Origin of the sequence: Antrihabitans stalactiti (assembly GCF_012932915.1) — a bacterium.
Taxonomy (GTDB): Bacteria; Actinomycetota; Actinomycetes; order Mycobacteriales; family Mycobacteriaceae; genus Antrihabitans; species Antrihabitans stalactiti.
On the sequence record NZ_VCQU01000003.1, the window covers coordinates 172,479 to 229,213 of the forward strand.

Sequence of the window (56,735 nt, forward strand, 5' to 3'; positions counted from 1 at the left end):
CCTGCATATATTGCTCGGAATCTGACTTAGGCGAACCTAATTTACCGAGGATAGGGGCAGGTGTCCTCGAACAAAATAGCAACCGAGTCCTCGGTTGTGTGCAAAATCGTAGAAGCCGTCGAAGTCTGCGGGTTTGACCCAACTACCGGCGTTTCTATACCCTCGTACAGTCACCCATCGGTGCGGTGAAGGCTTCGTGCTGGCTTGGCTGGTCCTCGAGACTGCCGAGATCACGATTTGTTGCGACACCGATGTTGGACCACAGTTTTGTACAACCCCCACAGTTCGTGGGACCCACCGAGGGCATCACACGATGCCGCAGAGTTTCAAGGAGTGTTTACCGTGGCCAAGGGCAAGCGGACGTTCCAGCCGAACAACCGACGCCGCGCGCGTGTTCACGGCTTCCGTCTCCGGATGCGCACCCGTGCGGGTCGTGCGATCGTCTCTGCGCGTCGCCGCAAGGGCCGCGACTCGCTGACCGCCTGATCGGATCCCGCGGGTTCGGACGCTCGGGTGCTACCTGAGCCGTATCGGTTGCATCATCACTCGGACTTCTCTCGGACGGTGCGCCATGGCCATCGAGCAGGGAGACGTGATCTTGTCGTGCACGTTTACGGCAGGACCGCGAGTGGCGATGCATCGAATCCACTATTTACCGGCGACGGGCCGAGATTCGGCCTGATCGTCGGTAAAGGCGTTGGTGGCGCCGTTGTACGTCACCGTGTTGCGCGTCAGCTCCGGCATGTCTGCCACCCGCTGACCGACGCGGTGTCACCCGAATTCGATGTGGTTGTGCGGGCACTTCCCGGTGCCGCCACCGCAACGTCGAGCGAGTTGAGTCGTCAGCTTCACGGCTGCCTGCGCAAATTGAAACTCCTCGCCGACGGAGAGAGCTGATGCGTGCCGCTCTCCGCACGGTCCGTCGTTGGCCGGTGCGGATTCTGATCTTCTGTATCGAGCTGTACCGGACCTATGTCTCCCCCACGCGCATGCCGACGTGTCGGTTCACACCCACCTGTAGCGAATACGCCGTCGACGCTTTGCGCGCGCACGGCGTGATTCGCGGCCTTGTGCTGACGGTGATTCGTTTGGCGAAATGCGCGCCCTGGCACTCTGGAGGGTGGGACCCCGTGCCCGACCGGTTCGCCGGGTCCCACAGCCATGAGCATTCGGAGGATCTGCCGGCCTCCGACCTACCGACCGCAACGAGTCACGATCCGCAGGTGAGCGTGAACGAACAGAGGAGTACATAGAGCCGTGCTCGACTTCATCTACTATCCGGTCTCCGGGATCTTGTGGTTCTGGCACAAGGTGTTCGCCTTCATCCCGTACTTGGGTCCGACGGACGGCGGCAACGGAGTCGCCTGGGCACTGTCTGTGGTGTTCTTGGTCTTCACCCTGCGGCTGCTGCTGTACAAGCCTTTCGTCAAGCAGGTCCGCACGACGCGGCAGATGCAGGAACTGCAGCCTCAGATCAAAGCACTCCAGGCCAAGTACAAGGGCGACAGGCAGCGCCAGGCGCTGGAGTTACAGAAGCTTCAGAAGGAGCACGGATTCAACCCGATCATGGGCTGCCTCCCTGTGCTCGCCCAGGCTCCTGTGTTCATCGGTCTGTACCACGTGCTGCGGTCGTTCAACCGGACCGGACATGGAATGGGTCAGCTCGGGCTCGATCCCGCTGTCAACCGCACGATTCCGAACTACTTCTTCGGAGTCGACGACGTCGATTCGTTCCTGAACGCACGGCTCTTCGGTGCTCCGATCTCGGCAACGGTCGTCGAGTCGAAGACGGCACTCGAGGCATTCGTGAACGAAAGCCTCGGGCTCGGCCTGCCAAGCGTGTGGAATCTTGCCGCTATCGCCGTTCCTTTGATGATCATTGCGAGCCTCGCAACTCACTTCAACGCGCGCGCTTCGGTCGCACGGCAGAGTGAGGCAGCGGCGGCGAACCCTCAGGCCGCGATCATGAACAAGTTGGCGTTGTGGGTCTTCCCGCTCGGCGTGCTCGTCTTCGGTGTGTTCCTCCCGATTGCCATCCTTCTGTACTGGGTAAGCAACAACATCTGGACCTACGGCCAGCAGCACCTCGTATTCCGGAAGATCGACCACGAAGATGAATTGAAGAAGCAGGCTGTGATCGAGCGACGGGCGCAGAATGCACCGAAGCCTGGTGTGCGGCCGGTGAAGGGTAAGAACGCCGTTCAGCTGAGCAAGGACGAGTCGGCAAGTGTTGCTGCAGACGTGGTCGACGATGTCGCTGAGGCTGGTGCATCGAAGCCTGCTCCGGGAGCGAAGCCTGCACAGAAGAGACCCAATCGTGGTGGCGGTGGCCAGCAACGACGACCGGGTCAGGCTCGATCCGGCAACCGGGGTGGATCGAACAAACGAAAGCGGCGATGACCGGGATGCTCACGGAAGAGACAGAGGAAACGGACACAGTTATGACGATCGATTCTGAAGAGGCACAGGGCGACCTGGCTGCTACCGCGGTCGATGCAGCTGACGACAGTGCGACCGACGGCGACGACGACCTCATCGAGGAAGGTGAGATTGCCGGCGATTACCTCGAGCAGTTGCTCGACGTCCTCGACTTCGACGGTGACATCGACCTGGACGTCGAAGGCGACCGCGCGGTTGTCAGCATCGACGGCGGCCGCGACCTCAACAAGTTGGTCGGTCGCAAGGGCGAAGTTCTCGACGCCCTGCAGGAGCTGACTCGGTTGGCTGTGCAGCAGGCCACCGGCGAGCGCAGCAGGCTGATGCTGGATATCGCGGGTTGGCGCGCGGGCCGGCGCGCAGAGCTGACCGCGCTCGGTCGTGATGCGGCTCAGCGTGTGTTGGCGAGTGGTGAGCGCGAGGCACTCGTGCCGATGACACCGTTCGAGCGGAAGATCGTGCACGACGCTGTCGCTGCCGTCGATGGCGTGTCGAGCGAAAGCGAAGGTGCCGAGCCGGCAAGGCGTGTGGTCGTGATCCGCACATGAGCGGATGAGATTGTAGCGGGGCTTCCAGTCTTAGGACGGGGAGCCCCGTTTTAGTTCTAGGCTCGGTAAATCACATTGATGTAGTTCATGTCGTGGAGGATGTTTCACGTGGAACAGAGTTCGAGCGGGCAGTACGAAACCCCTCCCCCTGCAGCAGCAGAAGTGTTCGGTGAGAGGCTCGGTCTGGCGCGCATGTATTGGAAGGCACTCGCCACCGACGGCGTCGAGCGCGGGCTGATCGGTCCGCGCGAAGTTCCGCGACTCTGGGACCGGCACATCTTGAACTGCGCGGTCATCGGCGAGCTCATCCCGACAGGTGCATCTGTCGTCGACATCGGGTCCGGCGCCGGACTCCCAGGTATTCCCCTTGCCATTGCCCGCCCCGACCTCAAGATTGCGTTGGTCGAACCGCTCCTCCGCCGCACCCGATTTCTCGCCGAATTCGCTGAAGCGTCCGGGCTCGACTTCGTGATCGTCCGCGGTCGGGCCGAACAACCCGGCGTGATCAAGGAAGTCGGCGGAGCGGATGTCGCAACATCGCGCGCAGTGGCCCCGTTGGAGAAGCTTGCGAAGTGGTCACTCCCCCTCATCCACGAGCACGGACAGATGCTCGCGATGAAGGGATCCAGTGCAGCAGAAGAGATCTCCCGCGATCGCGCCGCCTTGACCCGCCTCGGCGCCGGAAGCGTGGAGGTCGTCGAATGTGGCGCCAGCGTCCTCGAAACTCCGACTATCGTCGTCCGCGCCGAGCGGGTCCGGCGGCGGAACAAGGGTTGATTGGTCCGGCTGGATCGTGCCGTCACGCTGACGAAATGACTGCATACCTTTAGACCTGGAATTTCACGACACTTTCGGACACATCCCAAGTTTCGGCGATCCGTCGGATCCTGTTGTGTGCCTTCGAAACTCGGTTATGTTCGTCGCAAGTCCGCGCCTTGAGGAGTTTTGGACGGACAGATCCCCGGCCGGGCAGCGTGCTCGGGGGCTGGGGTGCACCGGCGGGTTCGCGGCGCCGGTCGCCGGTCGCGATGTTAGTGGAACTGGAGATCCGGTTTTCTGTCTGGCTGGACTGGATGCAGTCTCGTTGTCGGATACTACGATCGCGGCGACGCCGAAACGCTGTCGCTAGGTTCGGGTGCCGTCTAGGTCCTCGAATATCGTGTGCAGCTGACGTTGATCCGTAACACCTAAGTCGGGTGTTTTCTGGCGGAGTCTTTCATGCGGGGTTTGGCCGTCGAGGCCGCCGTGGGGTCGGTGGTAGTTGTAGTCGTCCTCCCATTCGCGGAGCTTGTCGTTGAACACTTTCGCGTCGTCGATGACGACACCGTCGGGAGGCGGTCGACCTCTTCGGCATCGATGCGTGGGAGCGTTCGACCTTGCTCATGAGACGCGGTCTGCGCGGTTTGATGTAGACGTGCTGCATGCCTTTGTCGAGCACATGCCAGTGGAAGCTGCTCTGGAATTCGGCGCCGTTGTCGGGCTGGATCGTGTCGATGATCAACGGAATCGTTGCGCGACATAGTCGATGAACTTCACGTCGGCTTAGACGGCCGGGTTGTTGTTTCTCGTAGCGTTTCCAGCGTCGGTCGTGGCGTTTGTGGCTGTAAGGCCTGGGGACACCCCTGACACTGCATCGCCGACGCTACCAAGTCTGGTGTGGCAGAGGCTGTCTTGCGGGGCGCCGGCGTTTGTTGCCGCTCGGGTGGTCGGACCCGACCGGGTCGAGGGCGAGTTCACGTGCTGGCCGATATAGGCGTGCCCGATGTCGATCTTGCGTTGCGGTAGTTGAACGAGCCGGCCTTGGCGACTTTAAATGTCCGGGGGCCATGGTTGCGACGCTTCGGGCGTGGATCGCCGGGTGCGACCGTCGGCAGCGTCTCGTACGCCTGGGACCGTGGTCGGCGTAGAACTCCTTGAAGGTGCGGTGATAGCGCTCCAACTTGCCGCAGGTCTGCGGATGCCGCGGCCGCGACGACAGCTGGGTGATACCCAATGCGGTGAGTCGTTCCTGGCAGAACCTCGATTTCTCGTCGCTTACCGGACTTGAACTGCATGCCGTTGTCGCTGATCAACTGTCGCGGTGTACCCCTTTCGTCGATTGCGGTGGCCGCGATCCCGTACCGAGCCTGGTCGTCGAGCAGGTCGAACACCCACGCCTTCGACGCACCGACCAGTTCGACCTGCGTGCCGTCGATCTGCCACAGATCGTTTGGGGCGAACCGTTCGAACCGTCGCCATGTGCGCGGTGAGCGACGAATCGGCGCGGTGACCACGCCGCAGCGTTGCAGGATCCGATGAATCGTCGACACCGCCCGCGGCGCCGCCAGTCCCGCGCGGATAGACCGAGTGCGGATCCTCGGGGCTCCCCAACGCGGATTGTCGGTCCGCATTGTCACGATCCGTTCCTCGATCTCTGCGACGGTGATCCCAACAATCTGTCAACCGTGTGCCCGGGCTCTACACGTCCGATCGTGGTTGGGTGGCCTCCTTTTCGACCGTCTTCACTGACCTACTTTTGAACCGTCGTCGACAGTAGTTACAAGGCACGACTGCGGTGACCGGATCGAGTCCGCAGGTTCCGTCTTGTGCTGGCGATAGTGTCGCTACGCGGCGCGTCGATTCAACTCGGCGACCAACTGCATCCTGGTTCTGTGCATTGCCGGACAGGCGTAGCTCGCCAGAACTACATGACGAACTCTGCGGGTGTTCGATGGCAATGTTTCACGTGGAACAACGAACGGACCCGTCGACGACCGGCCCCCGCGCGACTCGGGCGTTGACTTGGTAGCAGCGGCGAAGCTTCGGTCGATTCTCTACAGAGGACGATGCGGGCACGCGCCTAGGCGATTAGCTCGGGACGTATGTTGACCGTTGCTGAGCGGCAGACGTAGCCGTCAGTCCCCCTCCCCGTTAATGGCGTGGGTGCGTGCTCTCTGGTGCCACTTTGTGGACCGCGTACACCGCAGCTCCGCCCTGGAAGCTGTCGACAGATTGGCTCGAAGCAGTGAGCGCCAGTTGGCTGCGAGCAATTCAAATGCAGCCCCGCGCCGATACTGTTTGCCTGTCCCCGGAGCTGACTCCACGCGACCCGAGTTCCCACGAAGAAGGTGACTTCACGCAATCACATGCCACTGAGGCCCGGTCTCAATTTGGGATTTCCGGGCTGGTGGGCGGGCGCTCCCTGTGCGCAGAGTCGACGTCTGACGGATGTCAGGGGTTCCGGGTCGGCGTGTTTCCGTAAGTGGTCTACTCGCGTTGTCTCGACGCGGGGCGTTCGTCTCAGTGGATAGGCGACAAGTCCTTCGAATGCGGACGCCTCTGTCCGTACTTTCGAGCGACGAAGCGTGACGCCGCACGACGAAGGGGATCGACTGGCCAACGGATCCTTGGCAGTTGATAGTCTGGTCCCTTCGTACGGGCTCTCGTAGCGCTGGGCCGCCAACACCGCGCCCGGAGAGCTAGCTGAGTTCCGAATGTTTCACGTGGAACAAGGATCTCTGGTGTGGTCGGGGGCCGTTTATAGCTCGGTCTGCGCGGGCGACTGTGTTCGCTCGAAACGACCGTCAGATTGAACGCGCGAGGAGCCTCTTCGGTTGCGGCCACGGCCGAGAGCCGGCGAGGCAGCTGGTGTCTGGTCTAGGCCGGAAGGGCGAGCAACGCGCTGCGTAGTGATCATCAGATGCTCCGTGTCGAGGCTCTGCATGGCTTTGAGTCGAGTGAATGGACCGCGGCTCCTCCGCTCCCCGAAGAGGACGTCGTCGCTAACGGAAGCCCCCAGTTTGGGCCATTCTGTGTGCCTGCTCTCAGTGGCACTTCCCATGCACCATCGTCGGTGGCGACGAGTCCTTCGCGGTCTCGGCGACACGTGCTTGCGGCGCATCCTGAGCGAACTTCGTGCGCTGAAGAAGATGCAGTGCGCGGCTACCAACGAGCCGAGGACGACGAGCGCGAGGAGGCCCAAGCCAATGACAGGGGTCTTAGTCCTCTTGCCCGACGGTGACGCTTGCTCGATGAGTGGCGACGCGGCGCCATCTTGTTTCACGTGGAACAGTGAGTACGACGCGCGGACCTAGTTGGCAGTGAGGCAGTTAGTCCACAGGCTTGGGCTAAACGGGCCGATTTCGCAACTTGCAATGTCTGCGCTTTGGTCGAATATTCATGTGCCCCATGGGCTTCCCGCCGGTGAGAAGTTACACACATGGAATTCCACAACTGGGGATAACTTTTCGCAGCAGGACTGTGAATGGGGCGGAACTAGAAATAGTGCCTGAAGTGGGCGAATTACGGCACGCGCAGATCCGTTGTCGGGAAGCACGCAAACGCCCAGAAATTTCCCGAATTCCGTTCTCGGACGGAAGTTTCCTCAGCCTGACTTCCCATCCGCGCGGCGGACTGGCAAGCTTGCACAAGTCGCGAGTGGTGGGCCATTAATCGCCGATTCCGACCAATGTAGTTCGGTCTGTGCGAGCAGAAAAAGCCGCCACCGTCGCCTTTCTGCGGTAGCGACTCCGATAGTTGCGATAGTCAAGCTGAAGCGGTATCCCGCGGGTAGGAGCTCAAATGCCGGGTGGTTCTTCGAACGTTTCACGATCAACGGTTTCACGTGAAACACCGTCCCAGCCTCGTCAGTCAGCCGGTCGACACGGGAAGCAGGATGCCGATTTCGGCGGACAGTACCCGGGCATCTCGCCGATCGATACACCAATCGGCGCGGCAGCACACCGCGCCAGCCAAGTCCTCCACCCACACTCAGTGGCTCTACCGAAGCTCACCGAGAAGCGGGTCATCACGATTGCCAACCAGAAGGGTGGCGTCGGAAAAACAACGACGGCCGTCAACCTGGCGTCCGCGCTGGCCCTGCAGGGGCTGACCGTCCTGGTGGTCGATCTCGACCCTCAGGGCAATGCCAGCACCGCGATGGGTGTTGCCCACCATTCGGGGGTGCCCTCGAGCTACGAACTACTTCTCGGCGAAGTGACGGCAAAGGAGGCAATTCAACAGAGCCCGCACAGCCCGCGGCTGCTCTGCATTCCCGCAACGATCGACTTGGCCGGCGCGGAAATCGAGCTGGTCTCGATGGTTGCCCGTGAAGGTCGACTGAAGACCGCGCTGTCGGACGAGGCCCTCGACGGACTGGGCATCGACTTCGTCATGATCGACTGCCCGCCTTCGCTAGGGCTCCTCACAGTCAACGCGATGGTGGCTGCGCGCGAAGTCCTCATTCCGATTCAGTGCGAGTACTACGCACTCGAAGGAGTGGGTCAGTTGCTTCGCAATATTCAGCTCGTTCAGGCGCATCTCAACCCGAGTCTGCATGTGTCGACGGTCGTCTTGACGATGTACGACGGGCGAACGAAACTGGCCGACCAGGTCGCCGATGAGGTCCGGAGCCACTTCGGCGATGCCGTACTGCGGTCGGTCATTCCACGCAGCGTCAAGGTCTCCGAGGCGCCCGGCTACGGAATGTCCGTGCTCGACTACGACCCAGGATCACGAGGTGCGATGAGTTATCTCGACGCGGGCCGAGAGCTCGCCGCGCGTTCCTCCGGCACCGTGGGGAGCATCGCGAAATGAGCCAAACACGCAAAGGCGGACTGGGTCGAGGCCTTGCCGCGCTGATTCCCACTGGCCCGGAGGCCGGCGGACCGAGGCTTGGCAACGCGGCAGCAGATGTCATTATCGGGATCGAGCGATCGGCTGCAGAGCGAGCAGCGAACCCCCTCCAACCGCGGGACCTTCGCGCCGCACCGGATCTCGACGATTCGGATCTGACCCCGGCGGGCGCTGTCTACCGCGAGATCCCGCAGGATCAGATCAAGCCGAACCCCAAGCAACCGCGCCAGGTTTTCGAGGAAGAGGCGCTGTCGGAGCTTGTTCATTCCATCCGCGAGTTCGGCCTCATGCAGCCGATCGTCGTCCGTCGGACGGGCCCCGAGAGCTATCAGATCGTCATGGGCGAGCGGCGCTGGCGGGCAAGCCAGCAAGCCGGACTCGCTGCCATTCCTGCGATCGTTCGCGAGACGGCCGACGGATCGATGCTCCGCGACGCCCTCCTCGAGAACATTCACCGGGTCCAGCTGAACCCGTTGGAAGAGGCGTCGGCGTACCAGCAGTTGCTCGAAGAGTTCGACGTGACTCATGAAGAGCTGGCGAATCGGCTCGGTCGTTCGCGTCCCGTAGTGACGAATATGATCCGATTGCTCAAGCTGCCGATTGCCGTTCAGCGCCGCGTCGCGGCGGGGGTTCTGTCGGCCGGCCACGCTCGAGCGCTCCTCTCGCTGGACGCGGGTGCGGAAGCACAGGAGCAACTGGCCGCGCGGATCATCGCGGAAGGGCTGTCGGTCCGCGCGACGGAGGAAGCAGTCACTCTGGCGAACCGCGAGGACGACAGGGCCGTCACGCCGACGGTGCGGCGCAAGCCGATCCAGATGCCGGGCTTGCAGGATGTGGCCGAACGGCTCTCGTCGTCGTTCGATACTCGCGTGACCGTCAGTTTGGGCAAGCGAAAAGGCAAAATTGTCGTCGAATTCGGCTCGGTGGACGACCTGGAACGGATCGTCGGTTTGATCGAAAATAAGGGATAAATCGGGCATTGTTGGTGGGCATACCCGTCACTGCGGCTGATACGTCACAGTGACGGGAGCCAAAAATGGACTTTCCGACCAGGTACGAACACCCAGCACCGATCGCATATCCTTGATCTAGAACGGACCGCGAGGTGCACACTGGGCATGGAGGCTGAGCAGAGCAGTGTCGACCAGTGTCACCGCCCTCACCCTCGATGGTCTCGGAAAACTGCCGTCGCACGCTAGGCGATGCGTCTTCTGGGAACTCGATCCCGCTGTCGCATTTACGTCCAAAGAATTCACGGACCCTGTCTTCGAAAAAGAAGCGTGGCTGTCGACCGTCATGCTCGAGTGGGGTTCCTGCGGGCAGGTCGCGCTCGTCGACGGCAACCCTGCCGGTTGCGCTCTCTACTCACCGCCCAGTGCGGTCCCCCGCGCCTCGCTGTTTCCCACCTCACCGGTGAGCGCGGACGCCGTGCTTCTGACAACCTTGCGGCTCGAGCGCGACGACCTCATAGACGACGACGGGCTCGCCGGCCACTTGGTGCAAGCCGTCGTTGCGGACCTCGTTCGCCGCGGCGTGCGAGCGCTCGAATCGTTCGGCATTCGGAAGACGGACGAGGAGTTGGCTGTGTCGGTCACCGATACACCTACGGCGACAGCGGCGCTGGAGTGTTCGCCCGCGTCCTGCATGATCGCGGCTGACTTCCTCGAGGGGGTCGGATTCGAAGTTGTTGCACCGCATCACCGCTTCCCGCGACTGCGACTCGAGCTGGACCGTGACCACGGCTGGAAGGCAGACGTCGAATACGCGTTGGAGCAACTACTTTCGGCCGCAGCGTTGACCGTCGCAGACCTGGGTAGTCGTTCGACGGTTGGCGCGCACTAGCTCGTCAGGAACGCTGAAGGACATCAGCCGCGGTCAGCGGCGGCAAGTTCTTCGGCAAGCAGTTCGGCGAACGTGTATGTCCCCGTTGGCTGGTCGTCCTGACCGAGGAGATAGAGCCGTTTGACGGCGATCAGAATAGCTTCGGCGATGACGTCGCGAAAGCGCGGATTGGTGAGGACTGCCGCGTCGTACTCGTTTGTGACGTAACCGATGTCGACCTGGACCGTCGGCATCTTGGTGAGGCGCAACAGATCCCAGGTACGGCCGTGAACGCGGCAGTCTTGCAACGAGGTTCGTGCGACGACCTCGCGCTGAATGAAGCCCGAAAGTACTTGGCCGATCATCGATGTCGAACCGTGTGAGTTTCCGAAGTGGAAGCTCGCAACACCGTTCGCGGACGGACTGTCGTTATGCGCGCAGCGCAACGAAATCATGAGGTCGGCGTCGAATGCATTCGAGGTCTCGGCCCGCTCGACATCCGTCGGATTCGCATTGTGGGGACGGGAAAGGAACGTCTCCATTCCAGTGGCCGCCATACGACCTTCAAGCCGACTGGCCAAATCCCAGAGGATCTCCGACTCGTACATCTCGCCGAACTCAGTCCATACGCCGAGCCCGCGGTCGTCGCCGCCCAGGCCTGGATCGATCACGATCCGCTTGCCTGTCAGCTGCGGACCGGATCGGTGTACCAATTCTTCTTCGCTGATTCGGTGGGGGTTGCCACCGGTAACCCGGGCACCGAGAAGTTCCAAGGAGCGCAACGTGTCTGGGCCACAGATCCCGTCGGCCGCCAGCCCGATCTCCCGCTGGAACGAGCTGAGAGCCTCGTGCGTCTGAGCGCCGAAGTAGCCGTCGACCCGCTCGACATAGAAGCCGAGATCTTGCAGCCGGCGTTGCAGCGTAGCCACGTCGTCACCGAAGAGGGGCGCCGACAACTGGTAGAACATCGTGCGCGCACCGAGGGTGTACGACGCCTCTTTCAGGGAGCGATACGTGGCGGGGCCGACAATGCCGTCGACGAGAATGCCACGCTGCTGTTGGAAAGCGCGCACTGCGCTATCGAGTGTCTGATCGAACACCGCATCGGGGGTGAGCCAGTAGGCGTCTTCGCCGGATTCTGGATCCGTCGCCGGCAGCTCGCCAGGGAGATATCCCATTCGTGCGAGCGTGCCCCGAACCTCTGCGACGGCAGGTCCACGATCGCCGTGACGGAGTCGGTGCATGGAGTTGGCGCCTTCCTTAAACCGGCCGGTGCCCGGTGCGGAGTTACTGGGCACGTCGAGCAATTGTCGCAGAAAACTGGCGGAACTATGTACTAGGGGTCAGAACCGCCAGCTCTGCACCAACTCGATCAGAGGACGTCGGACAGCTCCCGCAGGAGGGCAGCTTTACCCTTGGCGCCGACGATCTGCTTGGCCGGCTTGCCACCCGAGAACAGGATCAGCGTCGGGATCGACATCACCTTGTAGTCGCGTTGCGTGCCGGGGTTCGCATCGATATCCAGCTTGGCAATCGTGATCTTGTCGCCGTGCTCCTTGGCGATCTCCTCGAGGACCGGAGCGACCATGCGGCACGGTCCGCACCACGTCGCCCAGAAATCGACCAGAACTGGCTTCTCGCTGGACAAGACATCCTCGACGAACGAAGCGTCGGTGACGGTGATTGTGTTGGACACTGGGTCTCCTGGGGGTCGGGAAAAGCGATTGATGAAAGCGATCAGGCGATCGCGACGGACCGGCCGGCGTTGTCGATCGTGTTGGTCGAGATGTCGCCCTGCTCGGCCAGCCAGCGCTCGGCATCGAGCGCAGCGGCGCACCCGGTACCCGCGGCTGTGATTGCCTGGCGATAGGTGTGGTCGACGAGATCGCCGGCAGCGAAGACACCTGTGACATTCGTTGCGGTCGTAGGTGATTGGACTCGCACGTAGCCTGCGTCGTCGAGTTCGACCTGGCCCTTGACGAGGTCGCTGCGCGGATCGTGACCGACTGCGACGAACATTCCCGTGACGTCGAGCTGGCTCTCCTCGCCCGTGACCGTGTCACGCAAGGTCACGCCGGTGACGCTTGTTTCGCCTAGCACTGCAACGACCTGCGAGTTGGTGACGAACTTGATCTTCTCGTTGGCCTTCGCGCGCTCGAGCATGATCCGCGACGCACGGAATTCCTCACGACGGTGAATGACGGTGACCGATCGCGCGAACTTCGTCAGGAAGGTTGCCTCTTCCATTGCCGAGTCGCCACCGCCGACGACCGCGATGTCCTGGCCTTTGAAGAAGAAACCGTCGCAGGTGGCGCACGCGCTGACACCGCGTCCAAGGAGGTCCTGCTCGCCCGGAATATCGAGATAGCGAGCGGCGGCTCCCATAGCGAGGATCACGGCATGGGCACGGTACGTTTCGCCGTTGGCGACGACGGACTTGATCGGTCCGGAGAGGTCGATCTCGTCTACGTCTTCGGTCCGAATATCGGCACCGAACCGCAGGGCTTGCTCACGCATCTCGTCCATCAGATCGGGACCCATGATGCCGGACTTGAATCCGGGAAAGTTCTCGACCTCGGTGGTGGTCATCAATGCGCCGCCGAACTGGGTGCCTTCGAAAACCAGGGGTTCCAATTCGGCGCGGGCCGCGTAGACCGCTGCGGTATATCCAGCTGGGCCGGACCCGACGATGATGAGGTCTACAACCTTGTTGGTATCGGCAGGAGATGACATGGGACCTTCCAGGGCGGCTTAGCGATTCGTTGTGGATCAACAACAGGGTAAGGGGTGTTGTTCCCGCGCTAGCCGATCTGCCTGACTGCCAGCTGCGCAGCGTCCGATTCTTTACAGCCGACGCCGACGACGATTGCCTTGATCGTGGGTGGCGGCGTTCCCGGAACCAGTAGGAGCACAGCATCCTGCCCGCGGAACCGAACAGGCGCCGACCCGAGGACCGGCTGTGTTGTGCTGAGCCCGTTGGCGGCCAAGCAGCCGGCCAGATTTGCGACGAGGGGCGCGGGCACGTCGTGTCGACCGATGACAGAGCGCAACGAGGCGACCGTGAGATCGTCGCCCAAGTCGACCGTCTTCGTCGGTTGCGGTGTCGGTTGAGCTTGTATCGGACTGTTCTGCTCCGGTGCTCGCAGCACGACGAAGGCGAAGATCACTGCCGCGGCCGCGACCAGGGCTGCTGCTGCTCCCCCAATGCGGACCCGGCGACGGCGGGACGCGAGTTCGTGGAGGGTTGCGAGAGGCCGCACCGAAACCTTGCTCGGTAGGTCGAGAATCTGATCCAGCCGCTCCGCGACGTCGCGAGGAATCGTGGTGGCGACGGTTTGATCGCGACCCAGGGCTCGCAATTCGTCGGACACGCGATCGAGCGCCTGCAGGGTCCGCATCGCATCGGCGTCGCGCCGAACTGCTGGCCACAACTCGCTCGCGACCTCCGGCGGGAGGTTGTCGGCATGTAGGTCGGCGATGAGTTCGGTTGAGAACGGCGGCTGCGGCACACCGCTTCGAGTGCTCATCACACCTCCCCAACTTCGATCGTTCGTGCTTCGTCGCTCTTGCCGAGCATTTTTGTTTGTCCGCTATAAGATTCGACGCGCGCTGGCTAGGTTCGGTTCCCTGGATCGCGAAGGAATTCCAACTTTTCCGCCAGCTTGACGCGGCCTCGCGCACATCGGCTTTTGATTGTGCCCTCTGGCACTCCCAGCATCGCCGCTGCCTCGGAAATCGAGTAGCCCTCGACATCGACCGCGACCAATGCCGCACGTTGTTCGGCCGGCAGCGAAAACAGGGCTCTGTCGACGACCAGAGACATCTCCAGGTCGGCGTAATGGTCTCGATCATCACGGGGATCGTCCGATTCGTCGGCCGACAACGAGACCGTGGGCCGCACCTTGTTCCGACGGATGCGGTCGAGGCAGGCGTTGACGACGATCTTGTGCAGCCAGCTGCGGACCGCTGCGTCTGCGCGAAACGTGCCGGCCGTTCGATGTGCAGACAGCAACGCATCCTGCAGGGCATCTGCGGCATCTTCCCGGGTGTACGACGTTCGCAATGCGGTTTGCCACAGGTGGTCGTAATGGCGACGCATGAGTTCTGCGAAGGCGTGGTGGTCACCAGCGGCGTGAGCAGCGAGGAGATCGGCGTCGGTCGACACGAGACGGTCCCTCCCTTCTCCGCTGCGACGCCCGAGACCGGGCAGCTGAAACTCTCGAATGCAACACGAGATTCCCCCCGGTGTTGGTATGCCCCCCAGCTGGCATACCAACACCGTCAACGACCGTCGCGACGTAGCCGCTGCGGTAAGGGCCCTCTTACGGACCGTCCGAAACAATATACACAGGTGCCCGGCGGAGCGGCAAACTGTCAGCTATCTATTTTCACATTTTGAGTCGCTCTTCATAAACCGACTGACAGTCGGTTAGTCTGGTGTGACACCTTCACGAAAGGAGTCCACCGATGTCCGGAATTGCCGCCGAGCGCGAAGCGCGCCTCGATCGGTCCTCGCTCGAGGAGGTGTTCAATCGCTATCACCAGGCATGGGAAGACAAGGATCCCGACGCTATTTCCGCACTCCACAGCGTGGATTCGACCTACTCCCTGCGCGCCGGTGAGAAGCGGGTACACGGTCGCTCAGCCCTGCGTGAGCACTACAAGAATCTCTTCGACAGCTATCCGGGATACCGGGCGGAGGTCGCGCGGTTGCTTCTCGGCGACGGCCACTGGGTACTCGAGTGGACGATGGTGATCGACCTCCTCGATACCGACGGGACGCAGTTCACAGCTCGTATCGACCTCGTCGATGTCGTCGACGTCGACCGGGACGGTTTGGTAACGAGAAAGGACGTCTACGTCGACGGCGCTCAGCGGGCCGCAGCCTTCGGCCGGGCAGGGGTGATCTGAGGTGCTACCGGCTCGCGGCGAGCCCCGAGAGAAAGTCGCCGAGCACGTCACCGAACTGCGCAACCACCGCCTCGGGATCGTCGGCTCGACCAGCGACCAGTGCCGCCTCCATGACAGCCCCGAGCACGAGCTGAGTGGCGGCCACAACGCGAGGTGCATCCGGGGCCGACGACATCGTCATCGCGACCGCGGCACGAGTCATGCCCGCAAAATGTCGGTCGTCGATCTCGCGCCACCGCTCCCAACCGAGCACCTCGGGACCCTCGAGCAGAACGATCCTGCGCCGGCGCGGGTCGGCGGCCCGCCGCAGATAGTCGGTCAACACGTCGGCAAGGTCGTTGGCCGACAGGGGTTGCGGTCGTTGGTTGGCGCGAAATTCGTCGGCGATCTCGCCCTGCATCTCGTCGACGACTGCGTCGAGCAACGTCTTCTTGGACGAAAAGTGATGGTAGAAAGCGCCTTTCGCTATTCCCGCTTGCGCGACGACTGCGTCGATGGTCACCTCGTCGTAGCCGTCCGCCGCGAAGAGTTCCCGACCTGCCGCCAGGATCGCGGCGATCGTGCGTTCACTGCGCTCGCGCTGGGTCGCCAATGAACGTCCCCAATCCCTTCGCTATCGCCACTCGTTATCCGCTCAGTGATAAGGATGCAACATGACACCGTTCGAATCGCTCGCTGCGGTCGTCGAAGGTCGTGTCACGACCCCTGGCGATGCCGCGTCCACCGGCCGGGACTGGTCCGCACTCACCCGACCGTGGAATGTGCAGATCCGACAAGACGACGCGGTGGCGGTCGTCGACGTCGCAAGCATTGCCGACATCCAGGCGACCGTGAAATTCGCTGCTGCGAAAGGTATTACAGTCACGACTCAACGGTCCGGTCACGGCGCCACGGGCAAATCCGCCGGGACGATTTTGCTACGGACCCACAACCTGGACTCGCTGCAGATCGACCCCGTTACTCGTCGCGCCCACGTGGGTGCGGGGGTGTTGTGGGGTCGGCTACAAGCTGCGGCGGCCGAGCACGGACTGTCCGGCACTCCAGGAAGTTCGCCCGGCGTCGGAGTCGTCGGCTTCACCGTCGGTGGCGGTCTGAGTTGGTTCTCGCGGAAATTCGGACTTGCGGGTGCAGCGGTGCGCAGCTTCGAAGTCGTCACCGCAGACGGTGGACGGCGGCGGGTCGACAGCGAGAACGAGCCGGAACTGTTCTGGGCACTGCGCTGGACCTTCTGCACGCGTACTCGCCGGTGACCGCGCAGGCACCGGACGAACTGACCATCTGGCTGGACTTGGTGCACTTCCCGGTGAGCGCCACACCCTTGGGGGCGGTGGACTCCACGTTCCTCGGCGCCGAGGAATCGGCGCGGGAACTACTGAGCCCGTTCGACGCCATCGCAGGGGCCATCGGTGACACTCGCGTCGCGATGAGTCCGGCTGATTTGGCAACGATCACTGCCGATCCGATCGACCCGAGCCCTGGCATCAGCAGCACTCTGCCGATTCGGGTGTTGGATGACGGCGTCATCGACGCACTGGTGCGTGACCCGATCTTCCCTCTGCTCACCGTCCAGGTCCGGCAACTCGGTGGCGCCATCAGCAACGAGAATCAACTGCCAAACGGTCCGCTGAGCAGCGAACATCTCATCTATCTTTTCGGGAGTCCGTCGGCCGAACGCACGGCGGACCGGATCAAAGAGCGCATCGCGGCGTTCATGGACGATCTGACGCCGTTTACAGGCCACGGCAAGCCGCTGACGTTTCTCGCACCCGGTGAGGAGATGGCGGACGCGCTGCCGGAGAAGTCCGTACGCGAGTTGGCGACGATCAAACAGAAGTGTGACCCGAACCGAACGCTGCGGTCGTAGCTGGTGGACGAGACGAAGAATCAACGGACACTTGCCGCGTACGAGAACATCGCTGCCGAGTACGCGGACCTGACAAAGGGCATGCCGACCGACGTGAACCTAGCGATGATGAATCGGTTCGTCGACTCGACCCCCGAGGGTGGCACAGTTCTCGAACTCGGCTCCGGGCCAGGTTGGGACGCCGACTTCCTCGAGTCGCGCGGTCTGCACGTTCGGCGTACCGACGCGGCCGCTGCCTTCCGTGACCTTCAGATCGCACGTGGCAAACACGTCGATCGACTCGACGCCATCGCCGACGAGTACATCGATACGCGCTGGCCGAGCTACGACGGCGTCATGGCCTTGTTCGTGCTGCAACACATCGAGCGCGAGCACACCGACGAAATCTTGCGGAAGGTGGCTCAGGCACTCCGACCTGGGGGAACGTTCCTGGGCACCGTGCGCGAGGGCATTGGCGATATCTGGGAGGGAAGCGAGTCCGGTAACCGCTACCACGTGACGCGGTGGGAACCGGACGCCTTCGAAGCGCGCATCGACGCCGCAAACCTCGAACCGATCTGGCGTACGCGCTTCGTCGACGACGAAGGTCCGTGGCTGGGTGTGATCGCCCGTAAAGACGTCAGCTCATGATGCGGCAGTGAAACCGACATCGACGACGGACGGGGCAGGCTTACCTGAGGTTCCCACGTCGGGGAACCACACGATGACGTTTTTCACCGGGCCGCTGCTCGTCACGGGAATCTGGGTGACGCCCGACCCAATGGTCGCCGACCCGATCTCCTGAGTCTGCGTCAGCTGTGGTGACGTGGACGTTGCGCTGCGAATCTCGACACGGGCGCCCTGAGTCGGCGAGTTGACCCAGACGTGCGTGAGGTCGGTGGCCTCGGGGAATGTGACGAGCAGGCCAACGCCCTTCAGTCGGGTGTAGGAGTCCGTGAGCCACACCGTCGATGCATTGTTGTCGAGAGCCCGTTGTGCGGAATCCGGATCGTCTGCTGTGCCGTTGGGCCAGCTGTAGACGATCGCGGACGACGACTTCACCGGTACGCCGGCCGGCGCATCCGGGGTCGGCGACTGCGCGGACGGACTGTTGGCCGTAGTCAAACCAGGGATGGTCAGAGAATCGGTATCCGGACCAGCGAGCTTGCTTGCAACCAGCCAGCCGACCGTGGCCAGAACGATGATCGCAACAGCGCCGAGGGCGGCGATCATGATCATGGTCCGGTTGGTTTGGGACTTCTCGGCTGCGGCGTCTTCGGGATCTGCCAACGCGTGCCCGGGCGCGCCGACGGCACGTTGGCCGAGCCGGAGCGCAGGCATCAAGTCGGTCTTCTGGTCGACCACGGATGCCTGATCGAGCACGTGCTGAACGGTGGCCGCCGTGCGCACGCCGCGGTTGGTTTCCATCGCACGCATGGCGACGGCAGAGATCTCGAAGGGCACCTCGGGACGCAGCTCGCGTGGCTCGACAGGAGCGCCTTCACGACCACGAACAGCAGGCGGGAGTCCACCGATGCTGGCGACGGGCGCCGCAGTGCCGGTGATTCCGGCAGTGGTGTCTGCGAGGGGCCAATGAGCGGTGATGAGGGCGTAGAGCATCGCGCCGAGTCCGCGAACGTCGGACTGAGCATCGGAATCGGCGAGCGTTCCAGGGAATGCCAGGACGGCGTCGCCCGCTGCACTGATTCGAATCCGGTCCGGATGGTCGATCGAGAGGGCACCGCCGCTGCGGTGAGTCAGCTCGGCAGCAGAAGCCAGCGCGCGAATCGCGCGGGCTGCGCCGATCGGCGACGGCACGGTCTTCGCCATTTCTTCGAGCGAACGTCCCGGTGTCCACTCCGCGACCACGATGCCACCCGAGCTGCCGCGAACGACGTCGAGGACGCGAGCGAGCCCGGAAGAGTTGATTCGCCCGAGGCGCAGCGTGCGCGACAAGATTGCCTGCGGACCTTCATCGCCGGCCCCGTGAGGGTCGGCAGCCTGATCGGCGTCGACGAAGGTCAGCGCGACCTCGCGGTCGAGCTTGGTGTCCTTCGCCTGCCAGAACGACAGACCGCGCGCACCACCATGCGCGGCAAGCAACCGGTAACGACCGCCTGCGACAGAAGCACCAGGAATGAGCTTGGGGCCGCGCGGCGGCAAGGGCTGCGCCGGCGGTTGAGCGGGCGGCTGCTGCCTTGCGTTGACGGGAACCTGACCCTCGACCGGCGGCGTCGGCCGCAACGGACGGGGTTCGGGCATGCCCTTGGAAGGGCCGGCTTGCGGCTTCGCGGGTTCGGGCCTGTCGGATCTCGCGTCGCTGGTCACAGTGCCCGTAGAACCACCTGTCGGACGTTCCGTTATGGTCGGCTGAGAGGTGTCCGCGGCGTAACCACCGGCTGGTTTGCCAGCGATTGAGTCGTCGCTCATCCTCACTCCTTCAGTCGGCCCCCACGCATGTCCCCCATAGGGTTTCGCCCCCATCCTCTGCCGAACAGGGTACGGGAACTCACCCACTCCGGTGATATCAACGGCATTGGCCCTGATCACAGGGATAACCATCGTCTGCGCATCCATCATCGGGTCGTACTGAGGCTCCGGCTCAATTTCGAGCTCGCTCTCGCTACTTCCGGTGAGCCGACGTTTGACGGCAACCGTTACCGCAACGACCTCGGCGATATTTGCTATTCGCAGAATTGTAAACGTAACAGCAAACAGCAAGATTGCGCCGATCGCGACCCGCAAGACCGCTCCGGGACCGCCGAGACCGGTGGAAAGCCTGCTCAGGCCTAGGAGACGGTCCGTGAGGACCATGACAGCCGCGCCGGCGAGTGAGGCCAACAACACAACCCAGACGGTCCTGCCGACGTTGGCCATACGCAGTGATCCGAGCGTTCGCCGCAGCAGCACCGTGCCGATGATCGCGCCGGTGAGGAACCCGAGGCCGTTGGCAGCACCGAGCAACATCACCACCTGGTTGGAATCACGGGCGAGCACGGGAGCCATCGCCGAGCAGCCGATCTTCACCGCGGTGATGCCGAGGATGATCCACGTCGGGGTCCAGGCCTGCTCGCGTGCGTAGAACACTCGAAGCTGAATGAGGACGATCGAATACGGAATCAGCGTGAACGCAGACCAACTGACTGCTTCGCCGAGGCGATGGGCGTCGTCGACACCGAAGTTTCCGTATGAATACAGCGCGACCCCGACCTGCGGGCCCGCAAAGGTGAGCAGCGTGATCACCGGAATGAGCGTGATCATGGTGAGTCGAGTGGCAACCGAGAGGTCGTCGACGACGGCGGGAGTGTCGTTGGCTGCGGCGTTGCGGCTCATCCGGGGCATGATCGCCGTCAGGACGGTCACGCCGAGCACGCCATACGGCAGCTGGAGAAGTAGCCAGGCCTGCGAGTAGATCGCGGGACCCGCCGCGTCGACATGTGAAGAAACGTTTGTGGCGAAGATATAGCCGGCCTGGCTGATCAGTACGTACAGCACGATCGCGACGGCCATGCCGCCGAACTGCCGCAGCCGCGCGTCGAGACCCCACAACGGGCGCAAGTCGATGCGTTGCCGCCGAATCGCCGGCACGAGGCTGCACGCCTGGACCACGACGCCGAACGTCACGCCCAAGCCCAGGACCAGCAGTTTCGGGTCACCCATCCGCACCGGGTCGAGCGAGATCTCGCCCGGCATCACCCAGAAGAGTGCCAGCACCGCCAGAACGACGAGGTTGTTCAGCACCGGTGCCCACGCACCCGGTTTGAAGACCTGCCGGGTATTCAGAATGGCGGTCAGCAGCGCGGTCATTCCGTAGAACAAGATTGCAGGCAGCAGGAGAAACGACAACGCAGTGGTGAGCGCAACGTCGACCTTGCCGTCGTCGCTCAAGAACACGTACTTCGTCAAAATCGGCGCCGCGGCGGTCGCCAGCAACGCTGCCATCCCGAGAAGTACGAATGCTGCCGTGAACAACCTGCGCACGAAAGCAGCGCCGCCGTCGGCATCCTCGCTCTCGGCGCGGACGAGGACCGGAACCACGATGGCCGTGAGCACGGCGCCGAGGACCAGTTCGGAGATCATGTTCGGCAGCACACTCGCGACCGTGAACGAACTACCGATCGCCGCGCCCAGCACTGCGAGCAGCACGACTTGCTTCATGAATCCGGTGATGCGGCTGACGAGTGTGGCGACGGCGATCGACCCCGTCGAGGCCAGGAGGCTCTTCTCTTGCGGCTTCGCGGCGACCTGCTCGACCGGAGGTCTCGGCGGTGGGGGCGGGATCCGTCGTGGTGGGGCGTATTGCACCGGAGGTGGCGGAGGCGCAAGCGGTGGCGGTACGAATCGACGCACCCTCGAGGTGCGCTCCCATGGAGCGGTGCGCACGGCGTGGGGCGGACCTGCGGCCGTGCCTCCGCCGTAGCTACTCCCGGTCATCGCCGCTCAAACCCTTCGTCGGCGGGATCGGGCTCGCCCCGGAACCGATGTAGCAGCCGACGTCCCGCCAGCAACAGCAGCAGTCCGCCCGCGCATCCGGTAATTATGGCCAACGCTTGGCCGTAAGCGTTCGAACGTACCGAAACCGTTGTCGGTTCGCCCAATTCGTGACCGCCCGGCGTCGTCAACGAGACATCGATGAACAGATTTCGGGTGTCGGCAACCTCGGCGGGGACCTGCAGCGGCCTCGTTCCCCGTGGTGGGAGCTGTTGTTCACCGATGTCGGTGATCTTCATGACAGCGGGCGCGTCGATCTTGAGCCGGACTCGAATGCCGATCGGCAGATCGTTGCGAGCCACGAGCAATAAGGGACTCTGCTCGGAAGCGAGCGTGTAGGTACCGCCCGGCGACAGCACAGTGACCGATCGGAACATCGCGTCGACCGCTCGTTGCGACGCTACAACCCGTGCGGCGCCTATCGCGTTGGCCGTTGTGTTGTCGCCGTTCTTGTTGTCGACACCGCGTCGACCCGACAGCGACATTGCGCGAAGCAGGTCCTCGCGTAACGGTGCAGCAAAGCGATAGGGCGTCAGCTCGGACTGCGGATCTTCGACCAGCGCATCGGCCAGCGCCGCGATACGGGCCGCCTGGCTTGCCGCAGCCGATCGGATCGAATCCGGGACGGCGTCGTCGACCGCTTGTTGGGAGTAGCTGAGTTCGAAAGGACGGGGGTCGGGCGGCCGCGAGAGGATGTCGGCGAAGGGTCGCGGTGTCGCGAGACCGGAGCGAAGCAGTGTGGCGACGCCGGAGAGAACAGCAGCCGACTCGTTGCCGTCGGCGAGCCATTGCTGCGGCGGAACGATGAGCTGTGACCGCGGCTGATCTGGGATCAGGTTCAGTGCCTTCCAGCTGATGGCACCGAGAGCGTCTTGCAGCCGTGCGGCGCGGGAGTCTCGGTCGAGGTCATAGCGCGTGTCGGCAGGTGCAAAGGATGGTGTCTGAGGCTCTGCGCCGACACCGGCGAGAGCAGCGGCAGTCGATACGTCGAAGGTTGCAGCGTGCAGGGCGGCATCGGATCCGACCGGATCGGCGGGCTTCGGGTTGGTGGAAACCGCCGAGGGGATACGGACCAGGTCCGGGGCTGGCAATCCGCCGACACCGGCATCGACCGCGTTGCTCGCGAGTACCACGCTCGTTGTACCGAACGTCCGCAGAAACGCCCCGGTGTCGTCGTCGATGGTGCCCGAATCGGGCCAGATGACACCACGAACGGTTGTGGCAGACAGGATGCCATCCACGACATCGGCGGGCGCGGTCACTGCACTGGCGCTTACCGTCGGATCGTTGACGGTCCGGACCGCGGCGAGATCGACCTGCGCGAACGGCAATGCGACCGTGCACAGATTGTCGGCCAGGGCGCGAACCCGGTCGAGCCATTCGCTCGCTGCCTGGGCGCCGGTCCCTTCTCGAGTCGGACCGGTCGGGTTCATGGGGTCGTCGAGAACGAGGTATCCGCGGGTCATGTTGCTGACGGAAACCAGCAGATCAGGATCGACGGCGAGGCAGATGCTGTTCGACAGTGCGCGATCGCGGTCCACGTTGGGACCGACTGCGAACTCGAGGGACGAGACGAGTTGCTCGAGCCTGCCACCTTTCGCCAACGACGTCGCGAGGTCGTCGTCGACGAGACGGACCTTCTCCTCTAGCGAGCCGGGGATGCCGGCGGCCAGCCTCGGCCTGTCCGCCAACGGCCACAACATCGTCGTCGCGACCGGCGCTGCGGTCGAAGGGGCTACTGGCCGCGCTGCTTCGTCGGCGGGGTCCTCGGCGGTCGGATCCGCCGGAACGCCGAGCACGGGAAGCAGGAAGCGCGCGTCGTCGAGCCGCGCTTCTGATCCGAACTGCGGCGCGCCGTTGACGTTGAGCAGAAGTGGGTAGACGCCCGGTTCGGTGATCTCGAGCGTCGGCACCGTTCCCCGCAATGCGCGCAGCGGCATCGACAGGGTGAATTGCGTGCTCTGGCCGACGACGAGGTGAGCGGACACAGTGACGAATTCGCCGACGACGTCGAAGTTCTGTTGGTCGAGCTGCAACGAGGTTCGAAGGTCCGCCGAGGTCGTCACTTTGGGGGCGCGTTGCATCCGGACATTGATGTCGTCGACCGTCTGGTCGCCCACGTTGGTGACCGTCGCCGTCACCGACACGTTCGGATCACTCGTCGTGGTCACCGAACTGGGGTTGACCGAGTCGATCGACAGCGCGAGCAGTTTCGTGGGTTTCGTCGAAGGCTGCCGGTGCAAGGGGTCCGAGAACGCGGTGAGCGCGGCGGGACCCAAGGCCAGGAGCGCAACGAAAAGCAGGACGATCAGTGACCGTCCGCGGAATCGGTCAGGCGCCATCGGGGGTCCGGGGGCTGTCCATCTCCTCGATCAGCTTTCCGGCAACTTCAGCGAGGCGGCGTTCGTCGGCGTACGCCAACCGTGACTCCAGTTCCGAAAGTGGCACCCACGCCACCTCGGTGACTTCGATATCTGCATCGGACAATTCACCCCCGAGGGAACGCAGGAGGTAATGGTGGACGGTCTTGTGTATGCGACGTCCCTCGGCGACGAACCAGTAATCGATACTGCCGAGTGACGCGAGCACGGTACCGCGAATTCCGGTCTCTTCGGCAACTTCCCGCATAGCAGTCTGTTCGGCTGTTTCGCCTTGCTCGATGTGCCCCTTCGGCAGTGACCACAGCAACCTTCCGCGGCGGTCCGTGCGACCGATCAGCGCTGCGCACAAGGCTTCTGGTGGACCATCGAGACCGTCGACTACCAGCCCGCCCGCAGACGTTTCGCGGACCGTCTTCAACCGAGGCTTGGTGGAATTGCCGAGCGCTCCACGCCGCCGCGGTTGGCGACGTCGGTTGTTCGCGCGTTCGGCGGGAGACACCCGATCAATTCTAGCTGGGTGTTCGCCTGCAGCCCGAGGGGCGCTCCGAGGCGAGGTGAGTAAGCTCGTGACCCGTGTCCGACGCTGCACCGCACTCGAGCGGATCCGATGACGAGCGCCGGAATCGACTGTTGGCCGCGGCTGCCATCACCCTCGCCGGGATGGCGGACATCCTGAGTCCGCTGGGTGAGCGGTTTGATGCCAACGGGCACGAGCTGTATTTGGTCGGCGGTAGCGTGCGCGACGCGATTCTCGGCCGCCTCGGTGACGACCTCGACTTCACGACCGATGCCCGACCGGAACAGGTCCAGCAACTGCTGCGCGGTTGGGTGGACCACGAGTGGGACACCGGTGGCCTCGCGTTCGGGACCGTCAGTGCGGCAAAGGGCGAGCACCAGATCGAGATCACGACCTATCGGACCGATTCCTACGACCGGGTGACGCGCAATCCGATCGTGGCGTACGGCGACAACCTTGCCGACGATCTGATCCGCCGGGACTTTACGGTCAATGCGATGGCCGTGCGGATTGGCGCAGCCGGGACGCAGGAATTCGTCGATCCGCTCAACGGGCTGGACGCGCTCCTGGCTGGTGTGTTGGATACGCCCGCCGCACCCCAGGATTCGTTCGGTGACGATCCGTTGCGGATGCTGCGCGCGGCCCGTTTCGTCTCGCAGCTCGGGTTCACCGTCGCGCCGCGAGTCTTCGACGCGATTCGAGACATGGCGGACGAGATCGAGCGGATCACCGCCGAGCGGGTCCATGCGGAGCTCGACAAGCTGATTCTGGCGGAGCACCCGCTGGAGGGAATCGACATCATGTGCGCGACCGGCCTCGCCGACCGGGTACTGCCCGAAGTTCCCGCGATGAAGCTCGAGATCGACGAGCACCACCAACACAAGGACGTCTACCAGCACTCGCTGACCGTGTTGCAACAGGCGATCGACCTCGAGGACGGCTCGCCGGACCTCGTCTTGCGCTGGGCTGCGTTGCTCCACGACATCGGAAAGCCCGACACCCGCAAGCTCGAACAAGGCGGCGGTGTCAGCTTCCACCATCACGAGGTGGTTGGCGCGAAGATGGTGCGCCGCCGCATGCGCGCATTGAAGTATCCGAAGAGCGTCATCGAAGACGTGGCGACGCTGGTGTTTCTGCACCTTCGCTTCCACGGGTACGGGAAAGGGCAGTGGACCGACTCAGCGGTCCGGCGGTATGTCACCGACGCCGGAGATTTGCTTCCCCGATTGCACAAACTGGTCCGCGCGGACTGCACGACCCGCAACAAGCGTCGGGCCGCGGCGCTGCAGGCGACCTACGACGACCTCGAGTCGCGGATCGCGAAGTTGCAGGCCGCCGAAGATCTCGCAAAGGTGCGGCCGGACCTCGACGGCAACGCAATCATGGAGCTGCTCGGAATTCCCGCGGGCAGAGATGTCGGCAGGGCGTGGCGCTTTCTGAAGGAACTGCGACTCGATCGCGGTCCGCTGCCACGGGACGAAGCCGAAGCAGAGTTGGTCAAGTGGTGGGCCGAGCAGGCCGAATAGGCTTCGGCGATACTTGACCCCGTGCAGCCATCAGAGCCGAATGCCGGCCCGCCTCCGCGGCCCCCTGTTTCTGTGAAGCCACTCGAACTCCAGCCGCAGGCCAAAGCCCCGCGAAAGCTCTACATCTCGAGCTGGCTGTGGCTGGTGTCTGCCGTACTCGCGCTCCCCACCGCCATCTTCGCAGCTACGCGATTCGACAAGCTGTCGACGAACTTGTTCGCCCAGATGAATCCGAAGCCCGAACAGGTCGAGCAGGCTCGATCGCTGGCCGATAAAGCGCCGATAGTGGTGACAGCTGCCGTATTGGTCGTTGTCGTCCTGCAGCTCGTTTTCGTCGGGCTGATGATCGCCAAACGCAGTCGCGGGTCGCGGGCGGCGTTGATGTTGCTCGGCGTGCTCGGAACGCTACTGCTACTGACTTGGCGCACGATTCTGTTCGCCGAGTCGGCGTGGGTCTTCGAGGCGACGTTGGTGGTGCAGATCGTGCTGACGCTGGCCGCCATCTTCACGATGTTCGGAAAGACTCAGAACGAATGGTTCGATGGCGGAACCGAGCCGGTCCGGGTGAAGCGGACGCCCCGGCTGTAGTCGCGAGCTTGCGGAGCGACCATCGACCGAGCGCTACCAGACGATAAGGCCAGTACCAGCGACGATTGCCGCTCGAATCTGGGCGAGGTCGAGCGACCCCTTGACCATCGGGATATCGAGCTTGAAACGGACGATCGTCCCGTCGCGTACGGCTCGCACGATCCGAGCGTCGTTGGGCAGCGGTTGCAGTGGAATATGTTGTGCGGGAACGAGACCCGTGGGCAACGGGAGGCCGAGCCAGCGAGCGCTACGAATTTCGATCCGCACGAGGTCGTGGTTCACGGACGCATCGACGACGGCATGGATCCTGCGTCCCGTGTGATACGCCTTGACCAGCCCCGTCTCGTCGACGGACAGCTGCCAATCGAGCCCGCGGGTGTTGAGCCACGCGACAACGGCAGCAACGCTCACGCGACCCTCTAGGTCGATCTGCTCGATGTCCATCTTCGTCGGAACGCCGGGCACAAGCCGCATGCCGTTCGCGACCGCGCGGATCTCGTCGAATTCGTACCCGCTCCATCGCACATCGGTCAGTTCGATCTCACCCTCGAACAGGGCCCCACGGCGACGGACGGCTAGCAACTTCAAGATCCCGCGCAGCTTCATACCGTGCACGGTGATGTCGATGTCGCGGCCGAGAAAGCGGCTCAGAATTCCGTCGGACAGGACTGTCATCAAGACATCGGGCAATAATGCGGTGACCGTGCCCATGCCGAGTGTCGCGACTGGGTCGACGACCCAGGACGTCGTGGCTGCGACCCATCCGTCCATCCAGGATTTGCCGACTTCGGCTGCCCGGAACGGCGACCAAGCCTTCGGGTCGAAATACGAGGTCATGATTCGACGACAATACTGGGCGCCGACTGACTGTGCCGCGTGTCGTCGGCTCGGGTTCAGAAAAAATGGGCTCGACCTGCGCATCTAGCGGGAGGGGCGGCGGCGCGCGCCGCCCCTCCCGCAGCGCTTGGACTACTTGCGGTGACGGGGATGATCGTCGGACGTGCCGATGCCGTCGGTCTCGATGTGTTCCTTGCGGACGGCTTCCTGCACTGTCTTGTGGTCGGTCACCTCTTCGACGCCCAACCGGACCCGCTCGACCGGCACTGAGCGCTTCTCGACGACGATCTGGTCCTCGTGCAGCGTCACCTCGCGCTCGGCGTCAGTGAACGGCTCACCCTTCACCGATGCTGGGTTGTCGATCGGTTCGCGGATCACCCGAACCTCTTCCCGGGTGACCGGCACGCTGACGGATTCCTGCTCGGTGGTCGTGTACTTGCGGATGCGCGCGGTCCCGTATTCCTCGCGCTGCGTTCCGACGTCCAGACGCTCCTCGGAGCGAACTACCGCTGATTCCCGGGTCTCGGTCGTGTCGGCGGTAGGCGGCGTGACGCGCTTGCCATCGGGCACTGGGGCGTGCTGAGCGAATTCGCTCGTGTCGTGCTTCTTGGGCTCGGACTCGGTGGCCAGCGGCGCCTGCGGTGTCTGTGCGGTCGGTGATTCCTGCGGCGTTTGTGCTGCTTGCGGAGTCTGTGGTGCCTGTGACCGGATGCCGTAGTGCGAAATGAGTTCGTTTTCCTCATCCGGCGTGATGCGTTCTGCCGAGCCGACGTGCGGAGCGTTGGTGACCGCGTCCTTCGTCACCGCCACTCGTACCGAGTCACCTTCGGAGCTCGCACCCGCGAGGGGTACCAACGATTCCGAGAGGCCGAACAGTCCGGTGTGGACCGATATCCACTTCGGACTCGAGGTGCGGTCGTCGACGTAGAGCTCCTTGATCTTGCCGAGCTTGGATCCTTGCGAGTCGTATGCGGTTGTTCCGATCACCCTTTGATCCAAGGCGTTTGTCATGGGCTTCTCCTCCGAAATGGTTGATGTTCCATGCGTACGAGGACCGGGTACTCACACAGGAGCTTCCGTAAACAAGACGACTCTTACGCAGCCGCCGATGCGCGCAATGTTGTTGCGGGATCGGGCGACAACTGTGCTCTCTGCGTGACGTCCGATTGAGACAGCCGCGCGAATACCGGGCAAATCGCCTTGGTTGGCAAGTCCATGCGTACTGCGACGCGACCAAACCTGTCCAGGCAACGATCACGTAACGGAACCAGCCGAGGGTTTGGCGCGTCTACTCGGATATGAGCGGAATTGAATACTGCTTCGGCACCGGAGACGCCGCGGTCAACGTGTGGACGAGTGCGGCGGATCTGGATCTCGGCGCATCAGGCGGGACCGATGCGGTGGGTCTGGACTTCGACGGCGACGGCAGGTTCGACGACGCGATGTGGGATTCGAATGCCGACGGAATTGCGGACCTGGCTGCCCTCGATATCGACGACGACGGCGCGTTCGATCACTTCTATGCGGATCCGTCGGGTCATGGTGTTTGGGATCGCTCGGTCCAGCCGCCCGGTTCCACAACTGACGGCGGCGACCACGTGACGTGGACAGACGGTCGTGGGGAGTCGCGAAATGTCGAGCGCTGGTCGCCGGGACTCATGACGGTGGCCTACCAGGGCGACGGCGTGACCGACGATGCGGTGATCGACGTCGACCACGATCGACAAGCCGATGCGGTGCTGATCGGTGGAACCAAGTCGCGATATTCGGGAATGCTCGTTTCGGGCCACCCGGATGTCGCACTGGTCGACTCGGATGGCGATGGCGTACTCGACGCGACGATCGGTCGGGGCGAGCCCGGATTTATCGGCTGACTCGTCGCCGGTTGAGCGCGATCGCGATCAGTCCGATCAAGTAGAAGCCCGCGACGCCGATGGCAACCGGCATCGATCTGCCATCCGAAGGGACGAGTGTCGAGCTGATCAACAACGCGAGCACGAAAGCGATGTTGAAAACGGTGTCTTGCAAGGCGAATACCTGACCGCGCCGCGAATCGTCGATCTCGATCTGCATCGCGGCGTCGCCGGCAAGCTTGATCGTCTGACCGGCCAAGCCGAGCAGGAACGCGCCCACCAACAAGAACTGATGCGACAGGGTCGCGATCAGGCTCACTTGGACGACAACTGCCAGCACGAGTGCGACGACGATCGTCCGCGAACGCCCGAGGCGAGGGATCAAGAACGGCGCGACGATCGCGGCGATCAGCATGCCGGACGCGGTGGCCGCGATGGCTACGCCGAAACCGACGAGACCGCCCGTGAACGTGCCGCCACCGGGGTCGCGCAGGATCAGCACCATGATCAGCGTGTCCGCGCCGAAAACGATGCGATGCGCGCCGATTCCGATCATTGCAGTGGTCACGCCCGGTGCGCGCCACACCGCGACCGCACCCCTGTGCAGTCCAGCCGCGACCGCGCGGACCGCGCGCATTCCGGATTCGGCCGCGGCGTCGAGCGTCGGCCCGAGTACGCGCGGACCGATCCGGCTCGCACCCCACGCGCCGATCAACGACCCGATCGCGCTACCCATCACCGCGACTGCGGAACCGGTGTCACCCTCACCGACGAGTGAAATTGCCGCGACCGCTGCCGCCGCGCCCAGGCCGGCGAATCCCGACGCCACTGTTGCGAGCACCGAATTCATCGGTACCAACCACGTCGGCAAGACGACATGCGGCAGCGCGGCCGAGACGCCGGACATGACGAAACGGCTTACGCCGACTACTGCGAGCGCGAGCAACAGGAGGGGGCCTTCACCGATGCCGGCCAGGAGCGCGACCGCGGCGATGCCGATCAAACCCGCGCGCAAGATGTTTGCGAACAGCAGGACGCGGCGTCGGTCCCACCTGTCCAGTAATGCGCCTGCGTAGGGACCGACGATCGAGTACGGCAGCAGAAGCACGGTGAATCCCGCGGCGACCGCGAAAGGATCGGTCTGGCGCTCGGGATTGAAGAGGATCGCGCCGCTCAACGCGGCCTGGAACATTCCATCACCGAACTGTCCGGCCAGCCGAACGGTCGCGAGGCGGCCGAGGTCGGGGCTCGCACGCAAGATCGAGAGCATGTGGGAGATGCTCCGGTCCGGCGCGTCGGCGATCACGGTGCTCGACCTTAGTCCGGCGCGGACCGCAAGTTCATCGCTAGCAATGCAAGGGGAACTACGGCCCCGCCGATCAAGGTGAGTACGGACAGGAACTGATCGGGCCCGCTCAGTTCCCCGCCGCTCATGACGTGGAATCGCAGATGGAGCGCACCGAACAGGGCTGCCGCAATAAGAACAACAGTGGTGACTGTGCGGTTGGACAGCACGATTGCGATCGCGAGGAGCGCACCGAGGGTGAGAAAGCTTGCGCCGAGATCTGCGATCAGGTGGTGGTTGTACGGCGGATACGCGGCAGTCCAGTGGAATCCGAATCCGGGAAACGTGTCGAAGAAATGGCGTGGCCACAGTGTTGCCCAGCTGCCCCAAGCCAAGTTGGGCACTGCCAGCAGGACCAGTCCGCCGCGGACCGCCGTTCGGAGGCTCATGCTCTGCAGATCCAACCACCACTCGCACAAAACCGCGTGTAACGTTGTAATCATCATTACAACGCAGCATTGATTCGACATATGGAGAAGTCATGAAACATGCACCACGAGGACGTGGATTCGGCAGGCCAGGCGGCTGGCAGCAGGCTGATGTTCCCGAGGCAACCGACGCGGCAGATTGGTTCGCAGGCCGACTGCCGAGCGAATGGTTCGTCGGTCCGGCGTCGGTAGAGGTCGACCGCGAGGAGATCGTCGTCTTCGGCGAGCTGCCCAAACCGACCGAAGGCGAGACCGAGAGCAGCGAAGCCGCAACCGACGGCAGAATCGCCCGATTCCGCGAGACCACCCGAGCGGACCGCATGCGGATCGCCGACGAAGCAGAAGCGCGCTACGGGCGAAAGGTCTCGTGGGGAGTCACGATCGACGACAAGCGCGTGCTGTTCACCCACCTGGCCGTTCCGGTGATGACGAGGTTGCGCCAACCAGAGCGCAAGGTTCTCGACACGCTCGTCGACGCAGGCGTTGCACGCTCGCGCGCAGACGCCCTTGCCTGGACCGTGAAGCTCGCCGGCGAACACGCTGACCAATGGCTGGCCGAGCTTCGCGATGCGATGCGCAAGGTCGACGATCTTCGCTCCGAGGGTCCGGACCTGTCGTAAATCCGTTGCGTCTGCGGTAGCGATCGCCTAGCGTCGCAATCGTGAACTCCTAAGAGAATCCTGCACATTTCGCTGCACGCTCTTCTCAGGAGTTTCTATGACCCAGTCCCACATTTCGATTTCCGATCTGGCATTCAGCTGGCCGGACGGCGAACCGGTGTTCGACGGCCTCGACGCAGTGTTCGCCACCGGCAGGACCGGACTCGTCGGCCAGAACGGCTCGGGCAAATCCACCCTGCTGCGGCTGATCGCCGGCGAGCTGAAACCCGATCGCGGGACGGCGACCACCACCGGACCGCTCGGCTATCTGAGGCAGACGGTCGCTCTGGAGACGGGCAACCGCGTCGACCGGATTCTCGGCATCGACGCCACCCGGCAGGCATTGCACCGAATCGAAAGCGGCACCGCAGAACAAAGCGATTTCGACGTCGTCGGTGGTCGCTGGGATATCGAGGAACGCGCGCTCGCAGTCCTTGCCCAGCTCGGTCTCGGCAACATCGTCAGCGAGCCCGCACAGCTCGACCGCGAGGTCGGGACGTTGTCGGGCGGGGAGACGGTGCTCCTCGCCCTGACTGCGCAATTGCTCGCCGATCCAGATGTGCTGTTGCTGGACGAACCCACCAACAACCTCGATTCGTTTGCCCGCCAACGGCTCTACGAGGCCTTGGCGACATTCGGCGGCACGGTGATCGTCGTCAGCCACGATCGGGAACTGCTCGAGCGCGTCGATACCATCGCCGAATTGCGTGACGGGTCTGTCCGCTTGTTCGGCGGCACGCTCACCGACTACGAGACTGTCGTCGCGGTCGAGCAAGCTGCCGCGCAGGCCGCGATTCGCGACGCGCGCAACGACGTTCGCAAACAGGCGAAGGAATTGGTCGACGCCCGCATCAAGCTCGATCGACGGCAGCGAACCGGCAAGAAGATCGAGCAGAGCGGGTCGTTGCCGAAGATTCTGACGGGCCGACGCAAGCGGCAGGCGCAGGTTTCGGCCGGCAAACTTCGCAATGATCACCTCGAGAAGGTCGCCGACGCCGAGCAGGCGCTCGTCGACGCAGAAGCACTGCTTCGCGACGATCGTGAAGTGCGAATAGAGCTGCCAGATACCGCGCTCTATCCCGGTCAGGACGTCTTCGAGCTGAACGACTACGCGCTTCGGTGCGGTCCGGTGGTGTCGTTGACGGTCACCGGACCGCAGCGAATTGCGATCACCGGGCGAAACGGGGTGGGCAAGACGACGCTGCTCGAAGCGATTGCGGAAGCGGGCCCGCGGGTGCCGTGGCGCTACGTGCCGCAGCGCCTGGACTTGTTCGACCCGGAGCAGTCGGTGTTCAGCAACGTCGCGCTGCACGCGCCGCATGCTCCGCCGGAACGCATCCGGGCACAGCTGGCCCGCTTCCTGTTTCGTGGGGCCAAGGCAGACATCCCCGCCTCGGCGTTATCGGGCGGCGAACGTCTCAGAGCCGCGCTCGCAATCACTTTGCTCGCCGAACCAGCTCCGAAGTTGTTGCTGCTGGACGAGCCCACCAACAACCTGGACTTGCCGAGCCGCGCTCACCTCGTGCAAGCGCTCGCGTGCTTTCGCGGTGCGCTGGTTGTGGTGAGCCACGATCGACCGTTCCTCGCCGATATCGGTACAACGCGCCACTACGACATCGCCTCAGCCGACATCCACTGAACCAGTTGATAGACGATCCCATTCGAATCGATCATCTGGAAATAGCGCTCACCCCAAGGTTCGGTCTCGATCGGTGTGACGATCTCCACGCCCTCGGATTGCAGCCGCGCGTATTCGTCGTCGATCGCATCGACGACCCAGACGACGAGCAAGCCCTGGCCCGCATCTGCTGCGATGCGGTCCGGCTTGAAGCTACTCAACCCGGTTCGCAGGTATACGAGGTTGTATCCAACTCCCGGATGGGACAGCGAAACGAACCCGTCGGCGGACATGTCCTCGGTGAATCCGAAGTGTTCGGTGACGAACTTTGCGGATGCTTCCGGGTTTGCGACGTTGAGGGAAATTGCGCTCGATGTGATCTTCATACCCGCCTAACGTACACCGTACGGGATGAGTTCCCAGCATCCGGTTGCTACCGTTAGCGCGTGTCAGACATAGGACCGATCCTCCTGCTCAACGGCCCGAACTTGAACATGCTCGGGGTGCGGCAGCCGGAGGTGTACGGGCGCGAGACCCTGAGCGATGTGGTCGCTCTCGTCGGCGAGACCGCAGCGCGGCACGGCGTGCAGATCGTGGACTTTCAATCGAACTCGGAAGAGGCATTGATCAATCGCCTCCACGAGTCGTTGGGCAATATCGCGGGGATCATCATCAATCCCGCCGGTTTCACCCACACGTCGGTGGCGCTGCGCGATGCGTTGGTGATTCCGGACGTGCCGATCGTCGAAGTCCACATCAGCAACGTGCACGCTCGCGAAGAGTTTCGACGCCATTCCTATGTCTCCCCTATCGCGACCGCTGTCGTCGCGGGTATGGGGACCTTCGGTTACGTCGCCGCGCTCGAATTCCTGGTGCGGCTGTTGGGCTCACAGGACGAGGTTGCGCCCTAACTGCTCGAGCAGCGCCTCGGCATTCGCCATGGACCGTTGCAGGTCCGGTTCCAGTTCGGCCAACGTGTGGACCGCTTCGATTCCGGCAGCGTGCAGTTGCTCGGGTGTCAACACGCTCCGACCGGCGACGGCGACGACGCGAACGCCGGTAGCCTTGGCGCGCGACGCAACACCGACAGGTGCCTTGCCCTGCAGGCTCTGCTCGTCGAGTGAACCTTCACCGGTGACCACGAGGTCGGCTCCCGCCAACTGGGCATCGAAGTCGATCAGCTCTAGGACGATGTCGATGCCTGAGCGTTGCTTCGCACCGAGGACTGCCATCGCGCCGAAACCAGTCCCGCCTGCCGCGCCAGCTCCGGCCTCATCGCGCGGATCGAGACCCGTTGCCGCTGTAGCGATCTCGGCCCACCGAGTCATTGCCGCTTCGAGGATCCGCAGGTCTTCGTCGGTGGCGCCTTTTTGTCGACCGAATACCGCGGTCGCGCCGTTGGGTCCCACCAGGGGACTGTCGACGTCGCAAGCCAGAACGAATTGCGTGTGCGCGACGGCAGGGTGCAGTGCCCCGAGATCGAGTCGCACTGCATCGAGGAGTGCCGCTCCCCCGCGACCGACGACCGAGTCAGACTCATCGAGCACCTTCGCACCGAGGGCCGTCAGCATGCCTGCACCGCCATCGGTCGAAGCGCTACCGCCCAACCCGATCACGACCTCGGCTGCGCCGCGGTCCAGGGCGTGGCGAATTACCACACCGAGCCCGAAGGTACTGGCGCCCAGCGGATCCAAGCGACCATCCGGTAGCAAGACCAAGCCGACGGCGTTTGCCAACTCGACGACCGCCCTGTCGGCGCGCATGGCGTAGGTCGCGGTCGAGGCGACGCCGGTCGGACCAACTGTGTCGACGTGAACCGCGTCGTAGCCCGCTGCTATCGCCGCAGCCACTGTGCCGTCGCCACCGTCGGCTACCGGCGCGCAGCGGACCGTCCAATCCGGATGTGCCGCAAGCACTCCCCGCCGCAATGCTGCCGCGACCCCTGACGCAGACAACGACCCCTTGAATTTGTCCGGGGCGATAACTATCTGCATGGCCTCTGCCCCTCACGTCACCGCGCGTTGGTCACTTCGCGCCGAGCAGGCCCTTCGCGATGTGAGTGACCTGAACTTCGTTGCTGCCCGCATAGATCATCAGTGATTTAGCGTCTCGAGCCAGTTGCTCCACCCGGTACTCGGTCATGTAACCGTTGCCGCCGAATAGTTGCACTGCTTCCATGGCCACTTCGGTCGCTGCGCGCGAGGAGTAGAGCTTCATCGCCGACGCCTCTGCCAGCGAAATCTTCGCGCCCGATGCACCACGTTCGATTGCCGAGAATGCCATGTTCTGGACGTTGATGCGCGCTATCTCCATCTCGGCCAACTTCAGCTGGATCAGCTGGAAGCGCCCGATTTCCTGCCCCCACAACTTGCGGCTCTTCGAGTACTCGACACACAGCCGGTGACATTCGTTGATGATTCCGAGCGACAACGAGACGATCCCGATGCGTTCGGCAGCGAAATTTTCTCTCGCGCTAGATTTTCCATCGCCCTTTGCGGTGTCTTCGGTTTCGCCGAGCAAGCGGTCGCGGCTGATGCGGACGTTGTCGAAGAACAGCTCGCCGGTCGGCGAGGAGTTCATGCCCATCTTTTTGAACGGCTTGCCCTGCGTGAATCCGTCCATCCCCTTGTGGAGTACGAACGCCAGCACGGTTCGGTCCCGCTGATCTGCGGTGGTGCCGTCGGCAAGCTTCGCGTACACGATCGTCACATCCGCGTACGGACCGTTCGTGATGAAAGTCTTCTGACCGTTGAGGATGTAGTCGTCGCCGTCTCGCTTGACGTAAGTCTTCATTCCGCCGAATGCGTCGGACCCGGAATCGGGTTCGGTGATCGCCCATGCGCCGACCGTCTTGAACGTCACGAGGTCCGGCAGCCAGCGCTTCTTCTGCGCGAGGGTGCCGCGGCTGCGAATCGTGCCCGCAGCAAGTCCGAGGCTGACGCCCAACGATGCGACCAACCCGAGGCTGACGCCGGCCAACTCGCTGTTGAGGATCACGCCCATGCTGCCCGATCCGCCGAGGCCGCCGCCCGACTCTCCGCCCTTGACGCCCTGTTCCTCCTTGGCGAGAGCCTTCTCCAGCGCCTCGCTGGCCATGGCGTCGATGCCGAAGGTGGCGAACAGCTTTCGAGTGATGTCGAACGGTGGCAGTTCGCCGCTCTCCATGCGGTCCACGTGTGGCCGCACCTCTTTGTCGATGAACTTGCGAAGCGCGTCGCGAAACATCAGATCGGTATCGGACCATTCGTACATACGACGAATGTAACCTCTGCGGGATGGAAACTCGGGTAGAGCACAACGTCGAGCAGAAGCGGTTCGAGATTTGGGCCGACAATCAACTAGCAGGCTTCGCGACTTACGAGAATGCCGACGCGAACCGCGCGTTCGTCCACACGGAGGTCTATTCCCGTTACGAGGGCCAGGGGTTGGCGAAGATCCTGATCAGGTCCGCGCTGGACAGCACGCGTGAGGTAGGGCTCGGTGTTCTCCCGTTCTGCCCGTTCGTGCACAAATTCGTCACGAAGGAACCCGAGTATCTCGAGCTGGTACCGAAGTGGGCGCGCGAGCGGTTGGGTCTGCCGACTGCGTGATCAGTACCTGGCGACGGCCTCGTCGAGTGCGGCCTGCATCCCCCGCACCACCTCGCGGGTGATCTCGATCGGCCGCACCGGAAGGTCCGTCACGGGAGTGTCGATGAAGAAGCTCGCGTTCTTCACGGTTTCCTGGGTCGGTCCGTAGCTGAGACCGATGTAGATCATCGCCGGATTGACGCCGAGCTTCATGGCGCGGCTCGTGATGTGGCCGATTCCGCTGCCGACGGTCTGGACCTTGGTGGGATCTTCGACATTGCAGGTGCCTTCAGGAAAGACTGCGATGTGGTCGCTGCTCTTCATGCGCTCGGCACAGATGTCCATCATCCGCTGACCTGCGGCGTTGACCGCACGGAGGCCGTGGTTCTTGCCACGGAATACAGGAATGCCGCCCATCATGTCGACCTTGCGGCGCTGCTCGGGGTCGACGAACAGTTCGTCTTTCGCCAGGACGCGGATGTGCCCGATCGCCTTTCGGAGCGGAGTTTTCGCAGCCAAGGCCGAGAGCGTGTAGGGATCGCTCGTCGAAAGGTGGTTCATTGCGTAGATCAGCGGAGTGCCGCTCTTGATCAGCTCGCGCAACTGCGCCTTGGCGCCATCCCTGTAGTGGATGCGCGGCCGGTATTTGAGATTCAGGATCGAGTACGACGCCTTCGCACGCAGAACGTTCTGTTGGTGCGTCAGGTAATAGTCGTAGACCGCCTCGTAATTCTCGAGCGTGACCTCGGGTGGTTCCATGGCGCAAACTCTATCTGCGGCCCAGGAATCTTTCGGACTGCAGGACTGTTGAAGCGTGATAGTTGAAACTTGAATGACTTAGGAGAATCCGATGCCTGCTGTCACTGCCGACACCCTCACGTTGCCCCGTCTTTCCGAAGCCGGTCTCGGCGACACCGAACGTCCCGTCCGCTCGATTACGACCGGTCCGAAAGGCTACGAAGGCGAGGGCTTCCCAGTCGTCCGCGCGTTCGCGGGCGTGTCTTCAGCCGACCTCGATCCCTTCGTCCATATGGATCAAATGGGTGAAGTCGACTACGCGCCAGGCGAGCCGAAGGGAACGGACTGGCATCCGCACCGCGGGTTCGAGACAGTCACCTACATGATCGACGGGCGCTTCCAGCACCAGGACTCGCACGGCGGCGGCGGCCTGATCGAAGATGGCGCGACGCAGTGGATGACAGCGGGTTCCGGAATCCTGCACATCGAAACCCCGCCCGAGGCACTCGTGCTGTCCGGTGGCGTTTTTCACGGCGTGCAACTGTGGGTGAACCTGCCCGCCAAGGCGAAGTTCGCGACGCCGAAGTACCAGAGCATCGCGGGCACGCAGGCCACCTTGGTCAGCTCCGCCGATGGTGGCGCACTCGTGCGAATCATCGCAGGCTCGATCGGAACAAACGTCGGTCCGGGCTCGACCTACACACCGATCACGCTCGCCCACGCAACGGTGGAACCAGGAGCTCAGCTGTCGCTGCCGTGGGACAGCAGCTACAACGCTCTGGTGTACGTGCTCTCCGGTCGCGGCACTGTCGGTGCGGACGCGAGACCGATTCAGCAGGGCCAGCTAGCGGTCCTCGGTCGTGGTGATCGCATCACGGTCACAGCCGAGGGGACGCAGGATTCGAACCGTCCTGCGCTCGAAGTCCTGCTCCTCGGTGGGCAACCCATCCGCGAACCCGTCGTCTCCATGGGACCGTTCGTGATGAACACCCGCGCCGAACTGTTCGAGGCGATCCAGGATTACCAATCAGGTCGCTTCGGGGTCATCCCGGACGGCGCAATCATGCCCCACCGCGCTCACTGAAACCCCGTTCCCTGTGAGTCTTTTCGGCGTCCAGAGACGCCGGAAAGACTCACAGCCGAAACTGGGTGTTGCCATTAAGGTCTCAGCTAGGCGACGCCGAGTCACCATGGCGCGCAATTGGCGGCGGATGCGTTCAACTGATCGTAGGCTGGAGGATGAGGCGGGGGCCCGGTTGGAAAGGAGACCGGCATGGCAGCACCCGCGACGCCGCACATCGATATTCATCGTGCCGGCGACCGACTGAAAACCCGTGTCTCCTGGTTGGATTCGAAGCATTCGTTCTCGTTCGGGTCGCATTACGATCCCGACAACACTCACCACGGCCTGCTGCTGGTCAACAACGACGACATCGTCGCCCCGGGCGAAGGATTCGAAACACACCCGCACCGCGACATGGAAATTGTGACGTGGGTGCTGCAGGGCAGCCTCGTCCACCAGGATTCGATCGGACACTCGGGCGTGATCTACCCCGGCCTCGCGCAGCGGATGAGCGCAGGCGCGGGGATTCTGCACTCGGAGAAGAACGATTCATGGCGGCTCGGCGCCGAAAGTCACTCGGACCCCGTGCATTTCGTTCAAATGTGGGTGGTCCCGGACGAACCGGGCATCACGCCCGGGTATCAGCAGCTCGAGATCGACGAGAACCTTCGTGGCGGTGACCTCGTCGTCGTCGCCTCCGGCATCGACCGCTACAGCGACCGTTCGGCGATCGCTATCCACAACCGCCACGCGGCGCTGCATGTTGCGCGATTGCTGCCCGGCCGAGCGGTCGTCATCCCGGACGCGCCGTTCGTGCATGTCTTCGTTGCCCGGGGTGAGGTCGAGATGGAAGGCGTCGGGCGGATGTACCCCGGCGATGCGGCGCGATTGAGCAACTCGGGCGGCCAACGAGTCGTATCAGACGTCGGCGCAGAGATTTTGGTGTGGGAAATGCACGCAAGATTGTCCGGATGGGCGTAAGTGTTTCGTAATCGCATGTTTGTGCGATGTCAATGCTTAGTGTTCCCGATCTAGTCGAAACGAGGATTGCAGATGTCGCAGCCGCCGTACCCACCGTCCAACGAGCCGCCGTCATATCCGCCACCGCCCGGACCGGGCGGTGAGCCCTATGGCCAGCAGCCGTACGGGCAGCAGCCCTATGGACAACAGCCCTATGGACAACAGCCGTACGGCCAACAGCCCTATGGACAGCAGCCGACCAAACCGAGCAGTGGCCTGGCAATCGGAGCACTGGTCTGCGGCATCCTCGCTCTGCTGAGCTCGTGGACGATCGTCGGCGGAATCGTCTTCGGAATCGTCGCGGCGGTCCTTGGATTCATCGCAGTGAACAAGGTGAACAAGGGCACTGCCAGCGGCAAAGGCATGGGCCTGACCGGCGCAATCCTGGGCATTCTGGGGATCATCGCCGCCGTGATCGTGATCTTCGCGATCGGTGCGTTCTGGAAGAGCACCGGTGTCGGCGATTACGTCGATTGCATCAACGATGCAGGCAGCAGCACCTCCGAGCAGGCAAAGTGTGACGACGAGTTCAACAAGCGAGTCGAGGACCGATTCGACATCACGTTGACCCCGGCACCGACCAGGTAGCGGGGCGCCGATAGGCGCATGTCTGCATACTGGAAACCGTGACCTCTGACGTGCAGCAGCCCTCGGCCACCAAATCCGGTATCGACCTGAATTTTCGCGACGAACAAACGCGAGCTCAGGACGATTTGTTCGTCCACGTCAACGGCAAGTGGCTGGGTGAACACCGGATTCCGGCCGATCGGGCGGTCGACGGAGCGTTTCGTGCGCTTCACGACCAAGCCGAACTCGATGTGCAAACGATCATCCAGGAAGCCGCGGCGGGCGCTAGCGAACCAGGCACCGACGCCCAGCGAATCGGTGATCTGTACGCGAGCTTCATGGCTGCCGACGTGGTCGAGGCGGCGGTGCTGACACCGATTGCCGACGAACTCGCAGACGTTGCGAATGCGTTGGACCACGACACCCTCGCCGCCGTCCTCGGTCGTCTGCAACGCACCGGCATCGGTGGCGCCATCGGCCATTACGTCGACACCGACGCGAAGAATTCGCAGCGGTACCTGATGCATTTCTCGCAGTCCGGGATCGGGTTGCCGGACGAGTCGTATTACCGCGCCGACGAGCATGCCGCTATTCGGTCGGAGTACGTGGCCCACATCGGTCGCATGTTCGCCCTCGCCGGCGTGGAGTACGACGCCGAGCGAGTCTTCGAGATAGAGCGCAAACTTGCCGCCGAGCATTGGGATGTCGTGAAGCGCCGCGACGCCGAGCGCAGCTACAACCTCGTGACGTTCGATGCGTTGGTAACGGGTAGTCCTGGTTTCAACTGGATCGCCTGGGTGAGCGCGCTGGGTGCGTCGTCGGATGCGTTCGCCGAGATCGTCGTTCGGCAGCCGACCTACGTTCGCGCGTTTGGTTCGCTGTGGACCGCGGAACCGATCGAAGACTGGCAGGCCTGGTTGACGTGGCGGGTGATTCGCTCGCGCGCGCCGTACCTGACGTCGGATCTGGTGGACGAGAACTTCGCGTTTGCGGGTCGGACACTCACGGGCGCCGAAGAAAATCGTGACCGCTGGAAGCGCGGAGTGTCCCTCGTTCAGGACGTGCTCGGCGAGGCCGTCGGCAAGCTCTACGTCGAACGGCATTTCCCGGCTGCCGCCAAAGACCGGATGCAAGAGCTCGTGGCGAATCTGACCGAGGCCTACCGGCGCAATATCTCGGCGCTCGAGTGGATGAGCCCGCAGACGCGTGAAGCGGCACTGGCGAAACTCGAGAAATTCACGCCGAAGATCGGCTACCCGGATTCGTGGCGTGACTATTCGGCCGTGAAGATTGATCCGAACGACTTGGTCGGCAACTACCGGCGCGGGTATGCCGCCGATTACGACCGTGACCTCGCCAAACTCGGCGGACCCGTGGACCGCGACGAATGGTTCATGACGCCGCAGACCGTGAACGCGTACTACAACCCGGGCATGAACGAGATCGTCTTCCCCGCAGCGATTCTGCAGCCGCCGTTCTTCGATGCCGATGCCGACGACGCTGCGAACTACGGCGGGATCGGCGCGGTGATCGGTCACGAGATCGGCCATGGCTTCGACGATCAAGGGGCCAAGTACGACGGTGACGGCAACATGGTCGATTGGTGGACCGACGACGACCGCACGGAGTTCGGCAAACGAACGAAGGCGCTGATCGAGCAGTACAACGAATTCGAGCCGAAGGCACTGCCGGGCCACACGGTCAACGGCGAATTCACCATCGGCGAGAACATCGGTGACCTCGGCGGTCTGACGATCGCGTTGGAGGCGTACAAGATTGCGCTCGACGGCAAGCCCGGTCCCGAGCTCGACGGGTTGACCGGATTGCAACGGGTGTTCTTCGGGTGGGCACAGGTGTGGCGGACCAAGGCCCGAAACGAGGAAGCATTGCGACGGTTGGCGGTCGATCCGCACTCGCCGCCGGAGTTCCGCTGCAACGGGGTGGTCCGCAACCTTGACAGTTTTCACGAAGCGTTCGAACTCACCCCTGACGATGCGCTGTACCTCGAGCCCGACAAGCGCGTGAAAATTTGGTAAGGCGCTAGATTAAGCACCGTGACTTTGACACCCGGCTCGGAGTTCGCCGGGTACACGATCGAACGGCTGCTCGGTGCCGGCGGGATGGGCACGGTTTATCTGGCCCGGCACCCGCGCCTTCCCAGGTATGACGCATTGAAGGTGCTCTCCGGCGCACCGGGCGGCAACGATCAGTTTCGAGCTCGCTTCGAGCGGGAAGCGGATTTGGCATCCCGGCTGCGGCATCCGAACATCGTCACCATTTACGACCGCGGTGCCGCCGACGATCAGCTGTGGATTGCGATGGAGTACGTCGACGGCATCGATGCTGCCCACCTGATGTCGCAGCCCGGTACGTCGCTCACCGCGAAGCGAGCGGTCGCCATCGTCGCCGACGCTGCGAAAGGCCTGGACTACGCACACCGCAGCGGCCTTCTGCACCGTGACGTGAAGCCGGCCAACATCTTGGTGACAGGCGGCGGTGACGAAGACGAACGGGCCTTGATCGCCGATTTCGGTATCGCGCGGTCGATGGACGAGTCGCAGCGGTTCACCGTGGGCGACAACGTCCTTGCCACGCTGGCATACGCCGCGCCCGAGCAATTGGAAGGCGACGAAAGCGACAGTCGCGCGGATATCTACGCACTCGGCTGCACACTGTACGAGCTGCTCACGGGTAGTACGCCGTACCCGTATCCGACGCTGGGCGCCATCATGCGCGCGCACATGACCGCGCCTCCGCCGCGTCCGACCGAACGGATTCGCAACCTTCCGGCTCGTATCGACGCGGTGATCGCACGCGCGATGGACAAGAATCCCGACCGCCGATACAGCACCTGCCGTGAGTTGGCCGAGGACGCCACACAAGCCTTGACCGTGCCGCTGCAGAAAATGACGAATGCGCCATTCACCAACAGCGGTCCGCAGCGGCCGCGGCAGCCGGAACCCACGGTCCAGTCGGGCGGCGCGCATCGATCGCAACCGCAGCCCACTGCGCAGCCACAACCAACGCAATGGCGGCCACCGCAACCCACGCCGCGCCCTTTCACGCCGCAGCCGTTCCACAGTCCGGCGCCGAAACCGAGCCCGCTGGCAGGGTGGTCGCTCGGGACCGGCATCCTCGGACTGATCTCGTGCTTCACCTTGATCGGCGGATTCACACTCGGCGTCGCTGCAGTTTGGCTCGGCCTCGGCGCAGTGTCGAAGGACAAACAACGCGGACTCGGCCGATCGGGAATGGCGACTGCCGGCATCATCCTCGGTGCGCTGACGCTGGTGGCGACGATCTTTTGGCTGATCTACGTGATCAGACTCGAGGTAGACAAACCGTCGTAGTGGCCGGCGTCACAGGCTGGTTGCTATCGCGAGGGCCTTCGCACCCAACTTGGCCAACCGCAGATCGGCGAGCGACGTGACCGCGCCGCCCAGTCGATTGGTGATGAGGGCTACCGAGACTCCCGTGTATGGATCACCGAATGCACCCGAACCGCCGACGCCATAGTGTCCGAACGCTTTGGTCGGTTGTGTCTTCGCCATGATGACCGGTCGGTGATATCCGAGCGTGAACGACAACGGATACCCGAGGACGTAATCGAAACTTCCGGCGACCTGCTTGGCCCCGATCGCCTCGATTGTGTCGGGCCGCAGGAACTGGTAATCGCCGATCACGCCGTCGTTGGCGATCGCGCCGTACATCCGCGCGAGTGCACGGGCGGAGAACACACCGTTCGCGCCGGGCATCACCGAATCGTGGATGCTTCCGCTGCGGATCAAGTCTTCGAAGCCGTCCGGTATCGCCTCGCCGGGTCCGCGCAGCGGCCCGAACCTGGAAAGCAAAGAGGTGGCGACGCTTGCAGACATTCCTGGCGGACCGACATAGGGAAAGAGTTTGGCGATGCGATGGCGCTGATCCGGGGGGACGACGTACCAGAATTCCGGCAGCCCGAGTGGCTCGGCAATCTCGGCGCGCACGACATCGACGAACGGCGTGCCGGTCGCGCGGTGGACGATCTCGGCTACCAGCCAGCCGAAGGTGACGGCGTGGTAGCCCGAGGTACGTAGTCGACGTGGGTCCGCGGGGGTCGCGGCGAGTGCTGCAATCATCGCGTCGTAGTCGAGGATGCCGTCACGTTCGGCGACAAGTCCTCGCGCCTTGTGCAATCCCGAACGGTGCGTCAGGACGTCGCGGACCGTGATGTCGGCTTTCCCTGCCGCCCCGAACTCGGGCCAGTAGGTTGCGACCGGTTCGTCGTAATCGATGAGTCCGCGTTCGGCTACACGGTGCAGGACCGTCGATGCGACGCCTTTGCCGGTAGACATCGCGAGGGCGACCGTATCTCCTCGCCACCGTTTGTCACGGTCCGCCCAGCCGGCCCAGATGTCGATTACCGGCTCACCGTCGAGGTAGACGGCCAGACCTGCGCCGCCGTGGTTCGGCTCCCGGTACATCGTGAAGAATTGGTCGGCCAATTCGAGGAAGTCGGGATCGACGAGCATCTCGGTCGGTGCAGTCGAAGACGCCTTGGTGGGAATCGGCTCGACATTGTTCACGACGATGCGCCTCCCCACTCAGAATAAAGAGCAGCTCGCCGCGATCAACCCAAAGCGAGGATGCCTGCTCCAGTTGCTATGCAGGCCTTGCCCGCCAACATGTTCCAGGCAAACGCAGCACCACCAGCGCAGACTACGCCCTGATCGCTGTTGGCGACGAGAGCCTGCGACCCCGGAAATGCGACGGCGAGCGACATCGCGCCGTAGTCGACTGAGACGATCGCGACGCTGCCCGGCCCGAGTCCGATAGCGATCGGCACGCCGCCGACGCCTTCGCTCGCGCCTACTCCGCCCGATACTCCGAGGCCGAGTGCGGTAGCGCCGCCGATCGCCTTCGCGTAGCCGATTCCGTCGATTCCGTATGCGGCCGCAGCACCGTTGGCGACCGCCTCGGACCCGCAGGCCGTCCCGCCCTCGATCACGGTGAGTTTCTGATCACCTGTCGAAATGCATTGCAGCGGACTCGCGACCGCCTGACCTGGACACAATGCAGTGCAACCAACCGCAAGAACGGCGCCAGCGACGTACCCGAGCATCTTCATTCGTTGCCCTCCCCGATCAATGTGCAACAGCCATCAGCTTACGCACGTCGATAGAGAGGAACGATCGATGAAGGAAGAACGATGCTCGTCAGGCTCCGAATCGCAACAAATTAGAAAATGACTGCGCCAGATCCGTCAAGAACGCGATATCCGCCGCCCACCAGGAGCACGGTGCCGGCGCCACTGACCAAGGCTGCACCACCCTTGTCGTACGAAATGTAGGTCACGCCGGGAAGAACTCCGACAACCAAGTCGTCCGGGGTGGGTGCAGGCGCCGACTCGGCGCTCGCGGTTCCCGCTGCAACGCCGAACGCGGCGAGCGTGAGAGCAGTGATGGCAACGATCTTCTTCAGCGTGGACTTCATTTTTTGATCCCTTCGATCGAACTAGGTACGAGCATCAAACGCGGCAAGTAAGTCGGTTTGGTGACGCCCATGCGAACGGAAGGTTGCCAAGTACTCTCGGTGACGTTGGAAATCAGGCGTCAGGAGCGGCCCGGTATGTGCTGAACGGCCCACGTGTTCCCGTCTGGATCGGAAAAGAAGACGAAGTTGCCCCAGGGAAATCGCTGAATCTCGCTGCACTCGACACCGCGTCCGACCAGCTCGGACCGAGCAGCATCGATGTCGTCCACCACCACCTGCAGTCCGCGGACAGAGCCCGGTGCGGCATCGGTGATGCCGGTGCCGATCGAGATGGAACATGCTGAACCCGGCGGGGTGAGCTGCACGAAACGGAGCTCGTCGTTCACCTGATGGTCGTGGTCGGCATTGAATCCGACCTTCTCTGTATAGAAGGCCTTCGCGGCATCGACATCGGATACGGGCACTGAGATCAACTCGAGCTTGAAATCCATTCGGGGCCTCCTAGTGACGGTTCGTGGTGTCCGGGCCATCGTATGAGTTGTCACCGACAATCGGTCGGACGACCAGGACTCGGGCGTAGATTGGACCGTTGTGGCCGAGACACTCCCGCGCTTACGTTCGACATCCGGCCGATGGATCGTTCTCGCAACGGTATTGGGCTCGTCGGTCGCGATGCTCGACGGCACCGTCGTCAATATCGCGCTGCCGAGAATCGGTGAGGCGTTCGACTCCAACGTGGCCGGGCTGCAATGGACCCTCAGCGGCTACACCCTGACCTTGGCGTCGTTCATCCTGCTCGGCGGCGCGCTCGGTGATCGCCTGGGTCGGCGCAAGGTATTCGTCTGGGGCTCGGTCGGCTTCGCTCTCGCCTCGATCTTGTGCGGTCTGGCATGGAATATCGAGGTCCTCATCGCGGCGCGGGTGCTGCAAGGTGTCGCAGGCGCGATGTTGACCCCGGGAAGCTTGGCGCTGATCTCGGCATCGATCGATCCGCGAGACCGCGGCGCAGCGATCGGTGTGTGGTCCGGCCTCGGTGGGGTTGCCGGTGCGATCGGTCCGCTGCTCGGTGGTTGGCTCGTCGAGGTTGCCGGCTGGCGTTCTGTATTCCTTATCAATCTGCCGCTCATCGCAGCGGTGGTGTGGGTATCGGTCGTGCACGTTCCGGAGAGCAAGGATCCGAACCCGCCCGCCAAGCTCGATGTGGCCGGAGCGGTCGTTGTTGCACTCGCGCTGGCAGCCCTGACGTACGGGCTCATCGACTCCACGGTTCTCATCGCACTCGGCGGGATCGTGTTGCTTGGCGTATTCGTCGCGATAGAGCTGCGCAGTGATCACCCGCTCGTGCCGCCATCGCTGTTCTCGTCCCGGATCTTCACTGCCGCGAACCTGGTGACATTTGCCGTCTACGCGGCGCTCGGCGGCGTCTTCTTTCTGCTGCTGCTCCAGCTGCAGCTGGTTTCCGGCTACTCACCGCTCGCCGCGGGAATGGCCACGATCCCGATCACGGTGCTGATGCTCGTGCTGTCGTCCCGCGCCGGACGGTGGGCGCAGACCGCCGGACCACGCATTCCCATGACCCTCGGACCTCTGCTGTCGGCGGCCGGACTGCTGCTCATGCTCAGGATCGGTCCGGATGCGTCCTACCTGCTCGATGTTCTGCCCGGCGTCATCGTCTTCGGGCTCGGACTGTCGGCACTGGTCGCGCCCCTCACCGGCGCGGTGCTCGGTTCGGTCCCCACAGCTGAATCCGGCATCGCGTCCGGAGTCAACAACGCGGTCGCTCGCACCAGTCAGCTACTCGCCGTCGCAGCCTTACCCGGTCTGGCCGGGCTGAGTGGTTCGGCTTTCGGCGATCCAATTCGGTTCGACGACGGTTTTCGCACTGCGATGCTGATTTGCGTGGGACTCTTGCTAGTCGGTGGCGCACTTGCTGCGATCATGATCGGTAAGCCTGATCGACTGGTCGAATTGGAAACCGTTGACTGCAAACCACATTGCGCCATCACCGGCCCAGCGGTACAGCCCCGCCTGGCCATGACCGAAGGAGCATCATGACCGAGATCGACATCAAACCCCGAAGCCGGGATGTCACCGATGGTCTGGAAAAGACCGCCGCTCGCGGCATGTTGCGTGCGGTCGGCATGGGTGACGACGACTGGGGCAAATCACAGATCGGTGTTGCGTCGTCGTGGAACGAGATCACCCCGTGCAACCTGTCGCTGGACCGCCTCGCAAAGGCTTGCAAGGACGGCGTTTTCGCCGCTGGCGGCTACCCGCTCGAATTCGGCACGATATCGGTGTCGGACGGTATCTCGATGGGCCACGAGGGAATGCACTTCTCGCTCGTCTCGCGTGAAGTGATCGCGGACAGCGTCGAGACCGTGATGCAGGCCGAGCGGCTCGATGGCTCGGTGCTGCTCGCCGGTTGCGACAAATCGCTGCCCGGAATGTTGATGGCCGCGGCCCGGCTCGACCTTGCGAGCGTGTTTCTCTATGCGGGGTCGATTCTTCCTGGCATCGCGAAGATGTCGGACGGCACCGAGAAGGAAGTCACGATCATCGACGCGTTCGAGGCGGTCGGTGCGTGCGCGCGCGGACTGATCTCGCGCGCAGATGTCGATGCGATCGAGCGCGCGATCTGCCCGGGCGAAGGCGCGTGCGGCGGTATGTACACCGCGAACACGATGGCCAGCGCGGCTGAGGCGCTCGGCATGTCACTCCCCGGTAGTGCGGCGCCGCCCGCGACCGACCGCCGTCGCGATGGCTTTGCGCGCCGAAGCGGTCAGGCGGTCGTGGAGTTGTTGAAGCAGGGCATCACTGCACGCGACATTCTCACCAAAGAAGCATTCGAAAATGCGATCGCCGTGGTCATGGCGTTCGGCGGTTCGACCAACGCCGTCCTTCACCTTCTCGCGATTGCGCACGAAGCCGACGTAGACCTGTCGCTCGAGGATTTCGCCCGCGTCGGCGCCAAGGTTCCGCACCTGGCGGACGTCAAACCCTTTGGGCGCCACGTTATGACCGACGTCGACCGCATCGGCGGCGTTCCGGTGATGATGAAGGCGTTGTTGGACGCAGGCTTGCTGCATGGGGAATGCCTGACCGTCACCGGAAAGACGATGGCCGAGAACCTTGCGTCGATCGCGCCGCCCGATCCGGATGGCAAGGTGCTGCGCGCGATGTCGTCGCCGATCCATCCGACCGGAGGGATCACGATTCTGCAGGGATCGCTCGCGCCGGGTGGTGCGGTCGTGAAGTCTGCTGGCTTCGATTCGAGCGTATTCACCGGGACCGCACGGGTTTTCGAGCGGGAACGGGCTGCGCTCGACGCGCTCGAGGACGGCACGATCACCAACGGCGACGTGGTGGTGATCCGCTACGAGGGGCCGAAGGGTGGTCCTGGGATGCGTGAGATGCTCGCGATCACGGCCGCGATCAAAGGCGCGGGACTTGGTAAGGACGTTCTGTTACTTACCGATGGCCGCTTCTCGGGCGGAACGACGGGATTGTGTGTCGGCCATGTCGCGCCCGAAGCGGTGGATGGCGGACCGATCGCGTTTGTGAAGGACGGCGATCAAATCGAGCTGGACGTCGCAAACGGAACGTTGAACCTCGTTGTCGACGAGGCCGAACTGGCTGCTCGTCGCGAAGGTTGGGCACCGTTGCCACCTCGGTACAACCGCGGAGTGCTGTCGAAATACGCGAAACTGGTCGGCTCGGCTTCGTACGGCGCCGTCTGTTCGTGAAGCTCTACGTGTTTTCGTGAGCCGCAGCGCTCGTGAGCCTTTCGGTCGAACCCGAAAGGCTCACGAGCACCAAAGCCGATTAGATCGGGCGGAATCCGGCGCCGACGCCACCGCGACGGTTGATGTCACCGAAGATGGCATTGATGTTGGTACCGACCTCCGGACCGATGCACGGAGCGAGCAGGTAGGCGTTGACCATCGCGACCAGTGTCGATCCCATGACCACCGGACCGCCGGAATCGCCTTCGATGACGCACATCTGGGACCAGGTCTCGTTGGACTGGAACACGTCGCCGTAGGCCAGGCCGCAGGTGTTGCCCGTCGTGCGGCCTTCTTTACAGATGAGGTTCAGGAATCCGGGCGGGTTGCCGATGTTCGTGATCGTCGTGTTGCCGATCCGGTTCACCGGGATGACCCGTGCCGCGTCGAACTCGATCACGGCATAGTCGAGATCCTTGTTCGAGTACACGAATCGGCCGACGACGCCGAACTTGGTGTTGCTCTCAGCTTTCACCGCCGCACCTGCGCCACCGCAGTGACCCGCGGTGAGGCCGACTAGGCGCCCAGCGCCGTCGTAGCCGATCGTGGTCAGCGTGCACTCGAACGCGTCGTCGACAATGATCCCGGAGCCGCCACCCAGAACAGGGGTACCCGGTGCGGCAACGGCGGTGTTTGCGCCGAGCAGGGTGGCGATTGCCGCGACCCCGACCACAATAGTTGCTAGCTTTTTGAACACTTTCCCTCCAGACGTCGACCCGCACCATATCAATTAGGCGGGCCTGACGGCGGGTCGCAAGATAACTATTCCGACGAACCCAGCGCGGCGAGTTGATTTTTGGCCTCGTCCAGTTGCTTGCTCAACTCACTGATGCGGGCTGCGACTGCCTGACGGGCGGCCGAAAGAACAGCACCTACAGCCTCACGCGCAACATCGTCGTCGAGTGCGACAAGCGCCCGTTCGACGGCGTCGGCACCTACAGACCTCGGTTTGCCGGCCGGACGTGACCCGTATGCGACACCGACAGTCCAGGTGTTGTCGAGGGTGCCCTGGATTGTGACGGTGACGCCGTCGGCAAGCTTCTTGATGGCAGCAGGTTTGGCTGGTGATGCAGGTTTGGCCGGTGCGTCGGCGGGTGTCGGTTCGCTTCGCCGCGCACGCGGCTTCGGAGCGGCGGGAGGGGGAGCCGGCGTCCACTCGGCGACTTCGGTCTCCGGCGGTTTCGTCGGCGAGGTTGCCGGCTCAGGGGCCTGTTTGCGCGTCAACCGAATCTCGTCGGCTTCGAACGGGAGCTCGTCGTCGACACCACGCGGACGGACCAGCACGGTCGAACCGGTGACTTTGACGACGCGCCCAGAGGCACCCGCGGGCAAATTCAAGCTCGGCATCGCCTCTCGTAGATAGACAGTGGCGCGACGACCCGCGTTGACGGCCTCGTCGAGAGCGGCAAGATCGTCGGCGGTGAGCGGTGGTTCCTCGGTTGACCGGCGGCGCGGTGGCATCCGACGATCCTGGCACAGCAGTCCGACACGTTTGCGCGCTGTGCATCGTGTTGTATTGAGATCGTGGACACGAAATCGGATCCTGACGACGGACCGGATCCCTGGGTCGGCGTCGTTGCGGCGGAGTTGGAGCCGATGCTGTTGGGGGGTCCGGCGCGATACTCGCTGGACCAGATAGCCGATCGTGTCGGGATATCGCCGCAAGAGGCGAGCCAGGTGTGGATGGCACTCGGATTCCCGGTCGATCCCGCTGTCGCGATGTTCACCGACGACGACGTCGCGGCGTTGACGCTCTTCGGAGGCCTGGTCACCGACGGCATCGTCGATGCGTCGACCCAACTTGCGATCGCGCGATCACTCGGCCATTCGATGGCCCGTCTAGCCGAGTGGCAGGTCGATGTGGTCGCGGCGCACATGATCGACAAGGTGCGCTCGACCGGCGGTGACCACCCCTCGAAAGAGACTGTGGAACAAGTGGTTCGAAGTGTCGCCGAACAAACTGTGCCCGTGTTGGAGAAATTGCAGACCTTCACGTGGCGTAGGCACCTTGCAGCTGCCGCTGCGCGATCTCGGGAGGGCTACGAGGCGGACTCGGCAACACGGACCCTCGCTGTCGGTTTCGCCGACATGGTGAATTACACCCGGCTGACACGACACATGGATTCTGCCGAGTTGCGTTCGTTACTGGACCCATTCGAGTCGGCGGCGACGGAAACCATTACCCGCCACGGCGGCTGGCTGATCAAGACCCTCGGTGACGAAGTGATGTTCGCGGCGAACAATGCCGCAGACGCGGCACGGATCGCCCTGGACCTGCAGAAGGCGAGAGGGGCCGACAAGGAAACTCCCGACCTCCGCGTCGGTGTCGCCTACGGACCTGTGTTGCAGCGCTTCGGCGATCTATACGGGTCGGTCGTGAACGTCGCCGCACGGTTGACCGGAGTCGCGCGGCCGGGCACCGTGCTGGTCGATTCGCAGTTCGCGGAAGAACTGGACGGCCAGCGTGACTTTGTATTCAAGAGCCTGCGCCCGGTCAGAGTGCGTGGGTTCAGTCGCCTGTACGCACATGTCTTGCGGGACAGCGCAACTACTTCTTGAGCAAACGCTTCGTGAGCGCAAGCGCGAGTGCTGGTGGGGCGAGTCGGCTCGGAGCGAAGAAGGCCTTCACATGCGGACCACCAGGAACCACCGAACGTTTGCCTTTGTCCGCCGCCTTCAGCGAATCCGCGACTACTCGTTCGGGTGAGACTCGGAACGACTTCGGCACCTTGTCGAAAATCGCGGCCTCGTTCAGCTCGGCGAATTCGGTCGGCACAGGCCCTGGGCACACTGCTGTTACCGAAACGCCGGTCCCCCGGACCTCCGCGTTGACTGCCTCCGACAGATACAACACGTGCGCTTTGGCCGCGGCGTATCCCGCGTTGTATGCAGAGGGGAGGAATCCGGAGGACGACGAGACGTTGATGATCACTCCGGTCCCTCGTTCGACCATTCCTGGCAGGTAGCGGGCCATGAGATCGACAACCGCCTCGACGTCGACGCGGACCTGACGAACTTCACGCTCGCGCCCGGATTCGATGAACGCTCCGTAGACGCCGAAACCTGCACTGTTTACAAGGATGTCGACCTGGGCCCCGAGCTCCTCGATTCTGGCGGCCAGGCGATCGCGGTCCTCGGGAACCGAAAGATCGGCGGCGATCACCACTGCACGGTCGGGACCGCCCAGCTCGGCAGCGAGTGCCGTCAACCGATCCTCGCGTCGCGCCGTCAGCGCTACTCGATGGCCCAGTGCCGATAGTTGGCGTGCGAACTGCTCGCCGATACCTGAGGATGCGCCGGTCACGATTGCGACTGAATCCTTGCGTGGAATCGGAAGGCTCATGCCACTCAATCTAATCGGAGTGTCCGCGGGAAGCGGGCTCGATCGATTGTTACCCTGCGCGTTGCCAACCTTTCAATTGTGCTGGACTCATGTCCAGAATCAGTCCGAGGCGAGCCGCACGCAGGTATCTGCCCAAACGCACTTATTACAGTTCGGATTTCCCTGGTCTTGACAGCTAGCGGATCGCCCGAACTGGCGTGAGGTGCGTTACCCGTGTGCTTTCATTTGTTCTAGCTCACCACGGCGGTGCTTTGTGCCGCGCGACATAGTAGGGTGCGCTGGTGCACTTGGGCGCTGAGCGCCGAGGGTGACAGAGAGGGAGGTCTGCAGTGGTCGCGACGAAGAGCCCACCGGAGGAATCGCGGTCGTCGGCTTCGGCTGCGTACGACTGGAGTAAGGGCTGGGTGCGTGATCACCCGAAGAGGTCGCTCGAGACATTCGGCCGACAGATCACAATGGGCGGCCACGCAATTTCCACGCTGTTCGTCGATCTCTTCACCCGCAAGTTCCCGTTCAACGAATTCATCAAGCAGTGCGCATTCATGGCGAGTGTTGCTGCGGCGCCGACGTTGCTGGTCGCAATTCCCATCGCGGTTACGGTCTCGGTGCAGGTCGGCGCGGTTGTCAGCCAGGTCGGCGCGACCTCGTTCATCGGGGCGGTGAACGGGTTGACGATCATTCAGCAGGGCGCGCCCCTTGTAACGTCGCTCATGATCGCCGGAGCAGTCGGATCGGCCGTATGCGCCGACCTCGGTTCCCGAACCATTCGGGAGGAAATCGACGCGATGAAGGTTATGGGTGTCGATCCGATGCGTCGGCTCGTGGCGCCCCGCCTTGCCGCGGCCATGCTGGTCAGCGTTTTGTTGTGTGGCTTCGTGATTTTCGTCGGCTTCCTGATGGGCTACCTCTTCAACACACTGATGCAAGACGGTGTGCCGGGTTCCTACCTCGCGACCTTCTCGGCCTTTGCTTCCTCGAACGACATGATCGTGGCGCTGATAAAAGCGCTCATATTCGGCCTGCTGACGGCGATCATCGCCTGCGACTGCGGCCTGAACGCGCGCGGCGGCCCTGGCGGCGTTGCGAACTCGGTGAACGCGGCAGTCGTGACATCCGCGCTCATGCTGTTCGCGACAAATATCATCCTCACGCAGATTTACAACACCTTGTTCCCAGTTGAGTTGGTCTGATGACTGCATCGTCTTCTTATGTCCCCCCGCTACTTCGGCCGATCTATGCGCTGAAGGGTGCCGGTAAGGCCCCGGTCAATATGACGGCCCGGGCCGGCCACCAGGTCTTCTTCTTCATCCGGTCGCTCGCGTCTATTCCGATCGCGTTGAAGCACTACCCGAAAGAGGTGTGGCGCCTTCTTTCCGACGTCACGTGGGGCAACGGCTCGATCGTTGTCGGCGGCGGAACGATCGGTGTGGTCGTCATCCTCAGCGCCTTCGGCGGCATCACGGTCGGTCTACAGGCGTACACCAGTCTCGATCTGATTGGTATGGGTCCGCTGACCGGCGGTATTTCAGCATTCGCGACATCCCGAGAAATTGGGCCGATTCTCGCTGCGGCGGCGTTCACGGCGCAGGCAGGCTGCCGGTTCACCGCGCAGCTCGGATCGATGCGAATCTCAGAGGAAATCGACGCGCTAGAAGCCGTCGCAATCCGGCCGCTGCCGTACCTGGTCAGCACCCGGATCATCGCCGCGATGATCGCGATCATTCCGCTCTACTGCCTCGGCCTTGTCGTCGCGTTTCTGTCGTGCAAGTTCACCGTCGTTCTGCTGGGTGGTAGCTCCGGCGGAACGTATATGCACTACTTCTACACATTCCTCGTCAACACCGACATCTTCTATTCGCTGATAAAAGTCGTCGTCTTTGTGGCTCTCTCGACCTTCATTCAGTGCTACTACGGCTTCTTCGCCTCGGGCGGGCCGGAAGGCGTCGGCGTCGCGGCCGGCCGCGCGATCAAGATGGTGTTCATCATCGTCGTCTTCGCGAATCTGTTCATGACACTTGCCATTTGGGGAATCAACCCCGGCATCCGGATCTCGGGCTGAGAGGGCAAGAAACTCTATGATCATCGATCCGAGCGGACGCGGTCCGACAATGCGACAGCTGGTCCTTGCTGGCGTCGTCCTATTTTTGGTGCTCGCTTTGGCGCTCTTCCTACTGATGCTTCGCTACCAGGGAACGTTCACGAAAAAGGTGAACGTGACCGCTGTGATGACATCGACCGGCGACGGCTTGGCGGCGGACGCCGACGTCAAGTACCGCGGGGTCTTGGTCGGCGCTGTCGAAAGCGTGGAAATCGCGGCGGAAGGTCGAGAGCAGCACGTCCAGCTCAACTTGAAGCCCGAATACGCCAAGGACATTCCTTCGAGCGTCACGGCCCGGGTCGTACCGAGCAACGTGTTCGCCGTGACCTCGATCGAATTGGTCAGCCCTGAAAAGTCGAGCGAATCGACCGAGACGTTGAGCGAAGGCGCGACGGTCAAGCAAGACACGAGCAAAGGCACTGTGGCCCTTCAGGACACGTTGACCAAGCTCAAGAAGATCATCAATTCGATCCAGCCCGAGAATCTCGGCAATGTGCTGGGCAGCCTCTCCTACGCGCTCGAAGGCAGCGCACGTGTGCCGGGATCGTCGATCGATCGGCTCGACCGACTGCTGACCGCGATCGACACCGGCACTCCCACCGGCCAGGATCTGCTGAGCGGAATGGCGGCCGGCATCGGGGCGCTCAACGAATCCGCACCCGAACTGCTCAACGTACTCGGCGACTCTGTCTCGACCGCGCAGTTGATCTCGCAGAAGCAGGCTGAATTCGAAGCAGTGCTGTACGGCGGCGGAATTGCCCTGGACGCGACGAACACATTGTTTGCGAACAATCCGAACGCTGGCAAGGACCTTGCATCGGGAGGCGCAAACGTGTTCGGCGCGCTCGCGAGTGACCCGACGGCCATTGCGCAGGCTATTCCGATCCTGAACGACCAAACAATCCCTGCGTTTGCAGGGTCACTCAAGGGCAACGGAAATCCGCGCGAGTACGTCATACTCGTCACCGAAGCGTCACTCACTCCGTTCAAGCAGTACGGCGCGGCAGAATGCCCTCGCTACGGCACCATGGCAGGTCCAAGCTGTGCTACGGCACCAGCTGTCGGGGATCCCGGTTACCTTCCACCGGAGCTAAGGCCGCGATGGCTCGACGCCGCCGGGCCGCGGCCACTCCTTCTCCCGCAGCTCCCCGCGATTCCAGAATTGCAGCAATTGCTCGGTGCGGTGGGAGGGCAACCGGCGCCTACAAGCGCACCGTCACTGAACAACCCATTTGCGGGAACGCCTCTCGAAGGACTCTTCCCTCAGCCGGCGATACCTGCATCAGCGCAAGTGCAACCCGCCGAGATTCGCCCAGCCGCGTTCGTGGGACCCGCGGCCGTCACAGCGATCGTCGGCGACAAACCGGACGCAACCGAGATGCTGTTGCTCGGATCGGCGCTCCGAGGCAGCGCGCTGAAGGTTTCACCGGACGGAAGTAATCGCTGATGAGCATCAAAAAGCCGTTGATCGGCTTCTCCCTGTTTGCGATCTTTTCTCTCCTCGTGACGTGGGTCATCTGGGCAACCCTGCAACGTGGCGTCGAGGGGGAGACGAAGTCCTATACCGCCACGTTCACCGACGTACTCGGGCTGAAGGTTCATGACGACGTTCGTATGGCCGGCGTTCGCGTCGGCCGCGTCCAGAGTATCGACCTGGTACATCAA

At 63.1% G+C, this 56,735-nt stretch carries 58 protein-coding genes (1 of these 58 only partly in view); 32 read left to right on the top strand and 26 right to left on the bottom strand.

Annotated features, from left to right (window positions below; all coding sequences use genetic code 11):
• Positions 1-342 precede the first annotated feature (342 nt).
• The 6 genes from rpmH to rsmG all read left to right on the top strand — a co-directional run bounded on the left by rpmH (position 343) and on the right by rsmG (position 3,761).
• Entirely contained in the window at positions 343-486 is a 144-nt protein-coding gene (gene rpmH / locus FGL95_RS09870; protein WP_003942540.1) for a 50S ribosomal protein L34, read from the top strand.
• Positions 487-513: 27 nt separating this feature from the next.
• A complete protein-coding gene (gene rnpA, locus FGL95_RS09875; protein WP_169586114.1) occupies positions 514-897 on the top strand; it encodes a ribonuclease P protein component in 384 nt (127 codons plus the stop codon).
• On the top strand, positions 897-1,253 hold the full coding sequence (gene yidD / locus FGL95_RS09880; protein ID WP_169586116.1) for a membrane protein insertion efficiency factor YidD: 357 nt from the start codon (positions 897-899) through the stop codon (positions 1,251-1,253). Before rnpA ends, yidD begins: the two co-directional genes overlap by 1 nt.
• Positions 1,254-1,257: 4 nt before the next feature.
• Positions 1,258-2,400, top strand: coding sequence for a membrane protein insertase YidC (gene yidC / locus FGL95_RS09885; protein ID WP_169586119.1), 1,143 nt, complete (start codon positions 1,258-1,260; stop codon positions 2,398-2,400).
• Positions 2,401-2,441: 41 nt separating this feature from the next.
• Entirely contained in the window at positions 2,442-2,984 is a 543-nt protein-coding gene (locus FGL95_RS09890) for a Jag family protein (protein WP_169586121.1), read from the top strand.
• 99 nt (positions 2,985-3,083) lie between these two features.
• Positions 3,084-3,761, top strand: coding sequence for a 16S rRNA (guanine(527)-N(7))-methyltransferase RsmG (rsmG, locus tag FGL95_RS09895; RefSeq protein WP_169587009.1), 678 nt, complete (start codon positions 3,084-3,086; stop codon positions 3,759-3,761).
• Positions 3,762-4,109: 348 nt separating this feature from the next.
• Here the strand turns inward: rsmG and FGL95_RS33135 are convergent, their stop codons facing one another.
• Entirely contained in the window at positions 4,110-4,286 is a 177-nt protein-coding gene (locus FGL95_RS33135; protein WP_206071720.1) for an integrase core domain-containing protein, read from the bottom strand.
• Positions 4,287-4,717: 431 nt separating this feature from the next.
• A complete protein-coding gene (locus FGL95_RS09905; RefSeq protein WP_169586123.1) occupies positions 4,718-5,380 on the bottom strand; it encodes a hypothetical protein in 663 nt (220 codons plus the stop codon).
• 2,164 nt (positions 5,381-7,544) lie between these two features.
• On the opposite strand from FGL95_RS09905, the gene FGL95_RS09910 reads away from it, so the two are divergent.
• The 3 genes from FGL95_RS09910 (at position 7,545) to FGL95_RS09920 (ending at position 10,439) form a co-directional block, all read left to right on the top strand.
• Positions 7,545-8,558, top strand: a complete 1,014-nt coding sequence (locus FGL95_RS09910) for a ParA family protein (RefSeq protein ID WP_169586125.1) — start codon at positions 7,545-7,547, stop codon at positions 8,556-8,558.
• Positions 8,555-9,568 (top strand): ParB/RepB/Spo0J family partition protein, encoded by a 1,014-nt coding sequence (locus FGL95_RS09915; protein ID WP_169586127.1) that lies wholly within the window; start codon positions 8,555-8,557, stop codon positions 9,566-9,568. Before FGL95_RS09910 ends, FGL95_RS09915 begins: the two co-directional genes overlap by 4 nt.
• Before the next feature lie 166 nt (positions 9,569-9,734).
• Positions 9,735-10,439 (top strand): GNAT family N-acetyltransferase, encoded by a 705-nt coding sequence (locus FGL95_RS09920; RefSeq protein ID WP_169586129.1) that lies wholly within the window; start codon positions 9,735-9,737, stop codon positions 10,437-10,439.
• 23 nt (positions 10,440-10,462) lie between these two features.
• On the opposite strand, the gene FGL95_RS09925 is transcribed toward FGL95_RS09920, so the two are convergent.
• From FGL95_RS09925 to sigM, 5 genes are all read right to left on the bottom strand, one after another.
• Positions 10,463-11,662, bottom strand: a complete 1,200-nt coding sequence (locus FGL95_RS09925; RefSeq protein ID WP_169586131.1) for an N-acetylmuramoyl-L-alanine amidase — start codon at positions 11,660-11,662, stop codon at positions 10,463-10,465.
• A 128-nt stretch (positions 11,663-11,790) separates the two neighbouring features.
• Complete coding sequence (trxA, locus tag FGL95_RS09930; protein ID WP_169586133.1) at positions 11,791-12,114, bottom strand: thioredoxin; 324 nt, start codon at positions 12,112-12,114, stop codon at positions 11,791-11,793.
• Between the two features lie 41 nt (positions 12,115-12,155).
• Complete coding sequence (gene trxB, locus FGL95_RS09935; protein ID WP_169586135.1) at positions 12,156-13,151, bottom strand: thioredoxin-disulfide reductase; 996 nt, start codon at positions 13,149-13,151, stop codon at positions 12,156-12,158.
• Positions 13,152-13,219: 68 nt separating this feature from the next.
• Positions 13,220-13,945, bottom strand: coding sequence for a hypothetical protein (locus tag FGL95_RS09940; protein WP_169586137.1), 726 nt, complete (start codon positions 13,943-13,945; stop codon positions 13,220-13,222).
• Between the two features lie 86 nt (positions 13,946-14,031).
• Positions 14,032-14,583: an RNA polymerase sigma factor SigM gene (gene sigM, locus FGL95_RS09945; protein ID WP_169586139.1), complete on the bottom strand. Its 552-nt coding sequence runs from the start codon at positions 14,581-14,583 to the stop codon at positions 14,032-14,034.
• A 302-nt stretch (positions 14,584-14,885) separates the two neighbouring features.
• On the opposite strand from sigM, the gene FGL95_RS09950 reads away from it, so the two are divergent.
• A complete protein-coding gene (locus FGL95_RS09950; protein WP_169586141.1) occupies positions 14,886-15,329 on the top strand; it encodes a nuclear transport factor 2 family protein in 444 nt (147 codons plus the stop codon).
• 4 nt (positions 15,330-15,333) lie between these two features.
• Here the strand turns inward: FGL95_RS09950 and FGL95_RS09955 are convergent, their stop codons facing one another.
• The gene (locus tag FGL95_RS09955) at positions 15,334-15,921 is read right to left on the bottom strand and encodes a TetR/AcrR family transcriptional regulator (protein WP_169586143.1); all 588 of its coding nucleotides are present in this window, start codon (positions 15,919-15,921) and stop codon (positions 15,334-15,336) included.
• A gap of 61 nt (positions 15,922-15,982) precedes the next feature.
• Between FGL95_RS09955 and FGL95_RS09960 the strand changes: the two genes are divergently transcribed.
• Genes FGL95_RS09960 through FGL95_RS09970 form a run of 3 tightly spaced genes read left to right on the top strand, consistent with a single transcriptional unit; the run spans position 15,983 to position 17,823 of the window.
• The gene (locus FGL95_RS09960; RefSeq protein ID WP_169586145.1) at positions 15,983-16,579 is read left to right on the top strand and encodes an FAD-binding oxidoreductase; all 597 of its coding nucleotides are present in this window, start codon (positions 15,983-15,985) and stop codon (positions 16,577-16,579) included.
• Complete coding sequence (locus FGL95_RS09965) at positions 16,576-17,193, top strand: hypothetical protein (RefSeq protein ID WP_169586148.1); 618 nt, start codon at positions 16,576-16,578, stop codon at positions 17,191-17,193. The genes FGL95_RS09960 and FGL95_RS09965 overlap by 4 nt, the downstream gene beginning before the upstream one ends.
• Before the next feature lie 3 nt (positions 17,194-17,196).
• Positions 17,197-17,823, top strand: coding sequence for a methyltransferase (locus FGL95_RS09970; RefSeq protein WP_169586150.1), 627 nt, complete (start codon positions 17,197-17,199; stop codon positions 17,821-17,823).
• Here FGL95_RS09970 and FGL95_RS09975 read toward each other — a convergent pair.
• From FGL95_RS09975 to FGL95_RS09985, 3 genes are read right to left on the bottom strand one after another with little or no spacing between them, the layout of a single operon-like run.
• Positions 17,818-21,606 (bottom strand): murein biosynthesis integral membrane protein MurJ, encoded by a 3,789-nt coding sequence (locus FGL95_RS09975; RefSeq protein WP_169586152.1) that lies wholly within the window; start codon positions 21,604-21,606, stop codon positions 17,818-17,820. The two genes, FGL95_RS09970 and FGL95_RS09975, sit on opposite strands and share 6 nt — an antisense overlap.
• Entirely contained in the window at positions 21,603-24,005 is a 2,403-nt protein-coding gene (locus FGL95_RS09980; RefSeq protein WP_169586154.1) for a glycoprotein, read from the bottom strand. The genes FGL95_RS09975 and FGL95_RS09980 overlap by 4 nt, the downstream gene beginning before the upstream one ends.
• Positions 23,995-24,543: an NUDIX domain-containing protein gene (locus FGL95_RS09985; protein ID WP_169586156.1), complete on the bottom strand. Its 549-nt coding sequence runs from the start codon at positions 24,541-24,543 to the stop codon at positions 23,995-23,997. The genes FGL95_RS09980 and FGL95_RS09985 overlap by 11 nt, the downstream gene beginning before the upstream one ends.
• A gap of 74 nt (positions 24,544-24,617) precedes the next feature.
• Here FGL95_RS09985 and FGL95_RS09990 point away from each other — a divergent pair, with 74 nt between their 5' ends.
• Both FGL95_RS09990 and FGL95_RS09995 read left to right on the top strand, forming a co-directional pair.
• Entirely contained in the window at positions 24,618-26,087 is a 1,470-nt protein-coding gene (locus FGL95_RS09990) for a CCA tRNA nucleotidyltransferase (RefSeq protein WP_169586158.1), read from the top strand.
• Between the two features lie 72 nt (positions 26,088-26,159).
• On the top strand, positions 26,160-26,675 hold the full coding sequence (locus FGL95_RS09995; protein ID WP_169586161.1) for a hypothetical protein: 516 nt from the start codon (positions 26,160-26,162) through the stop codon (positions 26,673-26,675).
• 33 nt (positions 26,676-26,708) lie between these two features.
• Here FGL95_RS09995 and FGL95_RS10000 read toward each other — a convergent pair whose 3' ends face one another.
• Positions 26,709-27,512 (bottom strand): hypothetical protein, encoded by an 804-nt coding sequence (locus FGL95_RS10000; protein ID WP_169586163.1) that lies wholly within the window; start codon positions 27,510-27,512, stop codon positions 26,709-26,711.
• A 132-nt stretch (positions 27,513-27,644) separates the two neighbouring features.
• Entirely contained in the window at positions 27,645-28,523 is an 879-nt protein-coding gene (locus FGL95_RS10005) for a DUF2382 domain-containing protein (RefSeq protein ID WP_169586165.1), read from the bottom strand.
• 287 nt (positions 28,524-28,810) lie between these two features.
• Here FGL95_RS10005 and FGL95_RS10010 point away from each other — a divergent pair, with 287 nt between their 5' ends.
• Positions 28,811-29,386: a hypothetical protein gene (locus FGL95_RS10010; protein ID WP_169586167.1), complete on the top strand. Its 576-nt coding sequence runs from the start codon at positions 28,811-28,813 to the stop codon at positions 29,384-29,386.
• Here FGL95_RS10010 and FGL95_RS10015 read toward each other — a convergent pair.
• Positions 29,376-30,635, bottom strand: coding sequence for an MFS transporter (locus FGL95_RS10015; protein WP_169587012.1), 1,260 nt, complete (start codon positions 30,633-30,635; stop codon positions 29,376-29,378). The two genes, FGL95_RS10010 and FGL95_RS10015, sit on opposite strands and share 11 nt — an antisense overlap.
• A gap of 47 nt (positions 30,636-30,682) precedes the next feature.
• Positions 30,683-31,099 carry a hypothetical protein gene (locus FGL95_RS10020; protein WP_169586169.1) on the bottom strand — a complete coding sequence of 139 codons (417 nt, stop codon included), beginning with the start codon at positions 31,097-31,099 and terminating at the stop codon, positions 30,683-30,685.
• Positions 31,100-31,191: 92 nt separating this feature from the next.
• On the opposite strand from FGL95_RS10020, the gene FGL95_RS10025 reads away from it, so the two are divergent.
• Together FGL95_RS10025 and FGL95_RS10030 are read left to right on the top strand one after the other, a co-directional pair.
• Positions 31,192-31,758, top strand: coding sequence for a hypothetical protein (locus FGL95_RS10025; RefSeq protein WP_169586172.1), 567 nt, complete (start codon positions 31,192-31,194; stop codon positions 31,756-31,758).
• A 97-nt stretch (positions 31,759-31,855) separates the two neighbouring features.
• Positions 31,856-33,436 carry an ABC-F family ATP-binding cassette domain-containing protein gene (locus FGL95_RS10030; RefSeq protein ID WP_169586174.1) on the top strand — a complete coding sequence of 527 codons (1,581 nt, stop codon included), beginning with the start codon at positions 31,856-31,858 and terminating at the stop codon, positions 33,434-33,436.
• Here FGL95_RS10030 and FGL95_RS10035 read toward each other — a convergent pair.
• Entirely contained in the window at positions 33,406-33,801 is a 396-nt protein-coding gene (locus tag FGL95_RS10035; RefSeq protein WP_169586176.1) for a VOC family protein, read from the bottom strand. The two genes, FGL95_RS10030 and FGL95_RS10035, sit on opposite strands and share 31 nt — an antisense overlap.
• A 60-nt stretch (positions 33,802-33,861) precedes the next feature.
• On the opposite strand from FGL95_RS10035, the gene aroQ reads away from it, so the two are divergent.
• A complete protein-coding gene (aroQ, locus tag FGL95_RS10040) occupies positions 33,862-34,326 on the top strand; it encodes a type II 3-dehydroquinate dehydratase (RefSeq protein WP_169586178.1) in 465 nt (154 codons plus the stop codon).
• Here the strand turns inward: aroQ and FGL95_RS10045 are convergent.
• Both FGL95_RS10045 and FGL95_RS10050 read right to left on the bottom strand, forming a co-directional pair.
• Positions 34,303-35,409 (bottom strand): glycerate kinase, encoded by a 1,107-nt coding sequence (locus FGL95_RS10045; protein ID WP_169586179.1) that lies wholly within the window; start codon positions 35,407-35,409, stop codon positions 34,303-34,305. The two genes, aroQ and FGL95_RS10045, sit on opposite strands and share 24 nt — an antisense overlap.
• A 31-nt stretch (positions 35,410-35,440) precedes the next feature.
• Positions 35,441-36,667, bottom strand: coding sequence for an acyl-CoA dehydrogenase family protein (locus FGL95_RS10050; protein WP_169586180.1), 1,227 nt, complete (start codon positions 36,665-36,667; stop codon positions 35,441-35,443).
• 23 nt (positions 36,668-36,690) lie between these two features.
• Here FGL95_RS10050 and FGL95_RS10055 point away from each other — a divergent pair, with 23 nt between their 5' ends.
• Positions 36,691-37,005: a GNAT family N-acetyltransferase gene (locus FGL95_RS10055; RefSeq protein ID WP_169586182.1), complete on the top strand. Its 315-nt coding sequence runs from the start codon at positions 36,691-36,693 to the stop codon at positions 37,003-37,005.
• On the opposite strand, the gene FGL95_RS10060 is transcribed toward FGL95_RS10055, so the two are convergent.
• Positions 37,006-37,743 (bottom strand): lysophospholipid acyltransferase family protein, encoded by a 738-nt coding sequence (locus FGL95_RS10060; RefSeq protein WP_169586184.1) that lies wholly within the window; start codon positions 37,741-37,743, stop codon positions 37,006-37,008.
• A gap of 91 nt (positions 37,744-37,834) precedes the next feature.
• Between FGL95_RS10060 and FGL95_RS10065 the strand changes: the two genes are divergently transcribed.
• From FGL95_RS10065 to FGL95_RS10085, 5 genes are all read left to right on the top strand, one after another.
• The gene (locus FGL95_RS10065; RefSeq protein WP_169586187.1) at positions 37,835-38,806 is read left to right on the top strand and encodes a pirin family protein; all 972 of its coding nucleotides are present in this window, start codon (positions 37,835-37,837) and stop codon (positions 38,804-38,806) included.
• Positions 38,807-38,995: 189 nt separating this feature from the next.
• On the top strand, positions 38,996-39,766 hold the full coding sequence (locus tag FGL95_RS10070; RefSeq protein ID WP_169586189.1) for a pirin family protein: 771 nt from the start codon (positions 38,996-38,998) through the stop codon (positions 39,764-39,766).
• Between the two features lie 72 nt (positions 39,767-39,838).
• Positions 39,839-40,393 (top strand): DUF4190 domain-containing protein, encoded by a 555-nt coding sequence (locus FGL95_RS10075; RefSeq protein ID WP_169586191.1) that lies wholly within the window; start codon positions 39,839-39,841, stop codon positions 40,391-40,393.
• 38 nt (positions 40,394-40,431) lie between these two features.
• Positions 40,432-42,408 (top strand): M13 family metallopeptidase, encoded by a 1,977-nt coding sequence (locus FGL95_RS10080; RefSeq protein WP_338079797.1) that lies wholly within the window; start codon positions 40,432-40,434, stop codon positions 42,406-42,408.
• Between the two features lie 18 nt (positions 42,409-42,426).
• The gene (locus FGL95_RS10085; RefSeq protein WP_169586193.1) at positions 42,427-43,722 is read left to right on the top strand and encodes a protein kinase domain-containing protein; all 1,296 of its coding nucleotides are present in this window, start codon (positions 42,427-42,429) and stop codon (positions 43,720-43,722) included.
• Positions 43,723-43,731: 9 nt separating this feature from the next.
• On the opposite strand, the gene FGL95_RS10090 is transcribed toward FGL95_RS10085, so the two are convergent.
• The 4 genes from FGL95_RS10090 to FGL95_RS10105 all read right to left on the bottom strand — a co-directional run bounded on the left by FGL95_RS10090 (position 43,732) and on the right by FGL95_RS10105 (position 46,335).
• The gene (locus FGL95_RS10090; RefSeq protein ID WP_169587017.1) at positions 43,732-44,883 is read right to left on the bottom strand and encodes a serine hydrolase domain-containing protein; all 1,152 of its coding nucleotides are present in this window, start codon (positions 44,881-44,883) and stop codon (positions 43,732-43,734) included.
• A 98-nt stretch (positions 44,884-44,981) separates the two neighbouring features.
• Positions 44,982-45,479 (bottom strand): DUF6764 family protein, encoded by a 498-nt coding sequence (locus FGL95_RS10095; protein WP_169586195.1) that lies wholly within the window; start codon positions 45,477-45,479, stop codon positions 44,982-44,984.
• A gap of 110 nt (positions 45,480-45,589) precedes the next feature.
• Positions 45,590-45,844, bottom strand: a complete 255-nt coding sequence (locus FGL95_RS10100; protein ID WP_169586197.1) for a hypothetical protein — start codon at positions 45,842-45,844, stop codon at positions 45,590-45,592.
• Between the two features lie 119 nt (positions 45,845-45,963).
• On the bottom strand, positions 45,964-46,335 hold the full coding sequence (locus FGL95_RS10105) for a glyoxalase superfamily protein (RefSeq protein ID WP_169586199.1): 372 nt from the start codon (positions 46,333-46,335) through the stop codon (positions 45,964-45,966).
• Between the two features lie 100 nt (positions 46,336-46,435).
• Between FGL95_RS10105 and FGL95_RS10110 the strand changes: the two genes are divergently transcribed.
• Together FGL95_RS10110 and ilvD are read left to right on the top strand one after the other, a co-directional pair.
• A complete protein-coding gene (locus FGL95_RS10110) occupies positions 46,436-47,899 on the top strand; it encodes a DHA2 family efflux MFS transporter permease subunit (protein WP_169586201.1) in 1,464 nt (487 codons plus the stop codon).
• Positions 47,896-49,590, top strand: coding sequence for a dihydroxy-acid dehydratase (gene ilvD / locus FGL95_RS10115; protein WP_169586203.1), 1,695 nt, complete (start codon positions 47,896-47,898; stop codon positions 49,588-49,590). Before FGL95_RS10110 ends, ilvD begins: the two co-directional genes overlap by 4 nt.
• A 79-nt stretch (positions 49,591-49,669) precedes the next feature.
• Here ilvD and FGL95_RS10120 read toward each other — a convergent pair whose 3' ends face one another.
• A complete protein-coding gene (locus tag FGL95_RS10120; RefSeq protein WP_169586205.1) occupies positions 49,670-50,326 on the bottom strand; it encodes a chymotrypsin family serine protease in 657 nt (218 codons plus the stop codon).
• Positions 50,327-50,391: 65 nt separating this feature from the next.
• Positions 50,392-51,090 carry a DUF6319 family protein gene (locus FGL95_RS10125; RefSeq protein ID WP_169586207.1) on the bottom strand — a complete coding sequence of 233 codons (699 nt, stop codon included), beginning with the start codon at positions 51,088-51,090 and terminating at the stop codon, positions 50,392-50,394.
• Between the two features lie 63 nt (positions 51,091-51,153).
• Here FGL95_RS10125 and FGL95_RS10130 point away from each other — a divergent pair, with 63 nt between their 5' ends.
• A complete protein-coding gene (locus FGL95_RS10130) occupies positions 51,154-52,188 on the top strand; it encodes an adenylate/guanylate cyclase domain-containing protein (RefSeq protein WP_338079798.1) in 1,035 nt (344 codons plus the stop codon).
• Here the strand turns inward: FGL95_RS10130 and FGL95_RS10135 are convergent.
• On the bottom strand, positions 52,178-52,972 hold the full coding sequence (locus tag FGL95_RS10135) for an SDR family NAD(P)-dependent oxidoreductase (protein WP_169586209.1): 795 nt from the start codon (positions 52,970-52,972) through the stop codon (positions 52,178-52,180). The two genes, FGL95_RS10130 and FGL95_RS10135, sit on opposite strands and share 11 nt — an antisense overlap.
• A 329-nt stretch (positions 52,973-53,301) precedes the next feature.
• Between FGL95_RS10135 and FGL95_RS10140 the strand changes: the two genes are divergently transcribed.
• The 4 genes in view from FGL95_RS10140 to FGL95_RS10155 are tightly spaced (at most 16 nt apart) and all read left to right on the top strand, a layout consistent with a single transcriptional unit that may run on beyond the window.
• Positions 53,302-54,162, top strand: a complete 861-nt coding sequence (locus FGL95_RS10140; protein WP_338079799.1) for an MlaE family ABC transporter permease — start codon at positions 53,302-53,304, stop codon at positions 54,160-54,162.
• Positions 54,162-55,031 carry an ABC transporter permease gene (locus tag FGL95_RS10145; RefSeq protein ID WP_169586212.1) on the top strand — a complete coding sequence of 290 codons (870 nt, stop codon included), beginning with the start codon at positions 54,162-54,164 and terminating at the stop codon, positions 55,029-55,031. Before FGL95_RS10140 ends, FGL95_RS10145 begins: the two co-directional genes overlap by 1 nt.
• Positions 55,032-55,047: 16 nt before the next feature.
• Positions 55,048-56,517 carry an MlaD family protein gene (locus tag FGL95_RS10150; RefSeq protein WP_169586214.1) on the top strand — a complete coding sequence of 490 codons (1,470 nt, stop codon included), beginning with the start codon at positions 55,048-55,050 and terminating at the stop codon, positions 56,515-56,517.
• On the top strand, positions 56,517-56,735 hold the 5' end (the start) of the coding sequence (locus FGL95_RS10155) for an MCE family protein (RefSeq protein WP_169586216.1). Its footprint extends 840 nt past the window's final position; only the first 219 of its 1,059 coding nucleotides appear in the window; the start codon lies at positions 56,517-56,519; its stop codon lies beyond the right edge, outside the window. Before FGL95_RS10150 ends, FGL95_RS10155 begins: the two co-directional genes overlap by 1 nt.

Excerpts from the sequence above, each read along its gene's own strand:
- yidD (WP_169586116.1), top strand. The coding sequence starts at position 897 with ATGCGTGCCGCTCTCCGCACGGTCCGTCGTTGGCCGGTGCGGATTCTG.
- FGL95_RS09890 (WP_169586121.1), top strand. The coding sequence starts at position 2,442 with ATGACGATCGATTCTGAAGAGGCACAGGGCGACCTGGCTGCTACCGCG.
- rsmG (WP_169587009.1), top strand. The coding sequence starts at position 3,084 with ATGTTTCACGTGGAACAGAGTTCGAGCGGGCAGTACGAAACCCCTCCC.
- FGL95_RS09910 (WP_169586125.1), top strand. The coding sequence starts at position 7,545 with ATGCCGGGTGGTTCTTCGAACGTTTCACGATCAACGGTTTCACGTGAA.
- FGL95_RS09915 (WP_169586127.1), top strand. The coding sequence starts at position 8,555 with ATGAGCCAAACACGCAAAGGCGGACTGGGTCGAGGCCTTGCCGCGCTG.
- FGL95_RS09925 (WP_169586131.1), bottom strand. The coding sequence starts at position 11,662 with ATGCACCGACTCCGTCACGGCGATCGTGGACCTGCCGTCGCAGAGGTT.
- trxB (WP_169586135.1), bottom strand. The coding sequence starts at position 13,151 with ATGTCATCTCCTGCCGATACCAACAAGGTTGTAGACCTCATCATCGTC.
- FGL95_RS09940 (WP_169586137.1), bottom strand. The coding sequence starts at position 13,945 with ATGAGCACTCGAAGCGGTGTGCCGCAGCCGCCGTTCTCAACCGAACTC.
- FGL95_RS09950 (WP_169586141.1), top strand. The coding sequence starts at position 14,886 with ATGTCCGGAATTGCCGCCGAGCGCGAAGCGCGCCTCGATCGGTCCTCG.
- FGL95_RS09960 (WP_169586145.1), top strand. The coding sequence starts at position 15,983 with ATGACACCGTTCGAATCGCTCGCTGCGGTCGTCGAAGGTCGTGTCACG.
- FGL95_RS09975 (WP_169586152.1), bottom strand. The coding sequence starts at position 21,606 with ATGACCGGGAGTAGCTACGGCGGAGGCACGGCCGCAGGTCCGCCCCAC.
- FGL95_RS09980 (WP_169586154.1), bottom strand. The coding sequence starts at position 24,005 with ATGGCGCCTGACCGATTCCGCGGACGGTCACTGATCGTCCTGCTTTTC.
- FGL95_RS10000 (WP_169586163.1), bottom strand. The coding sequence starts at position 27,512 with ATGACCTCGTATTTCGACCCGAAGGCTTGGTCGCCGTTCCGGGCAGCC.
- FGL95_RS10005 (WP_169586165.1), bottom strand. The coding sequence starts at position 28,523 with ATGACAAACGCCTTGGATCAAAGGGTGATCGGAACAACCGCATACGAC.
- FGL95_RS10010 (WP_169586167.1), top strand. The coding sequence starts at position 28,811 with ATGAGCGGAATTGAATACTGCTTCGGCACCGGAGACGCCGCGGTCAAC.
- FGL95_RS10015 (WP_169587012.1), bottom strand. The coding sequence starts at position 30,635 with ATGCTCTCGATCTTGCGTGCGAGCCCCGACCTCGGCCGCCTCGCGACC.
- FGL95_RS10020 (WP_169586169.1), bottom strand. The coding sequence starts at position 31,099 with ATGAGCCTCCGAACGGCGGTCCGCGGCGGACTGGTCCTGCTGGCAGTG.
- FGL95_RS10025 (WP_169586172.1), top strand. The coding sequence starts at position 31,192 with ATGAAACATGCACCACGAGGACGTGGATTCGGCAGGCCAGGCGGCTGG.
- FGL95_RS10030 (WP_169586174.1), top strand. The coding sequence starts at position 31,856 with ATGACCCAGTCCCACATTTCGATTTCCGATCTGGCATTCAGCTGGCCG.
- FGL95_RS10035 (WP_169586176.1), bottom strand. The coding sequence starts at position 33,801 with ATGAAGATCACATCGAGCGCAATTTCCCTCAACGTCGCAAACCCGGAA.
- FGL95_RS10045 (WP_169586179.1), bottom strand. The coding sequence starts at position 35,409 with ATGCAGATAGTTATCGCCCCGGACAAATTCAAGGGGTCGTTGTCTGCG.
- FGL95_RS10050 (WP_169586180.1), bottom strand. The coding sequence starts at position 36,667 with ATGTACGAATGGTCCGATACCGATCTGATGTTTCGCGACGCGCTTCGC.
- FGL95_RS10055 (WP_169586182.1), top strand. The coding sequence starts at position 36,691 with ATGGAAACTCGGGTAGAGCACAACGTCGAGCAGAAGCGGTTCGAGATT.
- FGL95_RS10060 (WP_169586184.1), bottom strand. The coding sequence starts at position 37,743 with ATGGAACCACCCGAGGTCACGCTCGAGAATTACGAGGCGGTCTACGAC.
- FGL95_RS10065 (WP_169586187.1), top strand. The coding sequence starts at position 37,835 with ATGCCTGCTGTCACTGCCGACACCCTCACGTTGCCCCGTCTTTCCGAA.
- FGL95_RS10070 (WP_169586189.1), top strand. The coding sequence starts at position 38,996 with ATGGCAGCACCCGCGACGCCGCACATCGATATTCATCGTGCCGGCGAC.
- FGL95_RS10075 (WP_169586191.1), top strand. The coding sequence starts at position 39,839 with ATGTCGCAGCCGCCGTACCCACCGTCCAACGAGCCGCCGTCATATCCG.
- FGL95_RS10090 (WP_169587017.1), bottom strand. The coding sequence starts at position 44,883 with ATGCTCGTCGATCCCGACTTCCTCGAATTGGCCGACCAATTCTTCACG.
- FGL95_RS10095 (WP_169586195.1), bottom strand. The coding sequence starts at position 45,479 with ATGAAGATGCTCGGGTACGTCGCTGGCGCCGTTCTTGCGGTTGGTTGC.
- FGL95_RS10100 (WP_169586197.1), bottom strand. The coding sequence starts at position 45,844 with ATGAAGTCCACGCTGAAGAAGATCGTTGCCATCACTGCTCTCACGCTC.
- FGL95_RS10105 (WP_169586199.1), bottom strand. The coding sequence starts at position 46,335 with ATGGATTTCAAGCTCGAGTTGATCTCAGTGCCCGTATCCGATGTCGAT.
- ilvD (WP_169586203.1), top strand. The coding sequence starts at position 47,896 with ATGACCGAGATCGACATCAAACCCCGAAGCCGGGATGTCACCGATGGT.
- FGL95_RS10125 (WP_169586207.1), bottom strand. The coding sequence starts at position 51,090 with ATGCCACCGCGCCGCCGGTCAACCGAGGAACCACCGCTCACCGCCGAC.
- FGL95_RS10135 (WP_169586209.1), bottom strand. The coding sequence starts at position 52,972 with ATGAGCCTTCCGATTCCACGCAAGGATTCAGTCGCAATCGTGACCGGC.
- FGL95_RS10145 (WP_169586212.1), top strand. The coding sequence starts at position 54,162 with ATGACTGCATCGTCTTCTTATGTCCCCCCGCTACTTCGGCCGATCTAT.
- FGL95_RS10150 (WP_169586214.1), top strand. The coding sequence starts at position 55,048 with ATGATCATCGATCCGAGCGGACGCGGTCCGACAATGCGACAGCTGGTC.